The sequence below is a fragment of the Caulobacter sp. UNC279MFTsu5.1 genome (assembly GCF_900114015.1).
Taxonomy (GTDB): Bacteria; Pseudomonadota; Alphaproteobacteria; order Caulobacterales; family Caulobacteraceae; genus Caulobacter.
Genome location: NZ_FORN01000006.1, coordinates 57417 through 113280, shown reverse-complemented (window position 1 = coordinate 113280; position 55864 = coordinate 57417). Strand labels below are relative to the sequence as shown.

The window sequence follows — 55864 nt, the reverse complement described above, 5'->3', positions numbered from 1 at the left end:
TAGAGGCCGCGGTCGTAGTGCCAGTTGCCGATGCAGGTGTCGGTCTGCCAGGGCTCGGGCCGCAGGCGGTCGGAGAAGCCGCGCTCGACGTCCTCGACGATGCCGCGCCGCTGCAGGGGGCTGAGCTGCTTGCCGGTCACCACCACGTCGGTGGCGCCGTGCGCCGCCAGGGCCTGGTTGTAGTAGCGGGCCGTCGCCGCCAGGCCGGCCTGGCCGAGCGGCAGGGTGTAGTTGTCGAAATAGACCATGTCGGGTCGGTAGCGGTCGACCAGGTCGTTCTGCCGCGCCAGCCAGCTTTGCACGAAGCGCGGATTGTTCGGCGGCGGGGTCTCGATCCACTCGCCGTCGTGCTTGTCGTGCCAGGCGTTGGCGGCCTTGATGCTGTCGACGCCGTCGGGGATCAGCATGTTGGGGCCTGTATAGAGCTCCTGCGGGTCCAACCCTTGCCACCACTTGCCCTTGCCGTCGGCCTTGGTCAGGCGATAGGCGTCGTAGCGCTGGCCCTTCAGCGGGCCTTCGGCGTCATAGCCATAGGCGGTCTGCCACCAGTGCCAGGCGTGGGCCGAGTGGTTGGAGACGGCGAACCGCATGCCGTGCTGGCGAGCGACCTTTTCCCAGGTCCCGACGATGTCCCGTCCCGGGCCGACGCGAAGCGTGTTCCAGGCGTGGTGGCGGCTGGCGAACATGTCGAGGTTGTCGTGGTGGTTGGCCATCGACATGAAGTACTTGGCCCCGGCGGCCTGGTACTTCTTCATCAGGCCTTCGGGATCCCAGTTCTGGGCCTTCCAGCGCGGAATGAACTCCATGAAGCCGAACTTCGTCGGGTGGCCGTAGGTCTTGACGTGGTGCTCGTAGACGCCGTTGCCCTGGATGTACATCTGGCGGCCGTACCAGTCGCCGTATTCGGGCACGCATTGCGGGCCCCAGTGCGACCAGATGCCCAGCTTGGCGTCGCGGAACCAGTCGGGGACCTTGTAGCCCTGCGCCAGGGACTCCCAGCTGGGCTGGAAGCCCCCCTTGCGGGGGGCGGCGAGGGCGGGGGCGGCCGAGGCGGCGGCCAGGCCGGCGCCGAGGTTCAGCAGGTCGCGTCGATTGAAGCGCATGGAAGTCCTTAGGGCTGGGCCGGCGCCGAAGCGGTTGCGGGAGGATCGCCGTAGAGGATGCCTCGGCCGTGGACGCCGAGATAGACGCGGCCGAAGCGGTTGGGGTCGCCGGTCAGGGCGCGCAGTTCGGCGAAGCCCCAGCGGTCGTCGTGCAGCTTGATCCAGGTCTTGCCGACGTCGTCGGAGCGGAACACGCCCTCGACCCCGCCGACCTTGCCCCAGACGAACACCGCCGGATGGGCCTGGCCCGGCGCGGCCTTGCCGAAGCCGACCAGGCCGGCCTCGTCGACGCCGCCGACCGCCTTGAAGCTGTCGCCGCCGTCGGTCGAGCGCATCAGGCCCTGGAACGTGGGCAGCCACAGCTCGCCCTCGATCCCGGGGACCGCCCTCGGCGACCGTCCGCCCGGCAGGCTTCGCGCCGTGGTCTTGAAGGTCTCGCCGCCGTCGGCGCTGGCCAGCACCGCGCCTTGGGCGGAGTCGTAGAGGTAGAAGCGCGACGGGTTCACGCGGTCCGAGACTGGCGTGAAGTCCAGGCGGTCGCCGGGCGTCACGCCCTGGACCGGGCGCCAGGTCTTGCCGTCGTCGCTGGAGACCTGGGGAAGGGCGCCGCGCAGGGCCCAGACCATGCGCTTGCCATCGGCCGACAGGGCGATGCGGCCGGTGTCGAGCCGGCCGCCGCGCGGCGGGGCGCTGGCGAAGGCGATCCAGGTCTTGCCGCCGTCGGTCGAGCGGAAGCCGCCGGTGGGCGTCGGGTCGCTGGTTCGGACCAGGATGTCGGGCTCCAGTTCGGCGTAGTCCAGCCCGCGATTGGTGCCGCCGTGCGGGTCGAAATAACGGCTGCCCGCGGCGCGATCCAGGTCGTCGTGGCGGAAGCCGCCGATGTCGCCGATCGCGCTGATCAGGGGCGCGCCGCCCGAAGCGCCGTTGGGTGGCGAGACCAGCTCCAGCGCCACCGTCTCCTCCAGGCCCTCGTCGTCGAACCGCCAGTTCGTGCGGCCCGAGCGGTCGGCCTCGGTCAGGTTCCGGGTCCGCCACAGGCCGTAGCCGGTGACATAGATCGCCTCGTCGGGATCGGTCGGGTCGATGTCGACGTCGCCGATCCAGTGGCCCATGGCGCGGCCGGCCTTGCCCTCCAGGCCGCGGACCCAGGGGGCGCCGGCGGCGTCGTGCTCGGACTTTTCGCGCAGCGCCTTCCAGGTCTTGCCGCCGTTGGTGCTGCGGAACAGGTCGTCGCCCCGTCCCCAGCGGTCGAGGGTGGAGACCACGATCACGCCCGGATGGGCCGGGTCGAGGCTGAGGCCGCCATAGCCGAACAGGTCGCCGTCGCCGGGCTTGACCGGGGTGATGTCGGTCCAGGTCCCGCTGTCGGGATCGAAGGTCCAGACCGCCCCGTTGGTCACGCCGTTCGGACCCAGGGCGTTGCCGTAGGCGACGTGGACCACGCCCTTGGCGTCCAGCGCCAGATGATGCGGGATCAGGCCCTTGGGCTGGCCGCCGACCAGGCCCCAGGTCGCGCCGCCGTCGGTGCTGACCAGCAGGCCGCCGCCGCCGTTGCTGGCGGCGAAGCCGGCATAGACGATCGCCGTTTCGCCGGTCTTGGTCTTCTCCACCGGATCAAAGGCCACCAGGGTGACGTGCACCTTCGGGAAGGCCTCGACCCGCGACCAGGTCGCCCCATGGTCGGCGCTGCGGTAGAGGCCGTCCTTGGCCCCCAGGAACAGCACCGCGCCCTGGGACGGGTCGACCATCAGCCGCTCGCCGGTGTTGCGGCCGTCCTCGTTGCCGCCGATCTTGACCGGCAGCTCGGTCTTGGCCCAGGTCGCGCCCCGGTCGGTGGAGCGCAGCAGGGCGCCGCCGCGGGCGTAGGGGCCGGTATATTCGCCGGCCGCCATGTAGAGCCGGTCGGGGTCGTGCGGATCGACGGCCAGGCTCAGGGCCCCGGCCAGCTGGCCGTCGGCGCGCTTGAGGGCGTCGTTCAGCGCCACCCAGCGGTTGGTCGCCCGGTCCAGGCGATAGGCGCCGCCGATGTCGGTGCGGATATAGACCAGCCCCTTCTCGGTGGGATGGTAGACCACGCCGCTGACGAAGCCGCCGCCCAGCACCTCGACGGGCTTCCAGCTGTAGGGCTGCACGGTCGGCGCGCCGGCGACGGCGGGCGCGGCCAGGGCGAGCGCCCCGGCGGCGGTCGCCAGGACGAGAAGGCGTTTGAACGGGGACAACTGGTGCTTCCGTCTAGCGGGCGGGGGTCAGGCGGACGGCCGCGCCGCCGCTGGGGGCGAGCTTCAGAGTCAGCACGTCGCCGGCCTTGACCGTGCGGGTCGTGGCGACCAGGTCGGTCGGCGCCGCGCCGTCCTGGCGGATGTCGGCGGCGAAGGCCCCGGCCCCCAGGAAGCCCAGCGGGACCGTCACGGTCCGCCCGGCCTCGTTGGTCATGGCCCCGATCCACCAGTCCGCCCCCTTGCGGCGGGCCAGCACGATCGACTGGCCGATCTCGCCGCCGACGAACCGCGTCTCGTCCCAGGTGGTGGGGGCGGCGCTGACGAAGTCCAGGCCCGCGGGGCTGTCGCGATAGGTGTCGGGGCTGTCGGACACCAGGCCGAACGGGCTGTCATAGACTACGTACATGGCCAGGGCCTGGCCGCGCGTGGTCTGGACGAACGGCAGCTCGTTGCGCGGGTTGAACGTCGCCGGGGCCGCGTTGCGGAAGCCGCCGGGCGTGTAGTCCATCGGCCCCAGCAGCATGCGGGTGTAGGGCAGGGTGACGTTGTGGGTGGCGGTGATCCGCCGGCTCCACTTGTTGTACTCCGCCCCCAGCACGCCCTCCTGGGTCAGGTAGTGCGGATAGGTGCGGATAAGGCCCGTGGGATGCTCGGCTCCGTGCAGGTCGACCATCAGATGATGCTGGCCGGCCTTGGTCAGCAGGCGGTGGTAGAAGTCGACCATCTGCTGGTCGTCGCGGTCCATGAAGTCGACCTTGATCCCCTTGATCCCCCACTTTTCGTAGAGGGCCAGGGCCTCGTCCATCTGGGCGTCCATCGACTTCCAGTGGGCCCAGACCCACAGGCCGACCTTGCGCTCGGCGCCGTAGGCGACCAGGTCCGGCATGTCGATCTCGGGGATGGTCTGGGTGACGTCGGCGCCCGGCTTCACCGTGCCGGCCCCGCCGCTGTTCCTGTACCAGCCGTCGTCGATCAGCATGTATTCCAGGCCGTTGGCGGCGGCGAAGTCGATGTAGCGCCTGATCGTCGCGTCGTTCATCCCGGCCTTGGACACGCCCGAGACCACCGGGCCGTTCCACCAGTCCCAGGCGGCCTTGCCGGGCTTGATCCAACTGGTGTCCGCCAGGGCCGTCGGCGGGTTGAGGGTGGCGACCAGGTTGCTCTCGATCAGCTTGCCGGCGGTCGGCGCGATCATGATCACCCGCCAGGGCGAGACGAGGTCGGCGCCGGGCTTGCCGCGCACAGCGATCGCGCCGTCGTCCAGGCGCGGCGACAGCTTGACCTGCAGCCCCAGGCCGCCGTCGCCCCGGCCGGTCAGGTAGAGGCCGGCATAGTCCTTCAGGTCGGCCTCGGCGACGGCGAAGGCGGCGTTGGCGCCCTGGCAGACCAGCGGGGCGTCATAGAGATTGTGCTCGCGGATCTTCGAGGCCTGGACCGGGTCGAACTCGCCCTCGTGGCTGGAGCCGAACCTTCCCAGGTTCAGGCCCCAGCAGCGATAGTCGGCCGGGAAGTCGAAGCGGGTTTCCTCGCCGCGGACGTCGACCGCGTCGGCGCCGGCCGGCCGCGGCAAAACGTAGCGGAAGGCGACGCCGTCGTCATAGGCCCGGACGATCACCCGCAGCGGACGCTTCTTGCCCTCGGGCTCCTGGAAGTCGACGCTGAGCTGGTTGTAGTGGTCGCGGACGGTCCGGGCCTTGCCGGCCACCAGCTCGTAGGTCGTGTCGCTGGCCGCCGGCGCGGCGCCGATGATCTTCAGGCCGTGGGACAGCGATCCGCCCGTCGCCGCCAGGCCCAGGGGCGAGGGGGCCAGCAGCGGCTGGCCCTTGTAGGTCACGGCGTAGCGGGCTTGGCCGTCGCTGTCGGAAACCGTGACCTTCAGGGCGCCGTCCGGCGAGGCCAGCCGCTGTTCCGCGGCGCCGGCCGTGCCGGCGGCGACCAGCGCCAGGGTCGTCCCAGCCATCAGGCGCGCCGCCAGGCCAGCCGAAAATCCTCGCATGCCTTCCCTCCCCGGGTGTTTCTATTTGTCACACAAATTAGACGGTGTATGGATGCCCGTCGAGCTTTTAGATACCGGTACCAGAGACAGCGTCCCGGATTGCCCGGAACGCGCCGGCATGCGATTGACAGCGTTGTCGGAGTTCCAACGATAAACGATGCGGGGAGTTATGAACACCAAGGCCTTTTGCGCAGCGCTGCTGGCGACCACCCTCCTGACCGGCGCCGCGTCGGCGGCCGAGACCACCGCCCATCCCGCCCTGTGGCCCGCGGCCAAGAGCCAGGGCCTGGTGGATCCCCGGACCGAAGCCTTCGTCGATTCGCTGCTGGCCAAGCTGACCCTCGAGGAGAAGGTCGGCCAGATGATCCAGGCCGACATCGCCTCGATCACGCCCGATGACCTGAAGACCTATCCGCTGGGCTCGATCCTGGCCGGCGGCAGCTCTCCGCCGCTGGGCGCGCCGGACCGCTCGCCGATCGGCCCGTGGCTCAAGTCGGTCGAGGCCTTCCGCGACGCCGCCGCCCAGCGCCAGGGCGGCACGCAGATCCCGCTGATGTTCGGCATCGATTCGGTGCACGGCAACGGCAACGCCGTCGGCGCCACGCTCTTCCCGCACAACAGCGCCTTGGGCGCGACCCGCGACCCCGAGCTGATCCGCAAGATCGGCGCGGCCACGGCCCAGGAAACCGCCGCCGCCGGCTTCGACTGGGCGTTCGGCCCGACCCTGACCGTGCCGCGCGACGACCGCTGGGGCCGGACCTATGAGGGCTATTCGGAAGATCCGGAGATCGTCCGCAGCTATGCCGGCCAGATGATCCTGGGCCTGCAGGGCGCGGTCTCTCAAGGCGGCGTCATCCAGCAGGGCCACGTGGCGGCCAGCGCCAAGCACTTCCTCGGCGACGGCGGCACCCACGAGGGCAAGGACCAGGGCGACACCCAGGTCTCCGAGGCCGAGCTGATCCGCCTGCACGCCCAGGGCTACGTGCCGGCCGTCAACGCCGGGACCATGACCATCATGGCGTCGTTCAACAGCTGGAACGGCGAGAAGATGCACGGCAACAAGAGCCTGCTGACCGACGTGCTGAAGGGCAAGATGGGCTTCGACGGCTTCATCGTCGGCGACTGGAACGGCCACGGCCAGGTGGCCGGCTGCACGCCCAAGAATTGCCCCCAGGCCGCCAACGCCGGCCTGGACATGTACATGGCGCCCGACAGCTGGAAGGACCTCTACGCCAACACCCTGGCCCAGGCCAAGTCGGGCGAGATCCCGATGGCCCGCATCGACGACGCCGTGCGCCGCATCCTGCGCGTGAAGGCCAAGCTGGGCCTGTTCCAGCAGGCGCGCCCGCTGGAAGGCAAGGAGGCGGTGATGGCCTCGGCCGAGCACCGCGCCATCGCCCGCCAGGCCGTGCGCGAGTCGCTGGTGCTGCTGAAGAACAACGGCGTGCTGCCGGTGAAGGCCTCGGCCAACATCCTGGTCGCCGGCTCGGGCGCCGACGACATCGGCCAGCAGGCCGGCGGCTGGACCCTGTCGTGGCAGGGCACTGGCAACACCAAGGCCGACTTCCCCAACGCCCAGTCGATCTATTCGGGCCTGAAGGAGACGGTCGAGGCCTCGGGCGGCTCGGCGACGCTCAGCGTCGACGGCAGCTTCGACAAGAAGCCCGACGTCGCGATCGTGGTGTTCGGCGAGACGCCCTACGCCGAGGGCGTGGGCGACATCAAGACGCTGGAATACCAGCCTGGGAACAAAACCGACCTGGCCCTGCTCAAGAAGCTGAAGGCCGCCGGCGTGCCGGTGGTCGGCGTGTTCCTGTCGGGCCGCCCGCTGTGGGTGAACCCCGAGATCAACGCCTCGGACGCCTTCGTGGCGGCCTGGCTGCCGGGTTCGGAAGGCGGCGGGATCGCCGACGTGCTGATCGGCGACAAGGCGGGCAAGCCACGCACCGACTTCCACGGCAAGCTGGCGTTCAGCTGGCCCAAGACCGCCGGCCAGTTCACCCTGAACCGCGGCGACAAGAAATACGATCCGCAGTTCGCCTACGGCTACGGCCTGACCTACGCCTCCAAGGTCCGGGTCGGGACGCTGTCGGAAAAGCCGGGCTTCACGATCGCCACCGAAAACGTCAGCAACTACTTCGTCGGCGGCAAGACGCCGTCGCCGTTCGAATTCAAGCTGATCCCGACCACGGCGGTGCAGATGCGTCCCGTGGACGCCGGCAACGTGCAGGAAGCCGGCCGCCAGCTGACCTTCTCGGGCGACGCCGCGGCCAAGGCGGCCCTGGAGGCCGACAAGGCCTTCGATCTGTCGTTCCAGGCCAACGCCGACATCGACCTGCTGATCGACTATCGCGTCGACGCCAAGCCGACCGCGCCGGTCGCCCTGTCGATCGGGGCGGGCAAGCTGGACGTCACCCCGGTGCTGAACGCTTCGCCGGTCGGCGAGTGGAAGAGCCTGAAGGTGTCGCTCAAGTGCTTCCAGGCGGCCGGGACCGACGTGACCAAGGTCACCGCGCCGTTCGAGCTGTCGACCGCCGGCAAGCTGGTGGTGTCGTTGCAGGGCGTGAAGCTGACGACGGACCCGGCCGGCGCGGTCTGCCCGGGCAAGGCTCAATAAAAACGCCGCGCACCCCGGCGAAGGCCGGGTCCAAGCGAGGTTCAGGACGGGCCTAAGAGCCCGGAATAGCAAAGTCCGCCCGGGTCCCGGCTTTCGCCGGGACGGGCGGAGGTTAGGGATGGTGTCCATGCGTTCGAAGATCCTCGGCCTGCTGGCCGCCACAGCCCTGGCTGGGCTGGCCGTCACCGCCCAGGCCGCGCCCTTGCTGGCCCCGGTCTTCACCGACCACGCCGTCCTGCAGCGCGGCCAGCCGATCCGGGTGTGGGGCGCGGCCAGGCCGGGCGAGGCGGTCGAGCTGGCGCTGGGCGAGGCCAAGGCCAGCGCCACGGCCGACGCCGAGGGCCGCTGGTCGGCGACCCTGCCCGCCCGAGAGGCGGGCGAGACCCTGACCCTGACGGTCCAGGCGGGGGGCGAGCGCCAGACGATCTCGGACCTGCTGGTCGGCGACGTCTGGCTGTGCTCGGGCCAGTCGAACATGGAATATCCGCTGCGCCGCTCGCTGAACGGCGAGGCCGAGGCCGCCAGCTCGGCCGATCCGAACATCCGCCTGTTGCAGACTGGCCGCGTCAGTCTGCCCGAACCGACGGCGGCCCTGCCCAAGGAGGCGGCCTGGCGCGCGGCCACGCCGGAGACGGCCAACAACTTCAGCGCCGCCTGCTTCTTCATGGGCCGCGAGATCAAGAAGGCCACCGGGGTTCCGGTCGGCCTGATCGACGCCACCTGGGGCGGGTCGGTGATCCAGGACTGGATCAGCCGCGAGGGCCTGCACGCCCTGGGCGACTACGAAGAAGGTCTGGCCATCCTGGCCGACTACGCCAGGTCGCCGGAAACCGGCATGGCTCGGTGGAACGCCCAGTTCGACCGCTGGGCCGCCAAGGCCGAGCCGCAGGCCGCGGTGTGGAGCCGTCCGGGCTTTGACGACCGCGACTGGAAGACCATGCCGGCCGAACGGTTCTGGGAGGCTAATCCGGGCCTGGAGACCTTCGACGGCACGATCTGGCTGCGGGCCACGATCGTCCTGACCGCCAAGCAGGCCAAGCAGGGCGCCGTCCTGGCCCTGGGTCCGATCGACGATCTGGACATCACGTTCGTCAACGGTCGCCAGGTGGGCTCGACCCAGGGCTGGGACAAGCCGCGCGCGTACAAGATCGCGCCGGGCGTGCTGAAGGCGGGGCCCAACGTCGTCGCGGTGCGGGCCATCGACACCGGCGGCGGCGGCGGGGCCTGGGGTCCGGCCGCCGAGAAGGGGCTGAAGTTCGACGACGGCTCGTTCGCGCCCCTGGGCGCCAGCTGGCGCTACAAGGTCTCGTCCACCGCCGCCCAGAGCGGCGTGCCGCCGACCCCGCCGTGGGTGGGCGCCAGCGGCCTGTCGACCCTGCGCAACGGCATGATCGCGCCGCTGATCCCCTACGGGGTGAAGGGCTTCGCCTGGTACCAGGGCGAGGCCAACACCGCCGAGCCGCAGAACTACGAGCGACTGCTCAAGGCGCTGGTCGCCGACTGGCGCAAGTCGTTCCAGGGGGCGGACCTGCCGTTCCTGGTGGTGCAACTGGCCGACTTCGGGCCGCGCCGGACCCAGCCGGCCGAGTCCGGCTGGGCCGGCGTGCGCGACGCCGAGCGCCGCGTCGCCGCGGCCGATCCCAAGGTCGGTCTCGCCTCGGCGGTCGACATCGGCGACATCTACGACATCCATCCGGCCAACAAGCAGCAGGTCGGCCATCGCCTGGCCCTGCAGGCCCGCAAGCTGGCCTATGGCGAGACGGCCCTGATCGCCGCCGGCCCGGCGCCGCTGTCGGCGACGCGGGTTGACGGGACGGTGGTCGTGCGGCTGGACCAGCCGGCGGTGGTGCAGGGCGACGCCCGGCCGGCCGGGTTCGAGCTGTGCGACGCTGGCGGCGCCTGCCGCTTCGCCGACGCGGCCCTGGCCGGCGATCAGGTGCGGCTGGCGGTCTCGGCCGGCTTCACGCCGGTCAAGGTCCGCTTCGCCTGGGCCGACAGTCCGATCCTCAACCTCTATGGCGCCACCGGCCTGCCGGCGACGCCGTTCGAACTGGCGATCGCGCCTTAGGGGCGTAATCAATTGAGAGGCGAAATTATCTGAAGGATATTCGGAAGCCTAAAATCAGTTGTCCTCCCGGAAGCCTCGCAGAGGCTGTCCGGGACCCAGAGGACTGGGCGAAGGCGGTGCGGTTCACCTGGATCCCGGCTCTACGCTTCGCTTCGGCCGGGATGACAACCGTGAGATGTTGCAATTGAGTCCAGACCCTGGGCCGAATAGCGGGATCATCTCCGTCGTCTTCCGCCGCAAATCGAGGGTTTGGCCCCATGGCGGCGGCGCGGGGGGCCGCCTACCGTCATGGCTTGGCTTGCGCCCGACCACGACTTGATCCTGGGCAGGGGGACCGGCGCGGGCAGGGGCGACGGCGCGCGCGGACATCGCGCGCGCCGTCAACCTGCAACCCTCGAGGCCCGGCGGCATTGTCCTCCACCGAGGAGACCGCCGAGTGCCCGACGCCGCGTATCAGGAGCTAGCGAAGCTGTGGGAGGCGGTGTTCGGCGAACAGCCGTCCGTCGTCGCCGAGCCGGGGCTGACGGCCCAGATCCTGGTCCGCTGCCTGCCGCCTACGGAGCCGTACAGTTTCGACGCCGAAGCCCCGGCTAAACCGCCAGGGCCTTGAGCCGCTCGCGCAGGTCGCCCAGCTCGTCCAGCTGGATGTTCAGCTTGCAGAACAGCTGCTCGGGCACGGCCCTGGCCTTGTCGCGCAACGCGGCGCCGGCCTCGGTGAGGGTGACGACCACCCGGCGCTCGTCCTCGGGATCGCGAGTTCGCGCCACCAGGCCTTGCGTTTCCAGGCGCTTGAGCAGCGGGGTCAGGGTGCTGGACTCCAGGTCCAGCGCCTCGCCCAGGGCGCCGACGGTCCGGGGACTGGCCTCCCACAGCACCAGCATGGCCAGGTACTGCGGATAGGTCAGACCCAGGGCCTCGAGCAGCGGCCGGTAGAGCCGGGTCACTCGATTGGCGGCGCCGTAGAGGGCGAAGCACAGCTGGCGGTCGAGGCGCAGGGCCTCGACCGGTTCGCTGCTGGTCTTTTCGGTCTTGGCGCTCATGCGGCCCTTGTGGTGATCGCGACGTCGACATTGCCGCGCGTGGCGTTGGAATAGGGACAGACCTTGTGCGCCGTCGCAACCAGGGCTTCGGCCTCGTCCTGGGTCAGGCCCTGGGTTTCGACCTCCAGCGCGACCTCCAGCTTGAAGCCGACCTCCAGCGGGGCCAGGCCGACGACGCCGGTCACGGTCGAGCCGGTCAGGCCGATCTTCTGCTGGCGGGCCACGAAGGCCATGGCGCTCTGGAAGCAGGCGGCGTAGCCGGCCGCGAACAGCTGCTCGGGATTGGTCCCCTGGCCGTTGCCGCCCAGCGCCTTGGGCAGGGCCAGCTGCACGTCCAGCAGGCCGTCGTCGCTGCGGGCCTTGCCTTCGCGGCCGCCGGTGGCCGTGGCGCGGGTTTGGTAGAGGGTGGACATCGGATGCCTCCTTGGCGTTGTTCGATACTGAACGATTTAATCGTGTACGATTTAATAACAAGGGGCGGGGCGAAGTTTTTTATCGCGTGCGATCTATCGGCTCGGCCGCGCTACCCGGCCGGAGCCTTCGCGGCGCCGACCAACGCTCCCAGCGCCTCCATCGCCGTGAGGTCGCCGAGCAACTGCCGCACGATGCTCAGCGTGTCGGAATAGATCCGTTCGCAGACCAGGGTCTCGCCTTCGAACAGGAAGAAGGCGGCCATCTGGCAGCTGAACGGGCGACCGGTCGGCGGAAGGGGACCCAGCGGTCCCAATTGCGTGCCCTCGAGGAGGAATTCCACCACGACTCCGTCGTCGACATGACGCAGGGACAGCAGGGTGTTGCGCTGGTCGGGAAAGGTCTGGCGCGAGCTTCTGTAATAGCGCTCGACCTCGGGCCGGCCGTCGTGGACCGCGCCGGTGGCGATGATCTCGTAGCGGGGGTGGGGGAAGGTCGCCAGCACCTTGTCCCAGGCGTGGTCGATCTCGTCGGCCATGTGCTCGCGCACGATCGTCTCGCGCCGGGCGCGCAGTTCGTCCTGGGTCATGATCGTTCCTCCCGTCGCTCTTCGGCGGCGTCGAAGACAGTAGACCCGTCAGGTCCCGGCTTGGGAAGCCTCTAGGCCGCCCAGGCGGCCGCGAAGCGCTTCAGCTGCGAGCGGGCCGCGCTCTCGGCGCCGTCGCCCAGGGCTTCCAGGCGCAGGAACAGGTCGCCGGCCCGGTGGGGGCCGCGGGCGGGCAGGCCCTGGCCGGGCAGGCGCACCAGGCCGCGGGCGGCGGCCTTGGTCGAGATCCACACCAGGCGCGGACCCAGCGCGGTGGCGACCTCGATCCGGCCGCCCTCGGCCAGGGCGCGCGCATCCAGGCGCGCGGTCAGCCACAGGTCGTCGCCGCGCACCAGGGCGTCGGGATCGGGCGTGACCGCGACGCGGAAGGTGACGTTCTCGACCCGCACCTTGTCGCCCTCGCGCAGGCCGGCCGGCAGGGTCAGGCGCAGCTTGCGGGAATCCAGGCCAAGCTCCAGCGCGCCGCCGGCGAAGGCCAGGGCGGCGTCGATCCGCAAGGTCGCTTGCTCGACCCGGGCCGGCTCGGCGACGGCGGGCGGGAAATGGATCGGGCGCGCCGGGGCGTCCTGCAGCAGGCGATAGGCGGCCAGCACGTCGCGGAACAGAGCCGCGTCGCCGCCGGGGCGGTCCGGATGGGCGCGTTTGGCGGCTTCGCGATAGGCGGCCCGCAGCTCGCGCTCGTCGGCGCCGGGGGCGACGCCGAGGATGGCGCGGGCGGCCTGGAGACTCAGAACGGGAGATGCGCCGGCGGTCATGCCGCCGACCCTGCCGCCGTTTGGTCAACGGGGCGTTAAGTTAAGACTTTAGCGGATCTGGCCGCTCAGCAGCCAGACCAGGCCGAACACGCCGAACACCCCGGCGGCGAAGACGATCACCGCCCACGAGCCGCTCTTGCGGTGCCAGGTGATCGGCTCGTCGACCTCCGGCCCCTCGACCCGGGCCCGCTCGGCGGCCCTGGCGCGCAGCCGCCAGAGGTTCCAGGCCCCGGCCGCGAACAGGAACAGGCCGCCGGCCGCCAGGATGATCCAATCCTGGACGTCGTCGCCCTTCCACTTCACGGCTTCGTTGTAGCCGATCCACAGGCCGGCCGCGCACCACAGCGCCAGGGGGATCCAGGCCAGTCGCGCCCGCGTGCCGAGTTTCATCAGGGGTCAGGTCCATAGACGCGGAACGGTCCGCGACGTCGTCGGCGGCAGATGCGCGCGACCGGCCATCCTCGTCAAGCGCGGCCCGCCGCTCTATATCCAGGCCATGACCGACGCGCCCCTGATCCCCGCCTCGCCGTCCGAGGACGACTATGTCCGCCAGGTGACCGAGGCGACGCCGCCGCCGCTGCTGCCGGAGGGCGACCCGATCCGCCTGTTCGAGGAGTGGCTGGCCGAGGCCGGCAAGGGCGAACCGAATGATCCCAACGCCGTGGCCCTGTCGACCGTCGACGCCGACGGCCTGCCGGATTCGCGCATGGTGCTGCTCAAGAGCGTCGATGCGCGCGGCTTCGTCTTCTACACCAACACCCAGAGCGCCAAGGGCCTCGAGCTGTCGGGCCAGCCCAAGGCGGCCCTGCTGTTCCACTGGAAGTCGCTGCGCCGCCAGGTGCGGGTGCGCGGCGCGGTCGAGCCGGTGACGCAGGCCGAGGCCGACTCCTATTTCGCCAGCCGCGCCCGCCACAGCCAGCTGGGGGCCTGGGCCAGCGACCAGTCGCGGCCGCTGCCCGACCGCCTGGCCCTGGAACGCCGGGTGGCCGAGATGGCGCTGAGGTTCGGGATCGGCAAGGTGCCGCGCCCGCCGCACTGGTCGGGCTATCGCGTCCTGCCCCAGGTCATCGAGTTCTGGCGCGACCGCCCGTTCCGCCTGCACGAACGGCTGGTCTACGAGCGGGGCGGCGAGGGCTGGGAGACGAAGCGGCTGTTTCCCTAGACCCCGTACCGCGCCAGGAACGTCTCGACCGCTTCCTCGGAAATGTCGCGCAGCGGGCGGGCCGGCAGGGTCTCGTCGCCGGCCGCCAGGCCCAGCACCAGGGTGGCGTGGTCCAGCATGCCCAGTAGCTGGCCGGCCGCCCAGGCGGGATGGGCGGCCGCCAGTTCGCCGGACGCGATCAGGTCCTCGACGACCTGGGTCGCCGCCCCGCCCAAGGCCTGGTGGGCGCTCTGCAGGAAGTGATCGGCCACCGCCTCGAAGCGTCGACGCTCGCTAGTGACCATCCGGAAGATCGCCCGGGTCGCGGGCAGCGACATGAAGGTCGCATAGGCCAGGGCCAGGCTGGTCAGGCGGCCGCGGGCGTCGCCCTTCGCCCCGAGGCTGGCGCGCACGGGTTCGGCCATGGTCAGGACGGCGTCGTGGACGACGACCTCGAACAGCTTGGCCTTGCTGGGGAAGTAGGCGTAGAGGGTTGCTGTGGAGACCCCCGCCATCCGGGCCACCGCCTCCATGCCGGCGGCGGAATAGCCTTCCCGGAGAAAAACGCCGCGCGCGGCGGCGAGAATCTCGGTCTTCTTGCGTTCGGATCGATTGACGACTGCGCCGATCAGCATGCGGTGGCGACTCTATTTAAGATTACCTTAAGCATAGGCATTCAACTCAGGCGAAAGCAAGCGCGCCGGACGCGACGTGGCCGGAACTTTCCGCTATGGGGACGCCGCGCCCGAAATTCAGGCGCGGTTGACGAGGTCGGGGCGTGATCAAGGACGCGGAGACGGTTCGCGAGCAGGAAGTGGCCGCCTGGATGGGCGAGCGGGCCGATCGGGTGATCGAGACGTCCTGCGCCCGCGTGTTCCTGGTCGGCGAGGCGGCCTGGAAGGTCAAGCGCCCCGTCAATTTCGGTTTCCTGGACTATTCCACCCTGGAGCTGCGCCGCTGGTCGCTGGAGCGCGAGCTGAGCTTCAACCGCGCCGCCGCGCCCGACATCTACCGCGCCGTACGGCGCCTGACGCGGACCGATAGCGGCGGGGTCGAGATGGACGGGACCGGCGAGATCGTCGAATACCTGCTGGAGATGCGCCGCTTCGACGAGCAGGGGGTGCTGGCCCAGCAGCCCTGGGCCATCGACGACGCGCTGGAGGAGTCGCTGGGCCGCACCATCGCCCAGTTCCACGCGGGGGCGCCGCTGCGGCCGCAAGGCGGCGGCGTGGGGGCGCTGGGCTACACCATCGCCTCCAACGCCAACCTGCTGCGCGGCCTGGCGCCGCGCCTGGGAACGCAAGCCGTCGAGCGGCTGATCGCCGAGACCGACCTGGCGCTGGAGCGCCTGGGTCCGCTGCTGGACGAACGGGCGGGGCAGGGCTTCGCCCGCCACTGCCATGGCGACCTGCACCTGGGCAACATCCTGGTCGAGGCCGGCAAGCCGATCCTGTTCGACTGCATCGAGTTCAACGACTCGCTGTCCGACATCGACATCCAGTACGACCTGGCCTTCCTGCTGATGGACCTGGATTTCCGCCGCCGCCGCGACGCCGCCGGCCGGGTGCTGAACGCCTATCTGGACGAGGCCGCGCGCAGCTTCGGCGAGGGTCTGTGGACCGGCCTGGCCGCCCTGCCGCTGATGCTCAGCGTCCGCGCCGCCGTGCGCACCCACGTCTGGGCCTACAGCAACGACGACGAGGCGGCGCGGGCCTACCTGGCCACGGCGCTGGAGCATCTGGCCCCCAAGCCGGTCAGCCTGGTGGCCACCGGCGGCTTCTCGGGCTCGGGCAAGTCGACCTTCGCCCGGGTCTGCGCGCCCGGCCTGGGCGCGGCGCCCGGGGCGGTGGTCCTGCGCACCGACGAGATCCGCAAGCGCCTGTGCGGCGTGCCCTCGCTGCAGCGCCTGCCGAAGGAGGCTTACACGCCGGAAATGAGCGAGCGGGTCTATGACGAGCTGTTCCGCGACGCCGCCCTGACCCTGGCCGCCGGCCGCTCGGTGGTGGTCGACGCGGTGTTCCTCAAGCCCGAGCAGCGGACCCGCGCCGAGGCTCTGGCCAAGCAGGTCGACGTGGCGTTCCAGGGCGTCTGGCTGGAAGCCCCGCCCGAAGTGCTGCGCGCCCGCGTCGCCGCCCGCGTCAACGACGCCTCGGACGCCGACGTGGCGGTGCTGGAAAGCCAGCTGGCCCGCGACACGGGCGAGATCGCCTGGCGCCGCGTCGACACGGTCAGCGCCTTCGAGGACGAGGCCCGGGCGTTGGCGGAATCGATGGGCTAGGGGCCCTAAATCCCTCTCTCTAAGAGAGAGAGGGAATTCTTAAGACCCCGTCGCCTCCGCGCACCCTTCCGCCTTGCCGCGCACCGCGCCGCAGATCGACGACAGCAGGTCGAGCGGCCGGATCGGCTTGCCCAGGTGGTCGTCGAAGCCCATGGCCAGGAAGCGCTCGCGGTCGCCCGACATGGCCGAGGCGGTCAGGGCGATGACCGGGATCGCCGGGTCGCCCGCCGCCCCGGCCCGGATGGCGCCCAGGGCGGTGATGCCGTCCATCACCGGCATGTTGATGTCCATCAGCACGGCGTCGAACGTCTCGACCTTCAGGGCGTCCAGGGCCGCCTGGCCGTGGTCGACGATGGTCAGGACCACGCCGGTCGCCTCCAGCATGGTGCGGACCACGACCTGGTTGATGGCGTTGTCCTCGGCCATCAGGATGCGCAGGGCGTCGAGGTCCGGGGCGTCGTGGCCCTCGACCGCCTCGGCCGGCGCGGCGGGCGTCGCGATCGGGACGGCGCGCAGGGTGAAGGCGAAGGCCGCCCCGCCTCGCCGGCTGGTTTCCAGCACCAGGTCGCCGCCCATCTGGCGGGCCAGGGCGCGCGAGATGGTCAGGCCCAGCCCCGTGCCGCCATGGTTGCGCGAGACGGCGTTGTCGGCCTGGGTGAAGCTTTCGAAGATGCGGTCGTGGACGCCGGCGTCGATCCCGACGCCGGTGTCGATCACGCGCAGCCGGATCTCGCGGGTCCCGTCCGCCGCCGATTGCGCTTCCGGGGCGGACAGCTGGATCGTCACCCCGCCCTGGCTGGTGAACTTCAGGCCGTTGGAGATCAGGTTCATCAGCACCTGGCGGATGCGCTGGGGGTCGGCCAGGATCCAGGCCGGGGCCGACGGGTCGATCTCGACGCGCAGCCACAGGCCCTTCTCGGCGCCGGCGTCGCGCCAGGCGTCGCCGGCGGCGCGGACCAGATCGTGCAGGTTGACGGGCGCATGGTCCAGCTCGACCCGGCCGGCCTCGATCTTCGACAGGTCCAGCACGTCGTTGAGCACCTGCATCAGGCTGTCGCCCGACTTGATCATCAGCTGCACGTGGCGGCGCTGGTCCTCGTCAAGCTTGGAGCGGTCCAGGGCGTGGGCCATGCCCAACAGGCCGTTCATCGGCGTGCGCAGCTCGTGGCTGGTGACCGCTACGAAGGTGGACTTGGCGCGATTGGCTTCCAGGGCCCGCTCGCGCTCCTCGCGCAGGTTCTGGGTCAGGGCGTCCAGCCGGTTGGCTGCGGCGCGATTGGACATCATGACGCTGACGGTGGTCAGCACCACGGTGATCAGGCTCCAGCGCGTGACGTTCGCCGCCACGCCGTGGGCGTCGTACAAGAACAGCGGGAAGACGACCAGGCTGGTCATCGGAGCGATGGCGCTGACCGCCAGCAGGGCGGCGGGCTGGTGCCGGAAGTTCTGGGTGTAGACGATCTGGCCGACCCAGATGGCGACGGCGGCCAGCTTCAGCTCGGGCGTGGGCGAGAGCCACAGCAGGGCGCCCAGCCCCGCCCAGATCAGGTTGATCGGCAGGGCCGCCAGGACGAAACCCGCCCGCAGTCCGAGCGAACCGCGTATCCCGGGCCTGAACCGGCGGGTGGCCAGCCGGGCCAGGCTCTCGGCGCCGATCAGGGCGGCCAGCCAGCCCACGGCGACCGGGATCCCCAGGGCGAAGGTCACGGCCGCGGTGGTCATCGTCGCCGGGATCAGGCGCGACGGCAGCAGGCGATGGGTGTCCAGCGCCACCTCGTCCAGCCGGTCGTCGGCCCATATGGCGTCGAACCTTCGCACCCGAATCCGCCCCGTCCGCGCTCTGTCGTTTAGGCGACAGAATAGACCATCAAAGGACTATCTTTGCTTGGGCGCAACCTGCGGCCGATCCGCGCGGCCTGGTCAAGGTTCGCGTCCCGGGCGCGCCGCGTTGCGCGGCGGACGCCGCCCCGCTAGCCTCGCCTGAACAACGATAACGGATCGGGAGCGCGCGGCCGATGCAGGGCTTGATGCAGCACGGGGCCTTGACGGTCGACAAGATCATCGACCACGCCGCCCAGTGGCACGGCGCGCGCGAGGTCGTCACCCGCTCGGTCGAGGGGCCGATCGTCCGCACCACCTACGGCGCGATCCACGACCGCGCCAAGCGGGTGTCCAACGCCCTGCTGGCCCTGGGGATCAAGCCGGGCGACCGGGTCGGAACCCTGGCCTGGAACACCGGCCGCCACATGGAGGCCTGGTACGGGATCATGGGCATCGGGGCGGTGTGCCACACCCTGAACCCGCGCCTGTTCCCCGAGCAGATCGCCTGGATCGCCAACCACGCCGGCGACCGCGCGATCTTCGTCGACCTGACCTTCATGCCGATCATCGCCGGCGTGCTGCAGCACCTGCCGACCGTCGAGCACGTGGTGCTGTTCACCGACCGCGACCACATGCCGGCCGACTTCAGGCCGGCGGGCGAGACGCCCAACTTCAAGGGTTTGCTGTGCTTCGAGGACCTGGTCGAGCAGCACCGCGCCGACTGCGCCTGGGGCGGCTTCGACGAGGGCACGGCGGCCGGGCTCTGCTACACCTCGGGCACGACGGGCGACCCCAAGGGCGTGCTCTATTCGCACCGCTCCAACGTCCTGCACACCCTGATCACCCTGCAGCCCGACGTGATGGGCCTGTCGCAGAAGGACGTGATCCTGCCGGTGGTGCCGATGTTCCACGCCAACGCCTGGGGCGTGGCGTTTTCGGCCCCGGGGACCGGCGCCAAGATGGTCATGCCGGGCGCGAAGATGGACGGCGCCTCGATCTTCGAGCTGCTGGACAGCGAGGGCGTCACCTTCTCGGCCGCCGTGCCGACGGTCTGGCAGATGCTGCTGCAGCACCTGAAGGAGACGGGTGCCAGGCTGCCGGCGCTGCGCAAGGTGGTGATCGGCGGGGCGGCCTGTCCCGAGCACATCATCCGCGCCTTCCACGACGACTACGACGTCGAGGTGGTCCACGCCTGGGGCATGACCGAGACCTCGCCGGTCGGCACCCTGTCGGTGATGACCGACGAACTGGAAAAGCTGCCCTACGACCAGCAGATGCCCTATCGCCTCAAGCAGGGCCGGCCGCCGCTGGGCGTGGAGCTGAAGCTGACCGACGACGCCGGCCGGCGCCTGCCGCACGACGGCAAGAGCTTCGGCAATCTGAAGATCCGCGGCCCGATCATCGCCGCCGAATATTTCCGGGGCGCCGGCGGCCGGATTCTCGACGACGAGGGCTTCTTCGACACCGGCGACGTGGCCACGATCGACGACCACGGCTTCATGCAGATCACCGACCGGGCCAAGGACGTGGTGAAGTCGGGCGGCGAGTGGATCAGCACCATCGACATCGAGAACATCGCCCTGGGCCATCCCAAGGCGGCGATGACGGCGGTGATCGGCGTGCCCCATCCCAAGTGGGACGAGCGGCCGATCCTGCTGGTCAAGCTGAAGGACGGCGAGACCGCCACCAAGGCGGAGTTCCTCGACTTCCTGCAGGGCAAGATCGCCAAGTGGTGGACGCCCGACGACGTGGTCTTCGTCGACGAGATCCCGCTGGGGGCGACCGGCAAGATCGACAAGAAGCTGATCCGCCAGCGCATGGCGGACTATGTGCTGCCGGCCCTGGCCGTCGCGGGCGTCGCCGAGGCCGAGGCCGCGGCCGACCCGGATCCCGAACCAGAGCCGCCGGCCGGCGCCCTGGCGGCCGCCGACGGGACCCAGGCCGCGCGGCTCTACGCGCCCGAGCCGGAGGAGCCGCTGGGCGAGCCGCCGCCCCTGGCCGAGCCGCCGGTGGTCGAGGCCTTGGCGCACGCGGACGCCGAGCCGGAGCCCGAGCCCCAGCCCGACCCTCCGGCCGCCTTCGCGCCCGAGGCCGAGCCCGTCTTCGAGGCCCGCGGCCAGCAGGAGCACTTTCCCCTGGACCCGCTGAACCCCGCGCCGCCCCTCGGGCCCGTGCCGGAAGAGGCCTTCCACGCCAAGCCGGTGTTCGTCGCCGAGGAGCCGCCGCTGGCCATGCCGGTGATCCCGCCGTCGACCGGCAGGAAGGCCAGGGCCAAAGCCGGCAAGTCGGGCGGACCGACCGCGGGGCTGCTCGACCTGGCCCTGCTGATCGCCCTGACGCCGGCCCTGCTGGTGGCGGCTGGTGCGCTGGGCGTGAAGTTCGGGGTGCTTCCCCCGGCGGTCGGCTATGACCAGATGACCCTGGACTGGGCCCCCAAGGCCGCCGTGCTGGGCGTGGCCACCGGCGTGCTGGGCCTGATCGCCGCCCTGTTCGGCGGCGTCTCGCGATTCTGGAAGAAGGCCCTGGCGGCCCTGGCGATCACCGTCGCCGCCCTGGGCGTCATGGTCGCCGCCAACGTCCTGGGCGGACGCACGCCGCCGATCCACGACGTCGCCACCGACTGGAAGACGCCGCTGATGCTGTCGGACGCGGGCCTGGCGGCGCGGGGCGGCGACGCCCAGACCGTCGAGGCCGATCCCAGCCTGCCGGTTGGCTCGCTCGCCTTCGCCGGCCGCCGCGTCGCCGACATCAACGCCGAGACCTGCCCGGCCGCCCGGCCGCTGGTGCTCCAGCGCTCGCCGGCCGACGCCTACGAGGCGGCCAAGGCCGCCGTCCAGGCCGCCGGCCTGACGATCGTCACCGACGACCCGATGGACGGCCGGCTGGAGGCCGTGGGCCAGAGCTTTTGGTATGGCTTGAAGGACGACCTGATCGTGCGGGTGCGGCCCGACACGGCCGGCGCCCGGGTCGACATCCGCTCGGTCGGCCGCGCGCCGGGTCCCGACATGGGCCGCAATTGCCGGCGGGTGGGGCGTCTGCTGGCGGCGGTGAAGGGGTAGTTTTTCACCCCTTGCCCCCTACGGACCGCTTCGCGGTCGTCTTCCCCCAGAGGGGGAAGAGCCTCGGCCGCCGGTTCCGTGCCAAAGGCTCCGCCCCCTATGGGGGCGGACAGACCGCGTAGCGGTCAGGTGGGGGCAAGTGTTCAGGCCAGCCGATATTCGGAATCCAACCCCGCCGCGCCCTCGCACGTCACCCGTCCCTGCTTCACCAGCAGCAGCACATGCGCCAGCACCGACATCGCCGCGGCTGGATGCAGCCGCGGGTCGACGGCGGCGTAGAGCACGGGGACCATGGCCTTGATCGTGGTCGGACCCCGCGCCAGGGCGTCCAGCACCTGGGCCTCGCGCGCCCGGCGGTGGTCGGCATAGGCCTGGACGAACGGCGCCACGTCGCGGACCGGCGCGCCGTGGGTCGGCCACAGGGTGTCGAAGCCCTCGGCCCGCACCTTCTCCAGGCTGGCGAAATAGTCGCCCATGTCGCCGTCGGGCGGGGTGATCACCGTGGTCGACCAGCCCATCACGTGGTCGCCGGAGAACAGGGCGTTTTCCTCCTTCAAGGCGAAGCAGACGTGGTTGGAGGTGTGGCCCGGCGTGGTCACGGCCCGCAGGGTCCAGCCCGGTCCCTCGAAGACGTCGCCGTCGGCGATCTCGACATCGGGGCGGAAGCCCTCGTCCTCGCCGGCCTCGAGCGCCAGGCGGTCGGGCAGCGGGCCCGGCGCCGGCGCGGCCAGATGCGGCGCGCGGCGGCCGAAGATGGTCGCCCCGGTCGCCTTTTGCAGCGGGCGAGCGAGGGGAGAGTGGTCGCTGTGGTGGTGGGTGACCAGGATGTGGCTGACCGTCTCGCCCTCCAGCGCCGCCAGCAGCGCCTTAAGATGGTTGTCGAGGTCCGGGCCGGGATCGATCACCGCCACGGTCCCGCGCCCGACGATGTAGGTTCCGGTGCCGACAAAGGTGAAGGGCCCCGGATTGTCGGCGATCACCCGGCGGATCGACGGCGAGACCTGGTCGCAGCGGCCGTATTCGAACTCGATCTCGCGGACGAAGGGGATCATGGCGGCCTCTCGGCGCCGGTCTTGCGGTGAACGATCCGTAAACCTTTCGGAGCCTGGATCATGACCGCCGACGCAGCGATTTTTGTCTCAAAACGGCTCCAGCGCGCGGCCTTCGCCATCCTGTGTCTCATCGCGGCTCAGTTCGTGCTGGCCAGCTGCGAGCCCGAACCGTCGGCGATGGCGGCCCGGGTCGTCCTGAGCCACCACTACTAGACGCCCAAGCCTAGACGCCGAGTACGCCCGACAGGTCGTAGCCGGCGTCCGCGCCCTGGCGCACCAGGGTGGCGCGGTCGGCCGCGCCCGACGCCGCCTGGCCCAGGGACCAGGTGACGATCGAGCGCGTGCCCGAGCGGCAGAAGGCCAGGACCGGCCCGTCGGCGCCCTCGACCGCCCGCCGTACGGCCTCGACCTGGTCGGGAGTCGGCCCGCCCCGCACCGGCACGTGCAGATAGTCCAGGCCCGCGGCCCGGGCCGCCGCCTCGACCTGGGCGCTGGACGGCTGGCCCGGCTCCTCGTCGTCGGGACGGTTGTTGATCACCAGCACGAAGCCCTCGCCAGCGGCGCGGTCCAGATCGTCGATCGCGATCTGGGGGCTGACCGAAAGCGAGTCGGTTACACGTCGGAACGCAGTCATGGGCTTTGATCACTCGCGGAAGGGGCGTGGGGCGCCACTGAAACGGCCAGGCCGCATCATCCCGGCACTTGGGCGCCCACGCAACGGTCGGTTCCAGCCAAATGTGTCGGAAATTTGAGCGATACTTAGGGAAAATATCCCAAGGATCGTCAGTGTTCAGCATTTGATACCGGTACCGAAGCGGTTTCCGGGTGCATTATCTCGAATGTCAATGGGATGTGGGGCGTTTTGACCCGATAAACCGCCTCTGGCCGCCCGCGGCGCCCGGCGCGCCGGTGCGGGTCGAATTTGCCTTTCGACCCAACGGGATACGGGGGGTGAGACCCGCGTTATCGGCAGGTTTGTGGAAAATCTGAGCGATGTTCGTCCGAAATGAGGCGATCGTGTTGCGATAATGCGACAGCCTGGGGCGATGTTATTACGGATTGGTAATGGCAATTGACCGGCGCGCGGCGCGCCTCCTAACGTCGACGCAACCGGGGAAATGTTTTCCGGGACACCTAAGTTCTCGTGGTGGAGTTGGGGCGAAAATCCAGACAGACCGAACGTAACGCCCCCGAAACGGGCGCGTGCGGGCGGTCGGGATGCTTCACCATGCAAGAGGGGATACTATGAAAATGACTTCCACCAAGGGCGGCGCGCGCGCGCGTCTCTTGACGTCGACGCTGCTGGCCGGCCTGGCCACCGTCGCCGCGCCGCTGGCCCTGACCGCGGTCGCCACGGCGATCCCGACCCTGGCCAGCGCCCAGGACTATACGAGCGGCACGCTCGTCGGCACCGTCACCGACACGTCCGGCGCGCCGGTCGCCGACGCCACCGTCGTGGTCAAGTCGCTGCGCCAAGGCTTCGAGCGGAACGTGACCACGGATTCCGGCGGTCAATTCCGCGTCCCCCTCATTCCGACCGGCGGCTATTCGGTCACGATCAAAAAGGGCGGCTTCCAGCCGCTGACCGACAGCAATGTCGCCGTGCGCCTGGGCAGCCAGTCGAACTACGGCTTCAACATGCTCGCCGAGGGTGAAGTCGAGGCCGTCGTCGTGACCGGCGCGGCCAACCCGCAGCTCGATTTCGCCCAAACCACGACGGGCACGGTGCTTGACGTCGAAACTCTGGTCAAGAACGTCCCGGTCGTCCGCAACGTCACCGCACTGACCCTGCTGGCGCCGTCGGCGGTCGAAGGCACCGCGGCGTTCACGACGCAAGGCCTCGGCCAAGCTTCGGTCGGCGGTTCTTCGGTCGGCGAGAACGTGTTCTACGTCAACGGCCTGAACATCACCAACTTCATCAACGGGATTGGCGGCGCTCTGGTGCCGTTCGATTTCTACAAGACGATCGAAGTGAAGACCGGTGGCTACGCCGCTGAATACGGCCGCGGCACCGGCGGCGTGATCAACGCCGTCACCAAGTCGGGCTCGAACGACTTCACCTTCGCCGTGCACGGCAACTGGGAGCCCGGCGGCATGCGCGCGCACGCGCCGGATACGTTCCAGACCACGAACAGCCGCGTCGGCCAGAGCTACAAGGACGTCGTCCTGGAAGCGGGCGGTCCGATCCTGAAGGATCACCTCTTCTTCTACGGTATCTATCAGCAGCCCGACACCAAGCAGACCACGGCCGCGAAGATTGGCAACTACTACGGCGTCCGCAAGTGGGACGACCCGGTGTGGGGCGTGAAGCTGGACGGTTACCTGACGTCGCGTCAGCACCTCGAGTTCACCTATTTCGACACCACGTTCACCCGCACCCAGCAACGCTATAAGTACGATGGGGTCACCGACACTATCGGCGCGGCCAGTTCGCAGGTGATCGACAACTTCGGCGGCCCCAGCTATGTCGGCCGCTATACCGGCAGCTTCACCGACTGGCTGACGGTCTCGGCCGCCTACGGCAAGACCAAGTTCAGCAACGACCTGATCAACAGTCCGTTCGACAAGCCGCAAGTCGTCGACACGCGCAACGGCACCTCGGTGACCATCTCGGACCAGACGGTTGCGGCTTCGACCACGCCGTCCGAAGCGACCCGCGAATTCTATCGCGGCGACGTCGACATCTACTTCAAGCTGTTCGGCGACCACCACATCCGCGCCGGCCTGGACAATGAAAAGACGACCTTCGTCAACTTCGGCGTCCGCAACGGCGGCCAGAACTGGACCATCCGGAAGAACCGTACCGCTACGGTCAATTCCCAGGGCTTCGCGCCGGGTCAAGAATGGTTTGACCTCCGCACCTTCACGGGCGGCGGCGAATTCCAGGGTGAAAACAAGGCGTACTACATCCAGGACGCCTGGGACATCACCGACCGCCTGACCCTGAACCTCGGCTTCCGTCGCGACAACTTCCTGGAACAGGATTCGGCCGGCCAGGCGTTCTCGAAATTCGAGGACCTGGACGCCTTGCGCCTGGGCTTCAACTGGGATCCGTCGGGTGACCGCCAGAACCGCATCTACGGTTCGTACGGCCGTTACTACCTGCCGGTCGCTGCCAACACCGCCTACCGCGCTGCTTCGAACAACCTCGATGTTCGTCAGTACTTCCTGCCGGCCGGCGGCGGTCTTTATATCGGTACGCCGGCGGCGACGAACCCGCTCACCACGCCCAGCACCGGCGGTCTGACCGCCGGCACCGGTCTGCCGACCGCGGGCCTGGGTCCAGTCGTCACTCGCACGACCAACCCGACCTTCACCAACCTGGCGGCCTGTACCCAACTGTTCCTCGACCGTGGCGTCGTCTCGGTGCCGGTCGGCACCCAAGCCTGCGCCGTCGGTTCGGCCGGCGTGGCTCCGCCTCCGGAATCGATCTCGGCCCTCAACGTGAAAGCCACGGCCGAGGACGAGTACATCCTGGGTTACGAGCACCGCTTCAACAGCCTGTGGAAGGCCAACGTCAACCTGACCTACCGCACGCTGCTGCGCGCGGCGGATGACGCGGCCATCGACCCGGCTGTGCTCGCCTACTGCGATGCCCACGGCTACGCTCGCTTCACCGCCGCCGGCGACGGCTGCGAAGAAACCTGGAGCGGCCTGAACCAGTACCTGATCGTCAACCCGGGCGAAAACGTGAAGGCGGTGCTCTACGCCCCGCTGCCGGGCGAGACCGACCTGCGTACGATCGAGCTCAGCGCGGCTGACCTCGGCCTGCCGAAGGTGAAGCGCGAGTACACCTCGCTCGAGTTCAGCTTCGAGCGTTCGTTCGACGGCAAGTGGGGCCTGCAAGGCTCCTACGTGCTCTCCGAATCGAAGGGTAACTTCGAAGGCGCCGTGAAGTCCGACACCGGCCAGGCCGACGCGGGCATCACGTCCGACTTCGACACCCCCGGCTTCATCCCGGGCACCTACGGCCTGCTGCCGAACCACCACGGCCATCAGTTCAAGCTGTTCGGCTCCTATGCGGTGACCGACAACTTCCTGATCGGCGGGAACGCCTCGCTGATCTCGCCGCGTCACTACGGCTGCCAAGGCCTGGTGCCGGATAATATTCCGAACTCGAGCGCTTCGAACACCTACGGCACGCTGCCGGCCCACTTCTGCGGTGGCAAGCTGGTTCCGCGCGGCTCGGCGTTCAAGGGCGACTGGATCAAGAAGGTCGACCTGTCGGTCCGCTACACCATTCCGGAAACGATCCTGCCGGCTGGCAATCTCGTGCTGCGCGTCGACGTGTTCAACCTGCTCAACTCCCACGGCGTTCAAGAGTTCTATGAACAGGGCGATCTGACCAGCGGTGGTCCGGATCCGCACTTCGGCGAGCCTGGTTCGTCGTCGGGCACTGTTGGCTCGGGTTATCAAACCCCGCGCTACGTGCGCTTCGGCTTCGATCTGGCCTTCTAAACCGAAACCTGCCTCGAAGACCAAGGACGGCGGGCTCGCGAGAGCCCGCCGTTTCTTTTTGGCCGCGACCGTGCGGCAAGGTGCGAGCCTGGCCCAGTCGTCTTGCCAGGAGCTTGTCGAGTTCATTCCTCTGACTCGAGTCGACAGGCTCGGAGCAATGGTTCAGCGCGCGTGGAGCGGGGCGACGCGGGGAGGGCCGCATGCGCCGCAGCGCCGGGGCGGTGGCGGACCCGCCGAGAAAGAAGCTTTCATCTCTGGGGCAAGTCGCGGGATATAGGGATCGGGCGCCTTGTTCCGGGTTTTGTTTTCCCATCGTTCTAGCGAAAACCCCGACCTTCGCCTTTCCGCACGATGCTTTAGGTTGAGCGCAGGTCCAGGGAGGACTGGAACTGTTCAATCCCGCGTCGTCGTGCTGCGCGCTTGTCCGGGATGAGCGCCCGCCCCTGGGCGATACGCGATAGCCGGCCTGCGGAGCGCGTTGGGCGAGCGCCTGAATGGTCTCACCCCCGAACGCCCCCCGAACCTTTCGAATATCGAGCCAGATAAATCCATCCGAGCTCGCCGGGCTAGCCTCCGAGCAGCGAGGAGGCTAGCCCTCGTGCGCGCCTCTCCAACCTTTTGAAGCCGCGACGAGCCACCGCCGGGCTGCGCGCCGACGGCGGGAACCCGAGTTCAAACGCGCGGCCTTTGCCATCGGAGATGGCGTTTCCTCGGCATGCGGAACAAAAAAAGGGGCCGCCCGGTCGCCCGGACGGCCCCTTCGACGTTATCCCAGAAGGGTCAATGAACCGGCGTATCGGCCAGCACCGACGCCCCGCTGGGCGTCGCGCGCAGCCGGGCCTTGGCCATCTCGTCCAGGATCGACTGCGAGCGCGGGTCGCCCAGGATCCAGGCCGAGGCGGCCAGGGTCCGCGCCGAGGTCTCGCTGACGCCCAGCAGCTTCTCCAGCGCCTCGAACGGCGAGGTCGAGCCGCCGACCTTCTTGAGCTTCACCTCGCCCTTGATCCCGGCCAGGCTCTTGGCCTTGTCGACCGCCTCGTAGAAGCCGCCCAGCTCGTCGACCAGGCCCAGCTGCTTGGCCTGGACGCCGGTCCAGACCCGGCCCTTGGCGATCTCGCGCACCCGGTCCTCGGGCAGCTTGCGGCCCTCGGCGACGCGGTGGACGAAGCCGGCGTAGATGCGGTCCATCCAGGCGGCGAACCGGGCGCGCTGGTCGGGGGTGAAGCCCTGGCCCGTGCCGAACGCGCCGGAATAGTCGCTCCCGACATGGACCTGCTTCACATCGACGCCGAACCTCGCCAGGGCGTCGCCCAGGGCGAACTTGCCGCCGAACACGCCGATCGAGCCGGTCAGGGTGGTGGGCTCGGCGACGATCGCCGAGGCGCCCGAGCTGATCCAGTAGCCGCCGGAGGCCGCATAGGTGCCCATGCTGACCACGATGGGCTTATTGGCCTTCTTGGCGGCCTTGACGGCGGCCAGGATCTGTTCGGACGCGGTGTCCGAACCGCCCGGCGAGGAGACCCGGAACACGATCGCCTTGACGTCCTTGTCGTCGATCGCGTCGTACAGGGCCTTGGCCACCTGGTCGGAATAGATGGTGCTGTCGCCGCCGAACGGCGAGCCGCCTTGGCCGCTGCCGGTCATGATCGCCCCCTCGGCCGAGACCACCGCGATGGTCGAGCCGCCGGTCTTGGCCGGGGCCTTCTTGGCGCGGGACGCGTAGTCGTCGAAGTCCAGCAGCTTGGCGCCCTTGCCGGCCCGCGACAGCATGGCGTCCTGGACGTCCTTCACCTGGCCGACCCGGTCGATCAGGCCCTTGGCCTTGGCCTCCTCGGCGCTGTAGGGGCCGGCCTCGATGGTCTTGATCAGGGCGGCCGGATCGACCTTGCGGTCCTGGGCCGCCGTGGTCAGGGCCGTGGTGTAGACCGACCCCATCCACGACAGCGTCGATTCCCGGTGGGCCGGCGTGTAGTCGCTATAGAGGTAGGGGTTGACCGCGTTCTTGTACTCGTAGCGCTGCTCGTAGTCGGCCTTGACGCCGTACTTGTCGAAGAAGCGCTTGAAGAACATCTCCTCGCTGGCGGCGCCGACGGCCTGCAGCGAGCTGTCGGGCTGCATCCAGAACTCGCTGGCCGCCGAGCCCAGCATGTAGGTCGAGGTGACCAGGCCCGAAGGATAGAGGCCCTGGCTGTGGGCGAAGATCGGCTTCTTGCCGACCGCACGGAAGTGCTTGAAGGCCAGGCGCAGCTCGTCGGCCGAGGCCGGGGCCATGCCGCCCTCGGGCAGGCGCACCAGCACCGCCTCGACCTTGTCGTCGGTCTCGGCCCGGCGCAGCGTCTGGATGATCGACATCACCGACTGGCCGCTGCCGCCGCCGAGCGAGGCGAACGGGTTCTGCGATTCCTGGTCGGACAGCCCGCCGCGCAGATCCAGCTGCAGCACCGTGTGGGTCGGAACCGGAGCGGGGCGGGCGGCGCTGGCCGCCATGACGATCAGAAGGAACGGGACGCCGACCAGGAACAACACCAAGCCGACGAAAACGCCGGCCACGGTCATGAGAAACTGCTTCATCGGAGGTCCTGCTGCCTTATGTCGCGCAAGCTAGTAGCGACCCTGGCGGCGCGGTCAAATGAACAGCGCGCAACCCAGGTCCCAGGCGCTGCAAAGAGGGCGAGCGGTCCCGCGGACAGCGTCTCGCGCAGGCCCCGGAGGGGGCGACGCCACGACGTCGTATCTTGGGGAATTTTCGGGAAAGGAATGGTCGGAGTGGCAGGATTTGAACCTGCGACCCCTGCGTCCCGAACGCAGTGCTCTACCAGACTGAGCCACACTCCGACTTGGAGGGCGGCTTATAGACAGGCCTCGACGGTCTCGCAAGCGGCAAAAATCGCTCCGCAAAAAGAAAAACGGCGGGAAAAAAGAAGTTCAAAGCAGCGTTGCATCCGTCCGACTCCTGCGCTATCTCCACCGCCTCGCCGGGCCCAGACGGGTCTCGCCGTTCCTGCTGGGGAATGGTGTAATGGTAACACTGCGGTTTTTGGTACCGTCATTCTAGGTTCGAGTCCTAGTTCCCCAGCCACTTCTTCTTTCAGATCAGCTTTCGCCCCAGGCGCCCCCCCCCAAGGGAGACCAGCCTCGCGCACCGGCGTTGCGTCGCAGTTTTCCACAGAAATTAGCCCCGGCGTCTCACGTCCGGGATTCTCGTCGGAGGCGATCGCCCTTCGCGTCCAGGGCGCGGGCTCGGTTCTGAAGTTCTTCTGATCCCTCAAGACCGACCTTGGCTTCAAAGGCCAAGGCGGAGTCTGTCATGATCCGTCCTGGGACAAGTCGGTCTGGCGCCGGCAAGTCTTTGTGTTTTCAAGGACAAGGCGCAGCTTCGACGAGGTTCGGCTTCGGAAAGCCACTGATCTTCGCCTCATCTGCTGGCGCTCGAATCATTGCGGCGTTGAAACTTTTGTCCCAGCACATCGGCATGACAGCGCTTGTTCGGGACGGGAAAACCAGCCGCCGACCGCCTCCCATGGTTTAGAATCGGAGGGGGTTTCTCGTTGCTGTTCTCAAGATTCGCTTACCTTAAGGGGGCGGCAAGCACGATTAGCCCGATTGAGTACTTGTATTTCGACGGGGCGGGTGTATTTCCAAGTCAAAGAACCACCGGAGAGACACTCGTGGAAGACAAAGCTACCCTGATCGAGCTCACCGCCGAGATCGTCGCCAATTACGTCGCCAATAACAGCACGTCGGTCTCCGATCTGCCGGCCCTGATCCGGGCGACTCACGATGCTCTGGCCGGTATTGGCTCTCCGGAAGCGGCTCCCGTCGAAACCGTTACGAAGGCTACGCCGGCTCAAATCCGTCGCAGCATTACGCCGGACGCCCTGATCAGCTTCGAAGACGGCAAGCCGTACAAGACGCTGAAGCGTCACCTTACGACGCACGGCATGACCGTCGCCGAATACAAGGCCAAGTGGGGTCTGCCGAACGACTATCCCACCACCGCCCCGGCCTATAGCGAAGCCCGCTCGGCCATGGCCAAGGCCCTGGGCCTGGGTCAAGGCGGCCGCAAGGCCAAGGCCCCGCGCGGCCGCAAGGGCTGATCGACCCTCCAAGGTCGACACCGAGCAGAACCCCCGCCGGCGACGGCGGGGGTTTTTCTTTGTCGGTTGTCCCGGCTTCGTGAGCGAAAACCGGGACCACGCTCGGCGACTGAATGTCGGCGTCAGCCGATCTTCAGCCGCACGAAGGCCATGCCGCCCGTCGGGCCGTCATAGCCCAGCGCCTCGGGCGCATCGAACGCGCTGGCCAGGCCGCCGAAGCCCAGCTTGACGGCGGCCGACAGCGGCACGTCGTAGATCGCGCCGACCGACAGCTTGCGCACGGTCGCTACGCCGCCGTGGTGGCCGGCCAGCTCGTCCTGCTCGACCTGCTCGGCCCGGGTGAAGACGGTCCATCGGTCGTCGGGCCGCACCGCCCCTTCGAACAGCCAGGCCTGTGGGGCGTCGCCGGGGATGCGGTCCTTGCGGGCCCAGGCCAGGGTGGCGCTGAGCGAGCCGTTGTCGCGGAATGGGCGGGCGTAAAGGGCGCTGAGCGAGGTGCGGGCCTCGTCGTCGTCGGGCTCCAGGGCCTCGGGGCTGTTGATCCGCGTCCAGCTGGCCTGCAGGGCCCAGTTCGGCGTCGGGTTCCACGAGAGGCGGGTCGCGACGCTGTCGAGGCGGCCGGTCTCGATGTCGTAGCGGCGCTGGTCCGGCTCGCGGCCGCGGAAGGCGCTGGCCTCGACCTTCCAGCTGGTGCGCGACAGGCCGGCGGTCACCACGCCGAAGGTGATGTGGGTCGAGTCGAACCAGTGGTGGGTGATCGGGGCCTCGGGACTGTCCATGGCCGCCTGGCGGTGCATGAAGGCCGGCGGGCCGAACGCCGGCTCGCCCGGCAGGCCGGCATAGAGATAGCCGTCGAAGCCGCCGCCCAGGCGCCGGCTGTAGCTGGCCGACAGCTCCATGAACAGGTCGTGCGGGTGCTGGCGGTCGACCAGCGGCGTTCGGCCGTCGGCCGTCTCGCCGGCGGCCAGCAGCAGCGGATAGCCGCGCCGGCCCATCAGCGGGTCGGGGCTGAGCATGGCCTTGAAGCCCAACACGCCGTCGCCGAGCGGTCTCTGGGCCATGCCCATCACCATGCCGGCGACGAAGGCCCTGTCGCCGCCGCGCGGGCCGCCCTGGCGGTCATAGACGCCGTTGAACAGGGCGTGGCCCATCAGCATCCAGCCGCCGTCGGTGTGGACCATGAGCCCGTCGCGCGGCGAGGCGTCGGGCTGCCAGCTGGTGCCGGAGGCGTCGCGGGTCATGCCATAGCCGCCGAGCGGGCTGTGCATGGGCGTGCTCATGTCCATGCCGGCGTCGTCGGCGTCGCCGGCCGGAGACGCCGCCGGCGGCGTTCCGGGCATGGCGCCCATGTCGTGGCCCGAATGGTCATGCTCTTGAGCCAGCACGGGCGTGGCCAGGCACAGGCTGGCGGCGAGGGTCGCGGTCGCCAGCAGGCGCGCGCGGAAAGTCTGGGTGGTCATCGGACCGACCTTTCTGAAGCGAGGGAATAATGATCCGCGCGGCGGCCGCGCGGAAGGCTTCAGGCGTGGGGTCTGGGAGGGCCGTGCTTGGGCGCGGGGCTCAGACCGTCGGCGGCCTGGCTGATCGGCGCAAAGGCGATGCGGACCACGGCGCCGGGCGCCAGCACCGGCGCGGCGTCGCGGACCGAGGCGGGCGGGCAGCCGGCGCAGCAGCTGAGCGGCATGGCGTCGGATCGGGACTTGTGGATCGGGGCCTTGTCGTGCGCCATGGCGCCCACGTCCGCCGCCGTCTCATGGCATGGGGGAACGATCTCGGCGTGGCAGGGCAGGGCGCGCAGCGGCCCGCCTGCGGCGAAGACCGCCGCCAGCAGGATCAGCATCAGGGTGCGAAGGCCGCGCATGGCGACATGGGTAGGGAGTCTGGGAGGAGGCGTCTAGCTTGGCCCAAGGGCGGACGTCGAATCCCTCTCTCAAAGAGAGAGGGATTCAGTGGGCTAGACCCCGCTCAGCTCCATCCCCGGCGCGTCGGGTTCGCGCGAGCCGCCGCCGTTCAGCGGGCGCTGCATCCAGACCAGGTCGACCCAGCGGCCGAACTTGTAACCCATGTCGGGGAAGACGCCCTTGCGTTCGAAGCCCAGGGCGGCGTGCAGGCCGATCGAGGCGGCGTTGCCGCTGTCGCCGATCACCGCGCACATCTGGCGCAGGCCCAGGGCCTGGCAGGCCTCGATCAGCGCCGACAGCAGGGCCTTGCCCACGCCCTTGCCGACGGCGTCCGGGCCGACATAGACGCTGTCCTCGACGGTGTAGCGATAGGCGGCCCTCAAGCGGAACGGACCGGCATAGGCGTAGCCCAGCACCACGCCGTCCTGCTCGGCGACCAGATAGGGCAGGCCCTTGTCGAGAAACGACGCGCGGCGGCGGCCCATCTCGGCCTGGTCCGGCGGGACCTCCTCGAAGGTGCCCAGGCCGTTGAGGACGTTCCAGCCGTAGATGGCGGTGATGACGGCCAGATCGGCGTCAGTTGAGGGCCGGATTTTCACGCTGCTCACGCCTTGCTCCATCCCTTCTCCACCGCCCACACGGCGAACGCATAGTCCAGGGCGATCTCCTTGAGGAAGTCGAACCGGCCCGAGGCGCCGCCGTGGCCGGCCTCCATGTTGATCTTGAGCAGAATCGGGGCGCCGCTGGTCGTGTGCTCGCGCAAGCGTGCGGTCCACTTCTCCGGCTCCCAATAGGTGACGCGCGGATCCGACAGGCCGCCGGTGGCCAGCACGGCCGGATAGGGCCTGGCGGTCACGTTGTCGTACGGCGAATAGCTGGCGATGTAGTCGTAGGCCGCCAGGTCCTCCAGCGGATTGCCCCATTCAGGCCATTCCGGCGGAGTCAGGGGCAGGGAGGTGTCGCTCATGGTGTTGAGCACGTCGACGAACGGCACCGCCCCGATGATCCCGGCCCACAGGTCGGGCCGCAGGTTGGTGATCGCCCCCATCAGCATCCCGCCGGCCGACCCGCCATAGGCCACGGTGCGGCCCTTGGCCCCATAGCCGGCCGCGTGCAGGTGTTCGGCGCAGGCGATGAAGTCGGTGAAGGTGTTCTTCTTCTTGAACTTCCGCCCGTCCAGGAACCAGCCGTAGCCCTTTTCCGACCCGCCACGGACGTGGGCCGTGGCCCAGATCCAGCCGCGATCCACCAGGCTGAGGTTGCGGATCGAGAACGACGGATCCATCGACATGCCGTAGCTGCCGTAGCCGTACAGCAGCAGCGGCGCCTGGCCATCCAGCTTGACGTCCTTCTTCATCAATACGGTGATCGGCACCTCTTGACCGTCTTCGGCCTTGGCGTAGAGGCGACGGGTCACGTAGGCCGCCGGATCGTGGCCGGACGGGATCTCCTGGGTCTTGCGCAGGGTCTTGGCGCCCGTGGCCATGTCGTAGTCGAACCACTGCCGGGGCGTGGTCGGCGACTGGTAGACATAGCGCATCACCGGGGTGTCGAATTCGTAGCCGCCCTCCAGGCTCAGCACATAGGCCTCCTCGTCGATGACGATCGGCTTCTCGGCCTTGCCGGCGCGGTTGGTGACGACGATGCGGGTGTTGGCGTTGACCCGCTCGACCCGGACCAGGTGGTCCTTGTAGGCGGCCAGGCCGGTGATGAAGCAACCGGGCTTGTGGGAGACGAAGTCCTTCCAGTGGGCGCGGCCGGGCGTGGCGACCGGGGCCTCGACCAGCTTGAAGTCGATGGCGTCGTCGGCGTTGGTCAGGATGACGAACCGGCCGTCCCAGTGCTCGACCGAATAGCGCAGACCCACGGTGCGCGGCTCGACCGCCTTGGGCGCGGCCGTCGGGTCGGCGGCCGGGATCAGCAGGGTCTCGGACGTCTCGTGGTCGCCGGCGCTGATGGTGATGAAGGCGTCCGAGCTGGTCGTACCCACGCTGACGAAGAAGCCGTCGTCGGGCTCGTCATAGACCAGCACGTCATCCTTCAGGCCGCCGCGGGCCGGGCGGCGGTAGATCTTGTCGGACCGGCCGTTGTCGTCGCGGTGGGTCCAGAACAGCCATTGCGAATCGGGCGACCAGGCGAAGTCGCCGGTGCTGCTCTCGACCGGCTCCTTCAGGATTTCGCCGGTGGCTAGGTCCTTGATATAGATGTGGTGCACCTCGGACCCTTGGGCGTCCTCGGCATAGGCCAGCAGTTTGTGGTCGGGGCTGTGGTCGGCGGCGCTGACTTGGCTGTAGGCCTTGCCCTGGGCCAGGGCGTCGCAGTCCAGCAGGATCTCCTCGCCCGTCGTCTGGCCCCGCGGCCGGCGGCAGAAGATCGGATGCTGGCCGCCGATGTTGAAGCGCGAATAGTACTCCCAGGGGCCGTCGGGGGCGGGGACGCTGGCGTCGTCCTCCTTGATGCGGCCCTTCATCTCCTCGAACATCGCCGCCTGCAGGGCCTCGGTCGAGGCGAGCATGGCCTTCACATAGGCGTTCTCGGCCGTCAGGTGGTCCTTGACCTCCGGCTTGATCAGGGTCGGGTCGCGCAGGACCTTCTGCCAATTGTCGTCCTTCATCCAGGCGTAGTCGTCGACCCGCACCCGGCCCAGCTGCTCGGTGCGCTTGGGAATCTTCTGGGCGACGGGCGGGGCGGGCTTCGAAGACTCGGACATTGCGCTCTCGGGCTGGAGGATCGACACCGACGTAATCACCGCCGCCGCGCTCGTCATCATTTTGCGCCGGTTCATGGTCAGATTTTCCCCCGCGATGCGTCAGAACGCCAACTTGTGCGCCCTGACAACGCTGGTCAAACTGACCCTCGCGTGCGGCGAATCGAGGGGCGTGAGGGCTTAGATGGCTTGGGACCTGTCGGTCGATCTGATCCAGGCTACCGTGCAGCTTGAACAGCCGCTCGGCGACGGATCGCGGACCGTCGGCACCGGCTTCCTGATCGAGAATCCCACGCCCGACGGCCGGCCGCGCACCATCCTGGTCACCGCCGCCCACGTCTTCGACAAGATGCCCTCGGCCTCGGCCAAGATCGGCTATCGCATCCAGAGCGCCGACGGCGTCTGGCGCTACGATCCCCACACCCTGAAGATCCGCGACGGCGACCACCCGCTGTGGGTCAAGCATCCCACCCGCGACGTCGCCGCCATCGAGGTTGAGGCCCCGCCGGAGTTCGCCAAGGCGGCGATCCCCCTGGCCTGGCTGGCCCAGGACGACACCTTCAACAAGTACAGCCTGGGTCCGGGCGACGAGATGATGGCCCTGGGCTTCCCGCGCGGCCTGTCGGCCAATCCGGCCGGCTTTCCGATCCTGCGGTCCGGACGCGTGGCGTCCTACCCGTTGGCGCCGGCCAGCGTGTTCCCGACCTTCCTGATGGACTTCTCGGTGTTCCCCGGCAATTCGGGCGGGCCGGTGTTCATGGCCCAGGGCGCGCGCCGCCGGCCCGGCTCGACCGAGAGCCAGGAGGTGCAGTTCGTGGCCGGGATGCTGACCCAGCAGGTCGAACTGTCGGGCGAGCGCCTGGAGATCGGCATCGTCACCCACGCCAAATATATCCGCGAGACCGTGGCCATGCTGGACAAGCTGGCGGGGCCGCCCCTGATCCAGGCCAGGCCCGCCAAGCCGGTCGAACCCGCCACCCAGGCGGCGACCCAGGCCGCCGCGGCGGTGTCGGCCACGGCGATCGCGGTCGCTCGGTAGGATAGCCGACACAGGAACCTCGCTCCGCGCCTCCCGTTTCCAAGGGGCGTTCAAGTCCAGCAGGAGCGAGCCATGAGCACCAATCGAGTCGAAGGCGCCGTCGACAAGGGCGTCGGCGCCGCCAAGGAAGCCGTCGGCAAGGTCACCGACAACGAACGCCTTGAAGCCGAGGGCAAGGCCCAGAAGGCCAAGGGCGACCTCCAGAACAAGGTCGGCCAGGCCCAGGACAAGATCGGCGACGCGATCAAGCACTAGGCTTGATCGGATCGACGTAGACTCAGGCCGTGGGAGCGATCCCGCGGCCTTTGTCGTTTCAGGCTTTCGAAGGCCAGGATGTCGGCGTTCAACCGCTCGATATGCGTGAACATCAGGCCGTGGGGCGCTCCCTCGTAGACGATCAGTCGCGCGCCGGGCACGAGCGCGGCGTAGCGCCGGCCGCTGGCCTCGAGCGGCGTGGAGGCGTCGCGGTCGCCTTGGATGACCAGGGTTGGGACGCGGAGGGTCTTGAGCTCGTCACGCAGATCCATGGCCGTGGCCGACCGGTTGCACTCGACCAGGGCTTTCATCGACGTCTCCAGCATCAGGCCGCGCACCCAGTCCTTCATTTCCGTCGAGGTGGTCGGGGTCAGGAACGGGCCGCTGTTCTCTTCCAGCCAGCGTGGGTAGTCGCGCAGCAGGACGTGCCGGCGGAATTGCTCGAAGATCGCCGGATCGACGCCGGCGGGATTGTCGGGGCGACGCGCGGGGCAGGGCCCCATCGGCGCCAGATACAGCACCTTGGCGACCCGCCGGTCGCCGTTCCGGCTCAGGTAGCGGGTGATCTCGCCGCCCGCCATCGAATGGCCGACTAGCACGACGTCCTTCAGGTCCAGCGTATCCAGCACCGCCGCCAGGTCGTCGGCCAGGGTGTCGTAGTCGTAGCCGCGGCCCGGCGCATCCGAGCGACCGTGACCTCGGCGATCATAGGCGATGCAGCGCAGGCCCTGCTCGGACAGGGCGGCGGCCTGATAGGCCCAGGCCTCGGAGGGCAGGCCCCAGCCGGCCAGGAACACCACGGGCCGCCCCTCGCCCCAGTCACGATGAAACAGCCGCGTTCCGTCGCGGGCCACGATCGGGCTTCGCGCCGCCGCGACGGGCGCGGATGCGGGGCGCGGCGCGGCGGTCGATGGCGCCGCGGCGGCCAGGGCGGCGCCGAGGCTGGTCAGCAGGGTCATGGCCCGGCGGCTGGGCTGGTGGGCGAGGGCGGTCATGGCGATCTCCGGCGAGGCGCTCGTCGTTCGAGCCTCCTCAGGATCGGAGCCGCCGCGACGCCGGTCGATTACGCGGGAGGTAATGGCGAAGGCGCGGCCTTGGTCCTAGCCTGCCGTCATGACCACCACCGTTCCCACCTTCGGCGAGCGCCTGCGCGACTGGCGCCAGAAGCGGCGCCTGAGCCAGATGGACCTGGCGCTAGACGCCGAGATCTCGACCCGCCACCTGTCGTTCCTGGAGACCGGCCGCGCCGCGCCCAGCCGCGACATGGTGCTGCGCCTGGCCGAGCGGCTGGAGGCGCCGCTGCGTGAGCGCAACGGTCTGCTGCTGGCGGCCGGCTTCGCCCCGATGTTCCCCGAACGGTCGTTCGACGACCCCGGCCTGGCGGCGATGCGGACGGCGGTTGAAGCCGTGCTGCACGCCCACATGCCGTTCCCGGCCCTGGCCATCGACCGCCGCTGGATCCTGCTGACCAGCAACGCCGCCCTGGCGCCGTTGCTGGAGGGCGTCTCGCCCGAGTTGCTGGAGGGGTCGGTCAACGTTCTGCGGGTCAGTCTGCACCCCAAGGGCGTCGCGCCACGGATCGCCAACCTGGCCGAATGGCGCGGCCACATCCTGTCGCGGCTGCGCCGACAACTGGCCGAGAGCGGCGACGCCGAGTTGGCCGACCTGATCCGGGAACTGGCCGGCTATCCCGGCGGCGAGGCTCCCCCGAGGGCCGGCGAGGGGGCGATCGCCGCGCCCCTGCGGCTGAAGACGGCGACGGGCGAGCTGTCGTTCCTGAGCGCCACCATGACTTTCGGCGCGCCACTGGACGTGACGGTGGCCGAGCTGGCCATCGAGACCTTCCTGCCCGCCGATCCCGCCACGGCCGCCGCCTTGCGGACCATGGCGGGCGTCTGAAAGTTAGCCGTAGAGGATCGCGATCGTCTCCGCCACGCAGGCGGGCCGTTCCTCGCCCTCGATCTCGATGGTGCATTCGTTCTTCATCTGCAGGCCGCCGGCCTTGGGCTCGACGCTCAGCAGCTTCTGGCGCAGGCGCACCTTCTTGCCGACCCGGACCATGCCGGTGAACCGCACCTTGTCGCAGCCGTAGTTGATGCCGCGCGTCACGCCGGTGACGCGCAGGACGTCCGCGCCCAGCATCGGGATCAGCGACAGGGTGAGGAAGCCGTGGGCGATCGGGCCGCCGATCTCGCGGGTGGCGCGCTCGACGTCGACATGGATCCACTGGTGGTCGCCGGTCGCCTCGGCGAACTGGTTGACCCGCTCCTGGCTGATCTCGACCCAGTCTGAGACCCCGATCTCCTGGCCGACCAGGCTGGCGACGTCGGCGTAGGCGACTTCCTTCATGGCGTTTTCGCTCCCAAACATTTGTTTGGATAGTGGCCAGCCGCTACGCCCGCGGTCAAGCCGCGAAGGTCGGCGTAGGGAAGCCTGGCGCCTTTCCTGTCCCGCAGGGGGAGGAAAGGCGTTTCAGGTCGCTGAGGCGCAGGTGTCCGCGAGGCGCGCTTCGAACTCGGCCCTGTCCAGCACGAACCACACCGCCCGGCCCCGGTTCGACTCGCGGACGAAGTCGCGCAGGCTGGTGCTGGCCCCCGTCCAGGGCGTGACGTCGCCGACGAAGGCGACGCCCACCCGGTAGTTGGTGAACTTCTGGATCACCTCGCCGGCCATTCGGGTCTTCAGGTCGAGAAAGCCGGGGGCGAGCCGTTCCAGGGGAATGGCCAGCCAGGTCGCGTCGGCGGACCAGGCCTCGCTCAGGACGTCGTTGACCGAATGCTCGTCCAGCTTGGGGCCTTCGGCTTCGAAGACGAGCACCGGCGTGTCGTGGAGGGTTTCGAGGTGGGTCATGCTTTCCTTCAACACGGTCAGGTCGACAGCGCCGCTCGCGCCGTCTCTGGCAGCAGGCTGACCGCCTCATCCAGCAGCTTGCGCCACGCCTCGCCGCGACCGTGGGCTTCGGCATAGGCCTCGCGCAGAGCGAAGGGGTCGTCCTGGGCGAGGATATGGATCAGCTGCGTGGCCTGGACCCGGTCCTTGAGGCCCTTCTCCGGATTGACCTTGCGGTCGCGGCTGACGATCAGCTTGTGAACGGCGTAGCGCGCCGGAGCGGGGACGTTCACGAGGATTCCGCCACCATGCAGAACCGCGGTCTCGACCGGATCGCGCAGCAGGAAGTCCATATAGGGCAAGGGTGTGGCGTCGCTGCCCAGAGTGGGCAGGTAGGACGGCGCATCGCGCGGCGCGCCGCGATTGGTGGTCAAAATATCGACCCTATAGCGTTCGCCCAGCGCATAGCTGGGAGTTCGGGTCGGGTCGAAGACGTAGCTCACGGGCGTGAAACGCGGATCCAGGTCGCGCAGGATGTCGAGGATCGGCTTGCCAAGCGTATCGTCCAGGTTCGAGGCGACGCCGAAGTCCTGGGCGATGTCCAGGTCCATTGTCGCCAGGCTGGAGACGGACAGGCGCACGCCAAGATGCGCGGCGTAGGTCTGGAACGCCATCGTGCCGATCAGCACGGCTCGTAGGCGGAAGGCGCCGGCTTCGGCCAAGGCTTGGGTGATTTCTGCGCTCGTGCGCTCTGGGCGGGGCGCGCCCGAGGCCACGATCGCGGCTACGAGACGTCGACGGTCGTCCACGTCGGCGCGATGTTCGCCATGCCGGGCAATCCGCTCGCGCAGGGCTTCGTTGTCGGGTCCGACATAGACCTGCCGCCGGCTTTGGGCGCCGCCGGTCGGCATCTGGACGTACCAGTAGAGCCTGTCCTTCACGGTCTTGGAGACGAAGGTTGCGCCGGCCGGATATTCGCCAAGCCGCGCTAGTCGCAGCCGCTCCATCAGCTCGGCGTAGCTGGTGTGCGCGGAAAGGGGCAGCCGCTCGATCATCGGGTGAAGTTATACGCAAACTGAAAATCTGCGTATAACTTTTGCGTATAAACCCTGATGGAACGGCTTCGTCAGAAGGCGGCCGCTCGGTCGCCCTCATCCTGAGCCTGTCGAAGAACCAGGGCGTGGCCGGGCGGGTTGCGGGGTGTTCATACGCATGTTTGAATGTGGCCGAACCGGAAGGAAACACCATGGCCGCGCCCAGCTTCGAGACCCTGCTCTACGCCGTCGAGGACGGGATCGCGACCATCACCCTGAATCGCCCGGACAAGCTGAACGCCTTCACCGCCCGGATGATGAAGGAGCTGATCCAGGTCTTCGACCTGACCGACGCCGACGACGCCGTGCGGGTGGTGATCGTCACCGGCGCGGGCCGGGCTTTCTGCGCGGGGGCGGACCTGTCGGGCGGAGGGGCCACCTTCGACCGCACCAGTCCCCAGGCCCTGGAGCGGGAGGAGGGCAAGGTCGGCGACATCTATCGCGACGGCGGCGGCCGGGTGGTGCTGCGGATGTACGAAAGCCTCAAGCCGATCATCGCCGCCGTCAACGGCGCGGCGGTCGGGGTGGGGGTGACCATGCAATTGCCGATGGACATCCGCCTGGCCTCGACCGACGCCAGGTTCGGCTTCGTGTTCGCCCGCCGGGGCATCACGCCGGAGGCCTGCTCGTCCTGGTTCCTGCCGCGGCTGGTGGGCATGCAGACGGCGCTGGAATGGTGCTTCACCGGCCGGGTCTTCGGCGCCCAGGAGGCCCTGGACCGGGGCCTGGTCCGCTCGCTGCACGCGCCGGAGGACCTGTTGCCCGCCGCCCGCGCCCTGGCCCGCGAGATCGCCGACAACACCGCCCCGGTCTCGGTGGCGTTGTCGCGCCAACTGCTATGGCGCATGGCCGGCGCCGACCACCCGATGGAGGCCCACAAGGCCGACAGCCGGGCCATCCAGTCGCGCGGCGCGGCCGGCGACGCCAAGGAGGGTGTCAGCGCGTTCCTGGAGAAGCGTCCGCCGGCCTATCCGGACAGAGTGTCGGCGGATCTGCCGGATATTTGGCCGGAGTGGGGCGAGCATCCGTTCCGGTAGGGGCGGCCTTGAACCCTCTCTCTTAGAGAGAGGGAGGGGCCCGCCGCCGAAGGCGGTGGGAGGGTGAGAGGTTACATCCTGTCCGAACGGAGCACGGTCAGGATATCGTCGGCGCCCCCGCCTGCATCGCTCAGGGCCCTTTCGTTGGGCAATCTCAGAACCACGTATCCGAACAGTTCCAGCGTCTGGGTGCGACGCTCGTCGCAGTCTTCGCGGCCTTCATGGGCGGCGCCGTCCAGCTCGACGATCAGCTTGCCCGCCTCGCAGACGAAGTCGGCGAAATAACGGTCGATCGCCACTTGGCGCAGGAACTTGAAGCCGCCCAGTCGGCGGTTACGGACGAACTTCCAGAAGGCCTTCTCGGCCAAGGTCTGGTTCTGGCGAAGGCGGCGGGCTTTGGCGGTCGCGTTCATGGGGACAGCTTGGTCCGCTCCCTGGGGACCGCGCAACCGAAGGAATGAGGGTTTTCGGTTGGCGGTGAAACCTCTCACCCTCCCACCGCTTCGCGGCGGGCCCCTCCCTCTCTCAAAGAGAGAGGGGTCCTTGTTCGGAACTTCCGCCCCGGGAACGTGTCCCCAATCGGATCCTCCTCGCATCCCTCCACAAACGCGCTATATCCCCGCCCATGGCTGAAGCTTTCAACGACAAGACCCTGACCGGCGACAAGGCCGCCCGCTACGCCGAGGTGGCCGACGAGATCGCCTCGGTGCTGGACGGCGAGACCAACCTGACGGCCCGCATGGCGACGGTGGCCTCGATGCTGGCCAGCAGCTTCGACCACTATTTCTGGACCGGCTTCTACGTGGTCGATCCCAAAAAGGAACGCGAGCTGGTGGTCGGACCCTACCAGGGCACGCTGGGCTGCCTGCGCATCGCCTTCGGACGCGGCGTCTGCGGGGCGGCGGCGGCTACCGGCCAGACCCAGCTGGTCGCGGACGTCCATGCCTTTCCGGGACACATCGCCTGCGACAGCCGCTCCCAAAGCGAGATCGTCGTGCCGGTGTTCGACGCCTCCGGGACGCTGCTGGCGGTGTTCGACGTCGATTCCGACCGGCCCGCCGCCTTCGACGCCATCGACCAGCGAGGCCTGGAGACGATCCTGAAGGCCACGTTCGCCTGACCACATTCGCCTGAGGCGCGTATCGGCGCCGATGCAGGTGGCCCGGGGGTTGCAGTCCTGGTCCTCATCAATCCCTAACCGGATCGGATTAGGACACATGGCGATGCTGGAAATCGAGACCCTCCACCCGCGGGACCTGGCCGAGGCCGACCTGGGGACCTGGCGCGACATGGCGGCGGCCGAACCGGCCTTCCGCAGCCCCTTGCTGGGCCCGGACTTCGCGCGCGCCGTCGGGGCCGTGCGCGACGACGCCCGGGTGGCGGTGATCCGCCGCCGGGGCGAGACCCTGGGCTTCCTGCCGCACCACCGCCGTCCGGGGGGCATGGCCCGGGCCATCGGCTCGCCGCTGTCGGACTATCACGGCCTGGTCTCGCGCCCGGACGCCGGCCTGACCGCCGCCACGGTGCTGCGCGCCGCCGACCTGACCGCCTATCGCTACACCGGCCTGGTCGACCCTCACGGCGTGTTCGGCCGGAACGAGACCAAGGCCGCTCACGTGATCGACCTGGCCGGGACCGACGCCGAGGCCTATCTGGAGGCCGTCCGCGCCGCCAGCCCCAAGAAGATCAAGAACTGGCGCCGGCTGGACAACAAGCTGGAACGCGAGATGGGCGCCGTCGCGCTGGTCGGCCCCGACCGCTCGCGCGCGGCCTTCGACCAGCTGATCGCCTGGAAGCGCGAACAGCTGGAGCGCACCGGCGTCCACGACTTCCTGCGCCCCGACTGGACCCGCGGCCTGCTGCAGGACCTGTTCCAGACGCAGACTGGTCCGTTCCAGGGGCTGATGATCAACCTCTACGCCGGCGGCCAGCTGGTGGCCGGCCATTTCGGCGTGCGGCTGGACGGGGTCTACCATCCGTGGATCGCCTCGACCAACCCGGCCTATGGCGAGTGGTCGCCGGGCCAGATCTTCTTCATGCGCGCCATCGCCGCCATGCCGGGCCTGGGCCTGCACCACTACGACCTCGGCCCCGGCCACGACCACTACAAGGGCGCCTACGCCCTCAGTCAGGTGCAGATCGGCGAGGGCACGGCGACGGCCGCGACCATGGCCGGCCGCGTCGCCCATTCGCTGGACGGGGTGATGGCCCTGGCCGGCTCGCGCGGCGCGGGCCCGGTCGGGCGGCTGACCCGCCGCATGGACGCCATCGCCAGCGTCGAGCTGACCATGGGCGGACGGATGCGCGGTCTGGTCGACGCCTTCGCTAACCAAGCGCAAAGGCGCGGCGGGTAAGCTCGGCCAAAGCCCGGAGTTCCCATGCGCGTCACGGTCATGATCCCCACCCAGAGGCGTCTCGACGGCCTGGCCGTCGCGGCGCGTTCGGTGTTGGCCCAGCTCGGCGTCGACTTCACAGTCCTGGAGCTGGTGGTCGTCGACAACGACCAGGTCCCGTCGGCCCGGGCGACCGTCGCCGACCTGGCCGACCAGGCGCCGTTTCCGGTCCACTACGTGCACGAGCCGCGTCCCGGCGTGGCCCACGCCCGCAACGCCGGCATGGCCAGGGCGTCCGGCGAGCTGATCGCCTTCCTCGACGACGACGAGGAGGCCCCGGCCGGCTGGCTGGCGGCGCTGCTGGCCGCCCAGGCGCGCTACGAGGCCGATGTGGTGTTCGGTCCGGTCCGGGCCCGCGCCCCGGCCAGCGTGACCCGGCATCGCGATTATCTGGAGCGCTTCTTCTCGCGCGAGGGCCCGGCGCAGGCGGGGATCATCGATCACTATTACGGCTGCGGCGACAGCCTGCTGCGCCGCGCCGCCTTGCCCGACCCGGTCGCGCCGTTCGCCGTCGAGCGCAACCACATCGGCGGCGAGGACGACATGCTGTTCGGCCACATGCGGGCCGGCGGGGCGCGGTTCGCCTGGGAGCCGGCGGCCTGGGTCTGGGAAGACCCCGTGCCCGACCGCCTGAGCCTGGACTACACGATCCGCCGCGCCTTCGCCTACGGCCAGGGGCCTTCGGCCCACTGCGCCGCCGCCAGCCCGCCCGACCGCCTGGGCGTCGCCCGCTGGATGGCCGTCGGGGTGGTCCAGAGCGCGCTGTTCGGCCTAGTGGCCGGCTTCAAGTGGCTGACCCGGGCCGGCGACCGGGCCGACTGGCTGGACCGCGCCGCCCGCGGCCTGGGCAAGACCCTGTGGTGGGGGCCGTTCAAGATCCACTTCTACGGAAGGACCGCCTCGTGAGCATCATCAGCGACTGGACCGACGACAAGGCCAAGGCCTTCGGCCGCGAGAACCTGATCTTCCAGCACGGCCTGCACCAGCGGCCGATGTTCGATGACGAGGGCCTGGCCCGCCTGCTGGACCAGTATCCGCGCGACCAGTTGGGCGTGTTCACCATGGGCGAGGACCCCAAGGCCTGGACCACCTGGCGCAAGGGCGCGGCGGGGAACCTGACCGGCGACCAGTTGCTGGAGGCCGCCCAGGCCGGCCGCATCTGGCTGAACCTGCGCAAGACCAACGACTTCGTGCCGGACTACGCCGCCCTCTGCGACGAGATCTTCGCCGAGAAGGAGGCCCGCGTCCCGGGCCTGAAGACCTTCAAGCGCGACCTGGGCATGCTGATCAGCAGCGCCAACGCCCAGGTCTTCTATCACCTGGACGTGCCGCTGGTGTCGTTGTGGCAGGTCCGCGGTCAGAAGAAGGTCTGGGTCTATCCGGTCGCCGATCCCTATGTGGGCGAGCTGGCGCTGGAGAGGATCGTGCTCAAGGAGACCGCCGAGCAGTTCGCCTTCGACCCGGCCTGGGACGCGGGCGCGCAAGCCTACGACCTGACGCCCGGGACCATGGTCACCTGGCAGCAGAACGCCCCGCACCGGATCGAGAACGGCCCGATGCTGAACGTCTCGATCTCGATCGAATTCATGACCCCGCCGGCCCTGATGCGGGCCAACGTCATCTACGCCAACGGCGTGCTGCGCCGGCGGCTGGGCGCCCGGCCCCGCGTGCAAAACGGCTTCGGCCCCACGGCCCTGGGCAAGCTGGCCGTGGCGCGCGGCGCCAAGGCCCTGAACCTGCAGACCCCGCACGTGCGCCACCTGCCGGTGACCTTCGGCCTGGACGCCCAGCGGCCGGGCGTGCTGGTCGAGCGGGTCTAGATCTGCACGCTGGGCGCGCGCCGTCCGTCGTGGTCCGTTCCCTCCAAACGGAGGGACCCATGCGTAGGATCTTGCTGCTGGCGGCCCTGGCGGCGGCCATTCCCGCCCTGGCGCGGGCCGACCAGGCGATCCGGCCCGCCGCCCGCGTCCAGACCGGCGCGGCGGCAAAGGCGTCCAAACCTAGGCCTGGCCCGACCAGCGACCTGCCGTCGGGACCCAAGGCCGTGGTCGGGACGTGGGTTATGGCCCATGACGGCGAAGGCGCGGCGATTTGCAGGCTGCGCTTGGACGCCCCGGGCGTGATCGGCGGCTTCAGGCTGGTTGCGCCCAAGGCCTGCAAGGCCGTGCTGGACCGCTGGGACGAACTCTACGCCTGGTATGTCGCCGCCGACGGCGATCTGGTCATGGCCAATGTCACCCGCGAGACGGTGCTGCGCTTCCACAAGCTCGGCCACGACGATTGGGCGACCGGCGACGACGAGGATCGGCTGCTGCTCGAACGGGCCAGCAAGGTGGGGACCACCCGGTAAGGATCAAGACCGGCCGTCATCCCAGGCGAGGCATGGCCATGGCCCCGGGACCGATCTGAAAGGCGACGCTCAGGTGTCGGACGCGGATCCTCGGGCCGCGCGCTCACCCCGGGATGGCGGGCTTTTGGTGCGAGACACGATGGGCTGCGGGGCGGCTGGAGAGGACGCGACGACAATCCCCGCCCGTTCGGTGACCGTTTCCACCACCGGGCCCCAACCTCGCGTCAGTCTCACGACGCGGGGTCCATCGCCAACAGACCGCTGGCGATGCTCCGAATGACGCGAAGCGAGGGCTTGGATCGCAGGACAAGACCGCTCATCGGGAAGTCTCCTTCGGGGTTGTTCGAAGGACGATCGCGACGGCGGTTCTCCGACACTGGATCGTCAGGTTTCTGAGATCTTGGTCCTGGCCGCCTTGGTCAGGGCCCGCAGCGCGTCCTTGCCCACCCAGCGCGGGGCGGCGTCGGGCGAGGCGGCCAGGCGGCGGGCGGTCTCGATCGCGGCGGCCTTCAGGGCGGGGCTCTCGCGCAGCCCGATCGCCCGCAGCGCCCAGTTCACCGCCTTCTTGACGAAGTTGCGGTCGTCCGTCGCGGCGCGCTCGATCAGGACCAGCCCGTCGAGGAACGGCCGGTCCTCGGCGCGCTTGTCGTGCAGGGCCAGGCAGGCCAGCAGGGCGAAGGCGGCCCGCCGGCCGAACTCGTCGTTCAGCCCGGCCCAGGCCTTGATCCGGGTCCAGGCGTGGGGCGAGCGGTCGAACAGCTTGAAGCAGGCGGTGTCGACGATCGCCCAATTATCGAATCCGGCGCGCCAGGCGTCCATCTGCTCCGGCGTCACCCGGGCCGGATCGTCGACCAGGCAGGCCAGCATCCGGGCCTCGTAGACGCCGGTCGCCCACAGGGCGGCGGCCAGGTCGTGGTCGCGGCCAAGGCGCTTGGCCAGCGTCTGGAGATTGGCCATCGACACGCCCAGGGCGCCGGGCGCGACGATGCCGAACCGGTCCAGATTGGCCAGGTCGTGGCCGGTGGCGGCCGAGCGCAGGGCGGCCATGGCGTCGGCGAGGCGGTCTTGCATGCCTGCTCCTCTTGAGCCGCTCCTCTCGCCGCACGGCTTCCGATCTATAGACGAAGCTGCCGTCAAGCCCCGCCAAAATGTCGCGGCGCCGGTATGGTTAATGAGGCGTTAGGACTCAGTCGCCATTTCTCGAAGACGGCCGAGCTGGGCTGTGGAGATTCGTAGATGAGCGGGTTCAATCGGCTGCCTCTCGGCTGGAGGCTGATCGTCGTCCTTGGCCTGCTGGCGGGCCTGGGCCAGCTGGGCTGGGCGGCGTTCGGCGGGCCGGGCCTGGTCTCGCCGTTCAGCATGGCCGGCATGGCCACCCTGGTGGCGACCCTGGTCATCGGTCTCTTGGCTTGGAACGACGCCACGCGCCGCGCCCTGGACGGCCTGGCCCGCTCGGTCGACGCCCTTGGCGCGGGCCAGTACGACCGGTCGCTGACCTCGCCCGATACCGACGACGAGCAGGTCCGGAGCCTGGCCAAGGGCCTGGACGGCGTCCAGCGCCGGCTGGCCGGCGACCAGGCGGCCCGCGCCGCCGAGGACGCCGAGCGCGCCGTCGCCGACGCCGAGCAGCGCCGTCACCTGCAGGAGGTCGAGACCTACGCCCGCGCCCAGCTGACCGCGGTCAACGCCCTGGGGCAGGGGGTCGAGAAGCTGGTCGAGGGCGACCTGATCTCGCGCCTGCGCGAGGACGCCTTCCCGATCGAGGCCCGCAAGATCCCCAGCGACTTCAACGCCGCCGTCGACAACCTGCAGCAGACGCTGGCCGGCATCCTGGGCGCGGCGCGCGGCATCCGCGCCGGTTGCGGCGACATCTGCGCCGCCGCCGACGACCTAGCCCAGCGCACCGAGCGCCAGTCGGCCGGCCTGGAGCGGACCGCCGCCGCCCTCGACCAGATCACCGCCACGGTGAAGACCAGCTCCGACAACGCCGAGAAGGCGCGGGGCGTGACCCAGAGCGCCAAGTCCAACGCCGAGAAGAGCGGCCAGGTGGTGCGCGAGGCCGTCGAGGCCATGGGCGGCATCGAGAAATCCGCGCAGTCGATCACCCAGATCATCGGCGTGATCGACGAGATCGCCTTCCAGACCAACCTGCTGGCCCTGAACGCCGGGGTCGAGGCCGCCCGGGCCGGCGACGCCGGCCGCGGCTTCGCGGTGGTGGCCCAGGAGGTGCGAGCCCTGGCCCAACGTTCGGCCGACGCCGCCAAGGAGATCAAGGGCCTGATCCGCGCCTCCAGCGAACAGGTCGACAAGGGCGTCAAGCTGGTCGGAGAGACCGGCCAGACCCTGGAACAGATCCTGGGCCAGGTGATCGAGATCAACGACCTGGTCGGCGAGATCGCCGCCTCGTCCAAGGCCCAGGCCGGGGGGCTGGCCGAGGTCAACGCCGCGGTCAACCAGATGGGCCAGGTGATCCACCAGAACGGGGCCATGGTCGAGCAGTCGGCCGCCGGCGCCCGCGCTCTGGCCGCCGAAGCCGAGGATCTGGAGCGCCTGCTGGGCGGCTTCCAGGTCGGCGCCCAGATCCACGAATACCGTCCGCGCCAGGAAGCGAGTCGCGAGACCCCGGCCGCCCCGCGCCGCGACGCCTTCCGGGAACGCTACGTGCAGGGCGCCAATGCGTTGAAGATCGAACCGCGCTCGCGGCCCGGCGAATGGCGCTGACGCTCCGTCTTGTGGCGGAGCCGGGCGAAGCGGCGCACAGTCCTTGTTCCGCGCCGCTCATCCGACGTTAAGGGCGTTGCGGTCTAGGCTAGAGCATTTTCGAGCGAAGTGGATGCCGGTTCGCGTGAAGAAAATGCGTTGAAACAGAGATCTGGAGCGCCGGCCTGATGCAATCAGGTCGGCGCTCCAGAGTGCGACGGGTTTCCGTCAGGACGACCATGAACGATTTCGCCGCGCCCTTCGCCAGTCCCCAGCCCGAACCGGCCGCCACGCCGCGTTCGCGCGCCGCCCTGCTCAAGCGGCTGGCCGACGTGGTCTGCCTGCCGGCCAGCCGCATCAACGCCTTCGAGCGGGCGATGACCGCCGACCTGCTGGTCGAGATGCTGCGCGACGCGGTGGTGGGCGAGCGCGAGAAGGTGGCCCGGCGCCTGGCCAACCTGACCGAGATGCCCGGGGTGCTGGTGCGCCTGCTGCTGCGCGACGAACTGCCCGTGGCTCGCGCCCTGCTGGAGCACTCGCCGAACCTCAGCGACGCCGACCTGATCAACTGCCTCTACCACAGCACCCAGGACCATCGCCGCCTGATCGCCCAGCGTCGCGGCGTCAGCGAGGTGGTGGCCGACGCCCTGGTCGACATGGACGAGACGGCGGTCATCGAGACGTTGCTGAAGAACGACCTGGTGCGGTTCAGTCACCAGGGGCTGGAGAACATCGTCGCCTCCTCGCGGGACAATCCCCAGCTGATTCCCCTGCTGCTCAAGCGCGCCGAGCTGCGGCCCAGCCACGCCTATGTGATGTTCTGGTGGTCGGACGCCGAGGCGCGGCGCACGATCCTGCAGCGCTTCGCCGTGTCGCGCGAGATCCTGCAGGACGCTGTCGGCGACGTGTTTCCCCTGGCCTCGGCCGAGGGCTGGCAGGATCCGCTGTCGCGCAAGGCGTTGCAGTTCATTGAACGGCGTCAGCGAAATCGCGCCGCCATCGCCAAGAGCCCCTACGACAGCCTCGAGGACGCCATCGCCGCGGCCCAGAACGGCATGACCCGCGAGACGGCCGAGGAGATCTCGTACCTGTCGGGCCTGAAGCCGATGACCGGGGCCAAGATCTTCACCGATCCGGGCGGCGAGCCGCTGGCGATCCTGTGCAAGGCCACCGGCCTGCCGCGGGGCGCCGTGCGGGCCTTGTGGCGCGGGCTCCGCCGGCCCGAGACCGACGCCTCGGGCGCGCCGGCGCCCGGCCTGGAGCGCGTGCTGACCGCCTTCGACACCATCGCCGTCGACCGCGCCCAGACCATGCTGCGCTACTGGAACTGGTCGCTGTCCTCGGCCATGACCCCGGCCCTGCTGAAGGCCATCCGCGAGGGCGACGAGGCGGCGGTGGACGAGTATTCGGTGCCGCAGCGCGCCGCCATGCTGGCGCTTTCGCGCGATTTCGCACGCTAGTCGACCGCAGTCGTTGAATGTGTTCGACGAAGACTGCCCGGCTGTGTGGGAGCTAAAACAGAGATTTCTATCAACTGAAGGCTGTATGGCGGCATGGTCAGGCCAGTCCATCGGCTACCTTGAATGGTAGATACCCGCACGTCTATGTTTGCGAGCATGTAATAATCTGCTATTCGAGACTGAATTGGTTCCTATGGGACCAGTATGAGTCGGGGGAAGACAAGACAATGGACCAGAATTCAGACCTTATTGAAGTCACGGCCGGCCTCGTCGCCGCCTATGTTGGCGGCAACACCATCGCCGCGGCCGACGTGCCCGCCCTGATCCGCAGCGTGCACCAGGCGCTCGCGACGGTCGGAACCTCGGACGAGGCCGGCGAGACCAGCCGGGAACCGGCCGTCTCGATCCGTCGGTCGATCACGCCGGACTACCTGATCTGCCTGGAGGACGGCCGGAAGTTCAAGTCGCTGAAGCGCCACCTGCGCACCAAGTACGACATGAGCCCCGAGCAGTACCGCGCCCGCTGGGACCTGCCGAAGGACTATCCGATGGTGGCGCCGAACTACGCCCAGGCGCGGTCGGATCTCGCCAAGCAGATGGGGCTGGGGCAGGGCGGCCGCAAACCGGCGCGCCGGGGACGCGGCGGCTAGCGGCCGTCTCCACGCACCTGCCGGGCGGTGACCTGGCGGGTCAGGGGCGCGCCGGCCTCGGCTTCGGCAACGCTGGCCAGGGTGGCCTCGGCGATCGCCGACAGCGCCTCCTCGGTCAGGAAGGCTTGGTGCCCGGTGACCAGGACGTTGGGGAAGGTCAGCAGGCGCTGGAAGACATCGTCCTGGATGATCTCGTTCGAGAGGTCCTCGAAGAACAGGTCGGCCTCCTGTTCGTAGACGTCCAGGGCGACGCCGCCGACCTGGCGCGACTTCAGGCCTTCGATCAGCGCCGCCGTGTCGATCAGCGCCCCGCGGCTGGTGTTGACAACTATCACGCCCGGCCGCGCGGCGGTCAGCCGGTCCCTGTTGATCAGGTGGCGCGTTTGCGGCGTCAGCGGGCAGTGCAAGGTGATCAGGTCGACCTCCCTCAGCAGGTCGTCGACGGGGCCGTAGCGCACGCCGATCGCGACAAGGTCGGGATCCTCGACCAGGTCGCTGGCCAGCACCTGGCAGCCGAAGCCCAGGCGCAGGGTCCGGGCGACCAGGGCGCCGATGCGGCCCGTGCCGACCACCCCGACCCGCCGGCCGGAAAGATTGCGGCCGATCAGGCCGTCCAGGGCGAAGTTGTTCTCGCGGACCCGGTTCCAGGCGCGGGGGATGTTGCGGTCCAGGGCCAGGATCAGGCCGATCGTGAACTCGGCCACCGCCTCGGGCGAATAGGCGGGAACCCGCACGACGGCGACGCCCAGGCGCTCGGCGGCGTCCAGGTCGACATTGTTGTAGCCGGCGCAGCGCAGGGCCACGAGCCGGGTCCCGCCCCTGGCCAGCGCTTCCAGGGTCGCCGCGTCCAGGCGATCGTTCACGAACACGCACACGGCGGGGAAGCCTTCGGCCAGGGCGGCCGTGCTGGCCTCGAGCCGGGCCTCGAAATAGTCGATCCGGTGACCCAAGCCGCGATTGGCCGCGTCCAGGAAGCGGCGGTCATAGGCCTTGGTCGAGAAGACCGCCACGCGCATGGCCGCGCTCAACCGGCGACCGCCAGGGCCAGGTCCGGGCATGCGAGGGCGATCGGCGCGGGTTTCGGCATCGGCGGCTCCGGATCCTCTGACGGTCTCCGCCGGACCATAGCATGCGGCGAGGGCGCGTTCAGGCCGTTCGCGTCGCCCGGGTTGCACCCGGGCGGCGTCGAGACGGCCGAAAAACAGACGCGCCGGCAGGGCCGCATTTGGGTCCTCCGACCGGTCCGCGGGCGTCGAAAAATCTGAGTCTGAGCGTTCATTAACCTTAACTCAAACAATCGCTTGCGCCGTTCGCGCCCACTTTCCGGCATCGCGATTTCGCGCCGAACGTTTCGCTTGCGGATTGACTCACCTCAACAAACTTAAGCGTAGGCCGTGATTTTCACTGGCGGCGATTCGGTCCTTAAGACATAGTGAATCGTCGTGATTCCAACGGCTTGTTAAGGAATCTGAAGATGAACGCGCAGCTGAGCGCATCGGCCACGGCGGCCCGCGCTCACCAGGAGATGTTCGCCTACTGGGCGTCCCTCCGTCGGGGGGCTAGCCTCCCGTCGCGCGTCGACCTGCACCCTTCGGGCATCAAGCGCATGCTGCCGACCGTCAGCCTGATCGACGTCCGGCGCGGCCCGGACGAGGCGATCGACTACCGCCTGCGGCTGGCCGGCACCGGGCTCTATTCGGTCTATGGCCGCGAGATCACCGGCCGCACGCTGGAGGACGTCTACAACAGCGCCGCCGTCGAATACTGGCGCCGCGAGCTGGGCAAGGTCGTCACCGAGCGCCGCCCGGGCGTGGGCGTGCACAGCCTGGCCTGGAAGGGCTCGCCGCACATGTCGATCCTGTGGCTGCGCCTGCCCCTGGCCAGCAACGGCCGGGACGTCGACATGATCCTCGGCTACGACGCCGTGGTCGGGGCCCAGGCCGCCGACCAGCACAGCGGCATCCGCGCCGCCTGATCACCCCTCCAGGAACTGCTCCACCTCGCGCCGGCTCGGCATCGACGGCACCGCGCCCGGCTTCTGCACCGACAGGGCCGCCGCCGCGTTGGCGTGCTCGACGGCCTCGCGCAGGTCCATGCCCGCGGAGAGGCAGGCGGCCAGGACGCCGCAGAAGCAGTCGCCCGCCCCGGTGGTGTCGACCGCCTTGACCCTGCGGCCCTCGACCAGGAAGGCCTCGTCGCGGCGCACGGCGGCCACGCCGGCCGCGCCGAGGGTGACGATCACCGTCTGGTCCGGCCGGCTCATCAGCTTGCGGGCGACGCGGCTGACCTCTTCCAGGCGCGAGGGCTCGTAGTCCAGCCGGGCGTAGGTGGCCAGTTCGGTCTGGTTGAGGATCAGGATGTCGGTCAGCGGGAACAGGGCCGCGCCCTGGGGCAGGGCGGGGGCGGCGTTCAGGATCCGCAGCGCGCCCTTGGCGACGCCGGCCCGGAACAGGGCCTCGATGGCCGGGGCGGGGGTCTCCAGCTGGCACAGCAGCACGCGCTGGCCCTCCAGCGGCGTGGCGGCCACGTGCTGGGGCGAGAGGGTGGCGTTGGCGCCGCTGGTGACGACGATCATGTTCTCGCCGCTGGACGAGACCCAGACGTGGGCCTGGCCGGTCGGGATCGAGGGCAGCTCGGCGACGTCGGAGACCTGCACGCCGTAGCCGGCCAGCTTGGCCTTCAGGCTGGGGCCGCTGTCCTCCTTGCCGACCGCGCCCATCAGGCGGGTCGGGGCGCCGAAGCGGGCGGCGGCGACGGCCTGGTTGGCGCCCTTGCCGCCGGGGAACAGCTCCAGCGAGATGCCGGCCACGGTCTCGCCCGGCCGCGGCAGGTCGTCGACCCGCGCCACGGCGTCCAGATTGATCGACCCCAGTACGAAAACACCCATCGTTGTTCGTTCTTCTTCTCTAGATTCCCCGGTTGACGCGCCTTCTTCGCGCGAACCGGTTTCCACTTTGCTCGAAAGCGCTCTAGCCGCTCCCGGACCCCCGTTGGAAGCTCTCGACCAAGCTGCCGGCCACCAGCCGCCAGCCGTCCACCAGCACGAAGAAGATCAGCTTGAACGGCAGGCTGACCGTCGCCGGCGGCAGCATCATCATGCCCATGCTCATCAGCACGCTGGCGACCACCAGGTCGATGACCAGGAACGGGATGAACAGCAAAAAGCCGATCTCGAACGCGCGCTTCAGCTCCGAGATCATGAAGGCCGGCGTCACCACCTTCAGCGGCGTGTCGACGGCGGTCTTGGGCTTTTCGATCTTCGACAGGCGGATGAACAGGGCCAGGTCGTCCTGGTCGACCTGGCGCAGCATGAACACCTTGACCGGCTGGGCGGCGGCGTCGAAGGCCTCGGGCATCTCGATCTGCTTGTCGAGCAGCGGCTTGACCCCGGCGTCGTACGACTGCTCGAAGGTCGGGCCCATGACGATGGCGGTCAGGAACAGCGCCAGGCTGATCAGCACCGGGGTGGGCGGGCTCTGCTGGACGCCGATGGCGGTGCGCAACAGGCCCAGCACCACCACGATCCGCACGAACGAGGTGGTCATGATCACGATCGACGGGGCCAGGCTGAGCACGGTCAGCAGGCCCACCATCTGGACCACGCGCTCGGACAGGCCCGCGCCGGTGCCCAGGTCGACATTGATCGCCGACTGGGCCGTGGCCGCCGCCGGGCCGAGCACGGTGGCCAGCCCGGCCAGGATCGAGATGACCGCGGCCTGGCGAAGGTCCTTGGGATCGGCGCCGGTGATCAGCTTGAGCAGGCCGCGCATCAGACCACGGTCTCCGCAGAGGACTTCGACGAGGCTTTGGGCGGGGGCGAGGGCGAGGGCTTGGACGGCGCCGCCGGCCTGGCTTTCCCGGGAGCCCAGTCCAGAAGCTGGCCCTCGCCCAGCATCAGCAGGCGCTCCTCGCCGTCCAGGGTGAACAGCACGAGGCGGCGGGTGGGATCCAGCACCAGGGTCTCGACCACCTGCAGGCGGCGATCCTTGCGCAGGGCGGTCAGGCGCGACAGGGCGTCGGGTCCGAACTTGCGCAGGGCCACCGCGGCCAGCCCGACCAGGCCCAGGGTGATGGCCAGGGCGGCGACGGCGCGGATCAGTAGGAAGATGTCCATGACGCCTGGTCGAAGGAGGGGCTGGAAACGGGGGAGAAAAGCGAGTCGGGGACGAGGATAGCGCAGGGCGCGGCGCAGGGCCGCACCCCTGATGTGCCCCACGGTCCTTAATGGCCGATTAACCCTGTTTCTTCACCATGACCGGCATGGGTCCCGACGACATTCCCCTTTTCGCGATGCTGAAGAACCGCATGGGCTATCTGTCCCAGCGGCAGAAGGTCATCGCGCAGAACGTCGCCAACGCCGACACGCCCGACTACCAGCCGCGCGACCTGAAGGCCTACAGCTTCAAGGCGACGCTGGACCAGCAGGCGGCGGGCCAGCCCTATCGCGGCGGGCCGGTGTCCCCGACCGCGACCAACGGCGTGCAGATGATGGCCACCAGCGCCGCCCACATGGCGCCGTCCAGGCCGGTCAGCCCGTGGCGCGCGCCGGAAGGTCCGGACAGCGAGACCACCCTCGACGGCAATTCGGTGACGCTCGAGGACCAGATGCTCAAGATGACCGACGCGCGGATGAACTACGACGCGGCGGTCAGCTTCTACCAGAAGTCCATGGCCATGCTGAAGACGTCCACGCGTCGGCCGGGCGGCTAAGGGGTACGCTAGATGAC

At 69.3% G+C, this 55864-nt stretch carries 50 protein-coding genes, 2 tRNA genes and 1 pseudogene (2 of these 53 only partly in view); 25 read left to right on the top strand and 28 right to left on the bottom strand.

Features of this window, described 5'->3' with window-relative positions; genetic code table 11:
- The 3 genes in view from BM066_RS05170 to BM066_RS05160 are tightly spaced (at most 13 nt apart) and all read right to left on the bottom strand, a layout consistent with a single transcriptional unit that may run on beyond the window.
- Positions 1-1103, bottom strand: the 5' portion of a protein-coding gene (locus BM066_RS05170) for an alpha-L-fucosidase (protein ID WP_089924831.1). 523 nt of this gene lie to the left of the window's left edge; the window shows 1103 of its 1626 coding nt (coding positions 1-1103); the start codon lies at positions 1101-1103; its stop codon lies beyond the left edge, outside the window.
- Between the two features lie 8 nt (positions 1104-1111).
- Positions 1112-3322 carry a sialidase family protein gene (locus BM066_RS05165; RefSeq protein WP_089924829.1) on the bottom strand — a complete coding sequence of 737 codons (2211 nt, stop codon included), beginning with the start codon at positions 3320-3322 and terminating at the stop codon, positions 1112-1114.
- Between the two features lie 13 nt (positions 3323-3335).
- Entirely contained in the window at positions 3336-5318 is a 1983-nt protein-coding gene (locus BM066_RS05160) for a glycoside hydrolase family 97 protein (protein ID WP_255367480.1), read from the bottom strand.
- Positions 5319-5475: 157 nt separating this feature from the next.
- On the opposite strand from BM066_RS05160, the gene BM066_RS05155 reads away from it, so the two are divergent.
- The 3 genes from BM066_RS05155 (at position 5476) to BM066_RS26355 (ending at position 10613) form a co-directional block, all read left to right on the top strand.
- Complete coding sequence (locus BM066_RS05155) at positions 5476-7935, top strand: glycoside hydrolase family 3 protein (protein WP_177218382.1); 2460 nt, start codon at positions 5476-5478, stop codon at positions 7933-7935.
- 127 nt (positions 7936-8062) lie between these two features.
- On the top strand, positions 8063-10003 hold the full coding sequence (locus tag BM066_RS05150) for a sialate O-acetylesterase (RefSeq protein WP_089925011.1): 1941 nt from the start codon (positions 8063-8065) through the stop codon (positions 10001-10003).
- Positions 10004-10439: 436 nt separating this feature from the next.
- Positions 10440-10613, top strand: a complete 174-nt coding sequence (locus BM066_RS26355) for a hypothetical protein (RefSeq protein WP_177218381.1) — start codon at positions 10440-10442, stop codon at positions 10611-10613.
- Here BM066_RS26355 and BM066_RS05140 read toward each other — a convergent pair.
- The 5 genes from BM066_RS05140 to BM066_RS05120 all read right to left on the bottom strand — a co-directional run bounded on the left by BM066_RS05140 (position 10594) and on the right by BM066_RS05120 (position 13206).
- Positions 10594-11043, bottom strand: coding sequence for a MarR family winged helix-turn-helix transcriptional regulator (locus tag BM066_RS05140; RefSeq protein WP_089924820.1), 450 nt, complete (start codon positions 11041-11043; stop codon positions 10594-10596). The two genes, BM066_RS26355 and BM066_RS05140, sit on opposite strands and share 20 nt — an antisense overlap.
- Positions 11040-11456 (bottom strand): organic hydroperoxide resistance protein, encoded by a 417-nt coding sequence (locus BM066_RS05135; RefSeq protein ID WP_028041592.1) that lies wholly within the window; start codon positions 11454-11456, stop codon positions 11040-11042. The genes BM066_RS05140 and BM066_RS05135 overlap by 4 nt, the downstream gene beginning before the upstream one ends.
- Positions 11457-11566: 110 nt before the next feature.
- Complete coding sequence (locus BM066_RS05130) at positions 11567-12043, bottom strand: ester cyclase (RefSeq protein WP_089924817.1); 477 nt, start codon at positions 12041-12043, stop codon at positions 11567-11569.
- Positions 12044-12114: 71 nt separating this feature from the next.
- Positions 12115-12816 carry a J domain-containing protein gene (locus tag BM066_RS05125; protein ID WP_089924814.1) on the bottom strand — a complete coding sequence of 234 codons (702 nt, stop codon included), beginning with the start codon at positions 12814-12816 and terminating at the stop codon, positions 12115-12117.
- Between the two features lie 48 nt (positions 12817-12864).
- The gene (locus BM066_RS05120) at positions 12865-13206 is read right to left on the bottom strand and encodes a hypothetical protein (protein WP_089924812.1); all 342 of its coding nucleotides are present in this window, start codon (positions 13204-13206) and stop codon (positions 12865-12867) included.
- 106 nt (positions 13207-13312) lie between these two features.
- Between BM066_RS05120 and pdxH the strand changes: the two genes are divergently transcribed.
- A complete protein-coding gene (gene pdxH, locus BM066_RS05115) occupies positions 13313-13978 on the top strand; it encodes a pyridoxamine 5'-phosphate oxidase (RefSeq protein WP_089924809.1) in 666 nt (221 codons plus the stop codon).
- Here the strand turns inward: pdxH and BM066_RS05110 are convergent.
- The gene (locus BM066_RS05110) at positions 13975-14592 is read right to left on the bottom strand and encodes a TetR/AcrR family transcriptional regulator (RefSeq protein ID WP_089924806.1); all 618 of its coding nucleotides are present in this window, start codon (positions 14590-14592) and stop codon (positions 13975-13977) included. The two genes, pdxH and BM066_RS05110, sit on opposite strands and share 4 nt — an antisense overlap.
- A 143-nt stretch (positions 14593-14735) precedes the next feature.
- Here BM066_RS05110 and BM066_RS05105 point away from each other — a divergent pair, with 143 nt between their 5' ends.
- On the top strand, positions 14736-16235 hold the full coding sequence (locus BM066_RS05105; protein ID WP_089924803.1) for a bifunctional aminoglycoside phosphotransferase/ATP-binding protein: 1500 nt from the start codon (positions 14736-14738) through the stop codon (positions 16233-16235).
- A 39-nt stretch (positions 16236-16274) separates the two neighbouring features.
- Here BM066_RS05105 and BM066_RS05100 read toward each other — a convergent pair whose 3' ends face one another.
- Positions 16275-18053, bottom strand: coding sequence for an ATP-binding protein (locus BM066_RS05100; protein ID WP_255367479.1), 1779 nt, complete (start codon positions 18051-18053; stop codon positions 16275-16277).
- Positions 18054-18250: 197 nt separating this feature from the next.
- On the opposite strand from BM066_RS05100, the gene BM066_RS05095 reads away from it, so the two are divergent.
- A complete protein-coding gene (locus tag BM066_RS05095) occupies positions 18251-21115 on the top strand; it encodes a long-chain-fatty-acid--CoA ligase (protein WP_089924801.1) in 2865 nt (954 codons plus the stop codon).
- Between the two features lie 143 nt (positions 21116-21258).
- Here BM066_RS05095 and BM066_RS05090 read toward each other — a convergent pair whose 3' ends face one another.
- Positions 21259-22167, bottom strand: coding sequence for an MBL fold metallo-hydrolase (locus tag BM066_RS05090; RefSeq protein ID WP_089924798.1), 909 nt, complete (start codon positions 22165-22167; stop codon positions 21259-21261).
- Positions 22168-22227: 60 nt separating this feature from the next.
- Here BM066_RS05090 and BM066_RS25845 point away from each other — a divergent pair, with 60 nt between their 5' ends.
- Entirely contained in the window at positions 22228-22380 is a 153-nt protein-coding gene (locus BM066_RS25845; RefSeq protein WP_143093654.1) for a hypothetical protein, read from the top strand.
- Between the two features lie 10 nt (positions 22381-22390).
- On the opposite strand, the gene BM066_RS05085 is transcribed toward BM066_RS25845, so the two are convergent.
- A complete protein-coding gene (locus BM066_RS05085) occupies positions 22391-22801 on the bottom strand; it encodes a TIGR01244 family sulfur transferase (protein ID WP_089924793.1) in 411 nt (136 codons plus the stop codon).
- A gap of 611 nt (positions 22802-23412) precedes the next feature.
- On the opposite strand from BM066_RS05085, the gene BM066_RS05080 reads away from it, so the two are divergent.
- Entirely contained in the window at positions 23413-26625 is a 3213-nt protein-coding gene (locus BM066_RS05080) for a TonB-dependent receptor (protein WP_255367478.1), read from the top strand.
- 780 nt (positions 26626-27405) lie between these two features.
- Here the strand turns inward: BM066_RS05080 and sppA are convergent.
- Both sppA and BM066_RS05070 read right to left on the bottom strand, forming a co-directional pair.
- Positions 27406-29196: a signal peptide peptidase SppA gene (gene sppA, locus BM066_RS05075; RefSeq protein ID WP_089924790.1), complete on the bottom strand. Its 1791-nt coding sequence runs from the start codon at positions 29194-29196 to the stop codon at positions 27406-27408.
- A 187-nt stretch (positions 29197-29383) separates the two neighbouring features.
- Positions 29384-29460, bottom strand: a tRNA-Pro gene (locus BM066_RS05070).
- 170 nt (positions 29461-29630) lie between these two features.
- Between BM066_RS05070 and BM066_RS05065 the strand changes: the two genes are divergently transcribed.
- Both BM066_RS05065 and BM066_RS05060 read left to right on the top strand, forming a co-directional pair.
- Positions 29631-29704: transfer RNA gene (locus BM066_RS05065), tRNA-Gln, on the top strand.
- A gap of 589 nt (positions 29705-30293) precedes the next feature.
- Positions 30294-30722, top strand: a complete 429-nt coding sequence (locus tag BM066_RS05060; protein ID WP_012285398.1) for a Ros/MucR family transcriptional regulator — start codon at positions 30294-30296, stop codon at positions 30720-30722.
- A gap of 122 nt (positions 30723-30844) precedes the next feature.
- Here the strand turns inward: BM066_RS05060 and BM066_RS05055 are convergent, their stop codons facing one another.
- The 4 genes from BM066_RS05055 to BM066_RS05040 all read right to left on the bottom strand — a co-directional run bounded on the left by BM066_RS05055 (position 30845) and on the right by BM066_RS05040 (position 35333).
- Positions 30845-32182, bottom strand: coding sequence for a hypothetical protein (locus tag BM066_RS05055; RefSeq protein WP_089924787.1), 1338 nt, complete (start codon positions 32180-32182; stop codon positions 30845-30847).
- Between the two features lie 59 nt (positions 32183-32241).
- A complete protein-coding gene (locus BM066_RS05050) occupies positions 32242-32583 on the bottom strand; it encodes a hypothetical protein (protein ID WP_089924784.1) in 342 nt (113 codons plus the stop codon).
- A gap of 93 nt (positions 32584-32676) precedes the next feature.
- On the bottom strand, positions 32677-33231 hold the full coding sequence (locus tag BM066_RS05045) for a GNAT family N-acetyltransferase (RefSeq protein WP_255367477.1): 555 nt from the start codon (positions 33229-33231) through the stop codon (positions 32677-32679).
- Entirely contained in the window at positions 33228-35333 is a 2106-nt protein-coding gene (locus BM066_RS05040) for a S9 family peptidase (protein WP_369823225.1), read from the bottom strand. Before BM066_RS05040 ends, BM066_RS05045 begins: the two co-directional genes overlap by 4 nt.
- A gap of 181 nt (positions 35334-35514) precedes the next feature.
- On the opposite strand from BM066_RS05040, the gene BM066_RS05035 reads away from it, so the two are divergent.
- Together BM066_RS05035 and BM066_RS05030 are read left to right on the top strand one after the other, a co-directional pair.
- Positions 35515-36369 (top strand): trypsin-like serine peptidase, encoded by an 855-nt coding sequence (locus tag BM066_RS05035; protein WP_089924775.1) that lies wholly within the window; start codon positions 35515-35517, stop codon positions 36367-36369.
- 72 nt (positions 36370-36441) lie between these two features.
- A pseudogene (locus BM066_RS05030) lies at positions 36442-36644 on the top strand (CsbD family protein).
- Here BM066_RS05030 and BM066_RS05025 read toward each other — a convergent pair.
- Positions 36621-37619, bottom strand: coding sequence for an alpha/beta fold hydrolase (locus tag BM066_RS05025; RefSeq protein WP_218150895.1), 999 nt, complete (start codon positions 37617-37619; stop codon positions 36621-36623). The pseudogene BM066_RS05030 and the gene BM066_RS05025 overlap by 24 nt on opposite strands.
- 118 nt (positions 37620-37737) lie before the next feature.
- Here BM066_RS05025 and BM066_RS05020 point away from each other — a divergent pair, with 118 nt between their 5' ends.
- Positions 37738-38523, top strand: coding sequence for a helix-turn-helix domain-containing protein (locus BM066_RS05020; RefSeq protein WP_089924769.1), 786 nt, complete (start codon positions 37738-37740; stop codon positions 38521-38523).
- 3 nt (positions 38524-38526) lie between these two features.
- Here the strand turns inward: BM066_RS05020 and BM066_RS05015 are convergent, their stop codons facing one another.
- The 3 genes from BM066_RS05015 to BM066_RS05005 form a co-directional block, all read right to left on the bottom strand.
- Positions 38527-38973, bottom strand: a complete 447-nt coding sequence (locus BM066_RS05015) for a MaoC family dehydratase (RefSeq protein ID WP_089924766.1) — start codon at positions 38971-38973, stop codon at positions 38527-38529.
- A 123-nt stretch (positions 38974-39096) separates the two neighbouring features.
- Entirely contained in the window at positions 39097-39474 is a 378-nt protein-coding gene (locus BM066_RS05010) for a DUF4180 domain-containing protein (RefSeq protein WP_089924763.1), read from the bottom strand.
- Between the two features lie 17 nt (positions 39475-39491).
- Positions 39492-40508: a nucleotidyltransferase family protein gene (locus tag BM066_RS05005; protein ID WP_089924759.1), complete on the bottom strand. Its 1017-nt coding sequence runs from the start codon at positions 40506-40508 to the stop codon at positions 39492-39494.
- Positions 40509-40699: 191 nt separating this feature from the next.
- On the opposite strand from BM066_RS05005, the gene BM066_RS05000 reads away from it, so the two are divergent.
- Positions 40700-41584, top strand: a complete 885-nt coding sequence (locus BM066_RS05000) for a crotonase/enoyl-CoA hydratase family protein (protein WP_089924756.1) — start codon at positions 40700-40702, stop codon at positions 41582-41584.
- Positions 41585-41655: 71 nt separating this feature from the next.
- On the opposite strand, the gene BM066_RS04995 is transcribed toward BM066_RS05000, so the two are convergent.
- Complete coding sequence (locus BM066_RS04995; RefSeq protein WP_089924753.1) at positions 41656-41997, bottom strand: DUF559 domain-containing protein; 342 nt, start codon at positions 41995-41997, stop codon at positions 41656-41658.
- A gap of 212 nt (positions 41998-42209) precedes the next feature.
- On the opposite strand from BM066_RS04995, the gene BM066_RS04990 reads away from it, so the two are divergent.
- From BM066_RS04990 to BM066_RS04970, 5 genes are all read left to right on the top strand, one after another.
- Positions 42210-42704, top strand: a complete 495-nt coding sequence (locus BM066_RS04990) for a GAF domain-containing protein (RefSeq protein ID WP_089924750.1) — start codon at positions 42210-42212, stop codon at positions 42702-42704.
- A gap of 103 nt (positions 42705-42807) precedes the next feature.
- A complete protein-coding gene (locus tag BM066_RS04985) occupies positions 42808-43938 on the top strand; it encodes a GNAT family N-acetyltransferase (protein ID WP_089924748.1) in 1131 nt (376 codons plus the stop codon).
- 24 nt (positions 43939-43962) lie between these two features.
- Positions 43963-44883, top strand: coding sequence for a glycosyltransferase family 2 protein (locus BM066_RS04980; protein WP_089924746.1), 921 nt, complete (start codon positions 43963-43965; stop codon positions 44881-44883).
- Complete coding sequence (locus tag BM066_RS04975; RefSeq protein ID WP_177218380.1) at positions 44766-45797, top strand: hypothetical protein; 1032 nt, start codon at positions 44766-44768, stop codon at positions 45795-45797. Before BM066_RS04980 ends, BM066_RS04975 begins: the two co-directional genes overlap by 118 nt.
- A 59-nt stretch (positions 45798-45856) precedes the next feature.
- Entirely contained in the window at positions 45857-46327 is a 471-nt protein-coding gene (locus BM066_RS04970) for an AprI/Inh family metalloprotease inhibitor (protein WP_143093653.1), read from the top strand.
- Positions 46328-46711: 384 nt separating this feature from the next.
- Here BM066_RS04970 and BM066_RS04965 read toward each other — a convergent pair whose 3' ends face one another.
- Positions 46712-47398, bottom strand: coding sequence for a DNA alkylation repair protein (locus BM066_RS04965; RefSeq protein WP_255367476.1), 687 nt, complete (start codon positions 47396-47398; stop codon positions 46712-46714).
- Positions 47399-47563: 165 nt separating this feature from the next.
- Here BM066_RS04965 and BM066_RS04960 point away from each other — a divergent pair, with 165 nt between their 5' ends.
- The 3 genes from BM066_RS04960 to BM066_RS04950 all read left to right on the top strand — a co-directional run bounded on the left by BM066_RS04960 (position 47564) and on the right by BM066_RS04950 (position 51137).
- Positions 47564-49048: a methyl-accepting chemotaxis protein gene (locus tag BM066_RS04960; protein ID WP_089924739.1), complete on the top strand. Its 1485-nt coding sequence runs from the start codon at positions 47564-47566 to the stop codon at positions 49046-49048.
- A gap of 218 nt (positions 49049-49266) precedes the next feature.
- Positions 49267-50487: a DUF2336 domain-containing protein gene (locus tag BM066_RS04955; RefSeq protein WP_089924736.1), complete on the top strand. Its 1221-nt coding sequence runs from the start codon at positions 49267-49269 to the stop codon at positions 50485-50487.
- 227 nt (positions 50488-50714) lie between these two features.
- Positions 50715-51137 (top strand): Ros/MucR family transcriptional regulator, encoded by a 423-nt coding sequence (locus tag BM066_RS04950; RefSeq protein ID WP_089924733.1) that lies wholly within the window; start codon positions 50715-50717, stop codon positions 51135-51137.
- On the opposite strand, the gene BM066_RS04945 is transcribed toward BM066_RS04950, so the two are convergent.
- Complete coding sequence (locus BM066_RS04945) at positions 51134-52153, bottom strand: 2-hydroxyacid dehydrogenase (RefSeq protein WP_089924730.1); 1020 nt, start codon at positions 52151-52153, stop codon at positions 51134-51136. The two genes, BM066_RS04950 and BM066_RS04945, sit on opposite strands and share 4 nt — an antisense overlap.
- Before the next feature lie 452 nt (positions 52154-52605).
- Here BM066_RS04945 and BM066_RS04940 point away from each other — a divergent pair, with 452 nt between their 5' ends.
- Positions 52606-53112, top strand: a complete 507-nt coding sequence (locus BM066_RS04940) for a motility/cell cycle regulatory protein MopJ (protein ID WP_089924996.1) — start codon at positions 52606-52608, stop codon at positions 53110-53112.
- On the opposite strand, the gene BM066_RS04935 is transcribed toward BM066_RS04940, so the two are convergent.
- From BM066_RS04935 to BM066_RS04925, 3 genes are all read right to left on the bottom strand, one after another.
- Positions 53113-54024 (bottom strand): ribokinase, encoded by a 912-nt coding sequence (locus BM066_RS04935; protein WP_089924727.1) that lies wholly within the window; start codon positions 54022-54024, stop codon positions 53113-53115.
- 82 nt (positions 54025-54106) lie between these two features.
- Positions 54107-54907 (bottom strand): flagellar type III secretion system pore protein FliP, encoded by an 801-nt coding sequence (gene fliP / locus BM066_RS04930; RefSeq protein ID WP_369823224.1) that lies wholly within the window; start codon positions 54905-54907, stop codon positions 54107-54109.
- A complete protein-coding gene (locus BM066_RS04925) occupies positions 54907-55251 on the bottom strand; it encodes a flagellar biosynthetic protein FliO (RefSeq protein WP_255367475.1) in 345 nt (114 codons plus the stop codon). Before BM066_RS04925 ends, fliP begins: the two co-directional genes overlap by 1 nt.
- A 146-nt stretch (positions 55252-55397) precedes the next feature.
- Between BM066_RS04925 and flgB the strand changes: the two genes are divergently transcribed.
- Both flgB and flgC read left to right on the top strand, forming a co-directional pair.
- Positions 55398-55847 carry a flagellar basal body rod protein FlgB gene (gene flgB / locus BM066_RS04920; protein WP_089924993.1) on the top strand — a complete coding sequence of 150 codons (450 nt, stop codon included), beginning with the start codon at positions 55398-55400 and terminating at the stop codon, positions 55845-55847.
- 12 nt (positions 55848-55859) lie between these two features.
- Positions 55860-55864, top strand: the 5' end (the start) of a protein-coding gene (gene flgC, locus BM066_RS04915; RefSeq protein WP_018113272.1) for a flagellar basal body rod protein FlgC. It continues 415 nt past the right edge of the window; the window shows 5 of its 420 coding nt (coding positions 1-5); its start codon is at positions 55860-55862; its stop codon lies off the right edge, out of view.

Coding starts and splice junctions, on each gene's coding strand:
- BM066_RS05160 (WP_255367480.1), bottom strand. CDS start 5,318: ATGCGAGGATTTTCGGCTGGCCTGGCGGCGCGCCTGATGGCTGGGACG.
- BM066_RS05155 (WP_177218382.1), top strand. CDS start 5,476: ATGCGGGGAGTTATGAACACCAAGGCCTTTTGCGCAGCGCTGCTGGCG.
- BM066_RS05150 (WP_089925011.1), top strand. CDS start 8,063: ATGCGTTCGAAGATCCTCGGCCTGCTGGCCGCCACAGCCCTGGCTGGG.
- BM066_RS05140 (WP_089924820.1), bottom strand. CDS start 11,043: ATGAGCGCCAAGACCGAAAAGACCAGCAGCGAACCGGTCGAGGCCCTG.
- BM066_RS05135 (WP_028041592.1), bottom strand. CDS start 11,456: ATGTCCACCCTCTACCAAACCCGCGCCACGGCCACCGGCGGCCGCGAA.
- BM066_RS05130 (WP_089924817.1), bottom strand. CDS start 12,043: ATGACCCAGGACGAACTGCGCGCCCGGCGCGAGACGATCGTGCGCGAG.
- BM066_RS05125 (WP_089924814.1), bottom strand. CDS start 12,816: ATGACCGCCGGCGCATCTCCCGTTCTGAGTCTCCAGGCCGCCCGCGCC.
- BM066_RS05120 (WP_089924812.1), bottom strand. CDS start 13,206: ATGAAACTCGGCACGCGGGCGCGACTGGCCTGGATCCCCCTGGCGCTG.
- pdxH (WP_089924809.1), top strand. CDS start 13,313: ATGACCGACGCGCCCCTGATCCCCGCCTCGCCGTCCGAGGACGACTAT.
- BM066_RS05110 (WP_089924806.1), bottom strand. CDS start 14,592: ATGCTGATCGGCGCAGTCGTCAATCGATCCGAACGCAAGAAGACCGAG.
- BM066_RS05095 (WP_089924801.1), top strand. CDS start 18,251: ATGCAGGGCTTGATGCAGCACGGGGCCTTGACGGTCGACAAGATCATC.
- BM066_RS05090 (WP_089924798.1), bottom strand. CDS start 22,167: ATGATCCCCTTCGTCCGCGAGATCGAGTTCGAATACGGCCGCTGCGAC.
- BM066_RS25845 (WP_143093654.1), top strand. CDS start 22,228: ATGACCGCCGACGCAGCGATTTTTGTCTCAAAACGGCTCCAGCGCGCG.
- BM066_RS05085 (WP_089924793.1), bottom strand. CDS start 22,801: ATGACTGCGTTCCGACGTGTAACCGACTCGCTTTCGGTCAGCCCCCAG.
- BM066_RS05080 (WP_255367478.1), top strand. CDS start 23,413: ATGAAAATGACTTCCACCAAGGGCGGCGCGCGCGCGCGTCTCTTGACG.
- sppA (WP_089924790.1), bottom strand. CDS start 29,196: ATGAAGCAGTTTCTCATGACCGTGGCCGGCGTTTTCGTCGGCTTGGTG.
- BM066_RS05055 (WP_089924787.1), bottom strand. CDS start 32,182: ATGACCACCCAGACTTTCCGCGCGCGCCTGCTGGCGACCGCGACCCTC.
- BM066_RS05050 (WP_089924784.1), bottom strand. CDS start 32,583: ATGCGCGGCCTTCGCACCCTGATGCTGATCCTGCTGGCGGCGGTCTTC.
- BM066_RS05040 (WP_369823225.1), bottom strand. CDS start 35,333: ATGTCCGAGTCTTCGAAGCCCGCCCCGCCCGTCGCCCAGAAGATTCCC.
- BM066_RS05035 (WP_089924775.1), top strand. CDS start 35,515: ATGGCTTGGGACCTGTCGGTCGATCTGATCCAGGCTACCGTGCAGCTT.
- BM066_RS05025 (WP_218150895.1), bottom strand. CDS start 37,619: ATGACCGCCCTCGCCCACCAGCCCAGCCGCCGGGCCATGACCCTGCTG.
- BM066_RS05020 (WP_089924769.1), top strand. CDS start 37,738: ATGACCACCACCGTTCCCACCTTCGGCGAGCGCCTGCGCGACTGGCGC.
- BM066_RS05015 (WP_089924766.1), bottom strand. CDS start 38,973: ATGAAGGAAGTCGCCTACGCCGACGTCGCCAGCCTGGTCGGCCAGGAG.
- BM066_RS05010 (WP_089924763.1), bottom strand. CDS start 39,474: ATGACCCACCTCGAAACCCTCCACGACACGCCGGTGCTCGTCTTCGAA.
- BM066_RS05005 (WP_089924759.1), bottom strand. CDS start 40,508: ATGATCGAGCGGCTGCCCCTTTCCGCGCACACCAGCTACGCCGAGCTG.
- BM066_RS05000 (WP_089924756.1), top strand. CDS start 40,700: ATGGCCGCGCCCAGCTTCGAGACCCTGCTCTACGCCGTCGAGGACGGG.
- BM066_RS04995 (WP_089924753.1), bottom strand. CDS start 41,997: ATGAACGCGACCGCCAAAGCCCGCCGCCTTCGCCAGAACCAGACCTTG.
- BM066_RS04990 (WP_089924750.1), top strand. CDS start 42,210: ATGGCTGAAGCTTTCAACGACAAGACCCTGACCGGCGACAAGGCCGCC.
- BM066_RS04985 (WP_089924748.1), top strand. CDS start 42,808: ATGCTGGAAATCGAGACCCTCCACCCGCGGGACCTGGCCGAGGCCGAC.
- BM066_RS04980 (WP_089924746.1), top strand. CDS start 43,963: ATGCGCGTCACGGTCATGATCCCCACCCAGAGGCGTCTCGACGGCCTG.
- BM066_RS04970 (WP_143093653.1), top strand. CDS start 45,857: ATGCGTAGGATCTTGCTGCTGGCGGCCCTGGCGGCGGCCATTCCCGCC.
- BM066_RS04965 (WP_255367476.1), bottom strand. CDS start 47,398: ATGCAAGACCGCCTCGCCGACGCCATGGCCGCCCTGCGCTCGGCCGCC.
- BM066_RS04960 (WP_089924739.1), top strand. CDS start 47,564: ATGAGCGGGTTCAATCGGCTGCCTCTCGGCTGGAGGCTGATCGTCGTC.
- BM066_RS04955 (WP_089924736.1), top strand. CDS start 49,267: ATGAACGATTTCGCCGCGCCCTTCGCCAGTCCCCAGCCCGAACCGGCC.
- BM066_RS04950 (WP_089924733.1), top strand. CDS start 50,715: ATGGACCAGAATTCAGACCTTATTGAAGTCACGGCCGGCCTCGTCGCC.
- BM066_RS04945 (WP_089924730.1), bottom strand. CDS start 52,153: ATGCGCGTGGCGGTCTTCTCGACCAAGGCCTATGACCGCCGCTTCCTG.
- BM066_RS04935 (WP_089924727.1), bottom strand. CDS start 54,024: ATGGGTGTTTTCGTACTGGGGTCGATCAATCTGGACGCCGTGGCGCGG.
- fliP (WP_369823224.1), bottom strand. CDS start 54,907: ATGCGCGGCCTGCTCAAGCTGATCACCGGCGCCGATCCCAAGGACCTT.
- BM066_RS04925 (WP_255367475.1), bottom strand. CDS start 55,251: ATGGACATCTTCCTACTGATCCGCGCCGTCGCCGCCCTGGCCATCACC.
- flgB (WP_089924993.1), top strand. CDS start 55,398: ATGGGTCCCGACGACATTCCCCTTTTCGCGATGCTGAAGAACCGCATG.